The following is a 57,671-nucleotide window of genomic DNA, read 5'->3' as shown; positions in this document are numbered from 1 at the left end:
AGCGATTGCCACAATAGCTCTTTTTATCGCTGTTGGTCAATGGAATAGCTGGTTCGATACCTATTTATATGCGAGGGGGAATGTTAATCTAACAACACTACAATATGAATTAATGAAGATTTTAGACAATGCTAGTGCACAATCAACGGGAAATGTCAGTAATTCAGCTATGGAGCAATTAAATGCAGGAAAAACTACTCCAGAATCTATTAAGATGGCAATCACTATTATTGCTACTGTACCAATATTGCTAGTATATCCATTTCTGCAAAAATATTTTGTTTCAGGATTAACATTAGGAGCAGTGAAAAATTAATCAGCTAGGTTAGCCTATTTTGCTTATTATTAGGAGGGATTTTTTTATGAAATGGAAGAAAATGATAATGGCAGGTTCGGTGTTATCGGCAAGTCTGTTACTTGCAGCTTGTAATAAAGCTATTGATTCAGAAAAAGAGAAAGATGGAGACATAACAACCCTAACGTTTTTTAGTGCGGATTTAACGAAGGATGACAAATTTGATAATCCGGTTGCTAAAGAAATTACCAAAAAAACAGGGGTAAAGTTAGAAATTTCTCATCCGGTTGGTGGCGATACACAAGCAGTTCCTTTAATGATTGCTAGCGGCGATTATCCTGACTTAATTTTTGGCAAAGGCGATCTTAATAAATTAATTGATGCTGGAGCTGTTATCCCATTAGATGAACTGATTGAAGACAAAGGGGATAATTTGAAAGCTCTGTATGGTGATCAACTAGTCCGCCTAAAGAACAATACAGAAGATCCGCAGATTTACCATGTGGGTACAGGCGGCATGACGAATACAGTATTAAATCCTAGCGGAACATTTAAAATACAATTAGAAGTATTAAAAGAATTAGGCTATCCAGAGATTAAAACTTTAGAAGATTACGAGAATGCTTTAAAAGCTTATAAAGAAAAGTATCCGCAAATCAATGGACAAGATACGATTGGCTTATCTTTATTAGGTAGTGACTGGAGATGGCTCATTACAGTAGGAAACCCAGCAGGATATGCATCTGGATATCAGGATGATGGGCAATGGCTGGTGGATGAAAGTACAGGCGAGACAAGATATAAATTCCAAGATGAGAAAGTAAAAGAGTACTTTAAATGGCTCAACCATATGTATGATGAAGGATTAGTAGATCCAGAGAGTTTTACTCAAAAATATGACACATACATTGCAAAAATATCTTCGGGCCGTGTCATAGGTTTAGCGGATCAAAATTGGGATATAAATGATGGAATTGCGGCTCTTAAAGCAGATGGACAGTCGTGGAGAACTTATGCACCACTTCCTGTGACATTAGAAGAAGGTATTTTACAGCCAGATACAAAAGACTATGGATATACAGGCACGGTTGGTGTTTCCATTTCCTCTACAAGTAAACAACAAGAAAAGGCTTTTGGATTTTTAGACTGGATGGCGTCAGAAGAAGCACAAATCTTAGTTAACTGGGGGATAGAAGGAGAAAACTATGAAATCAAGGATGGAAAACGTGTTGCGACCGATATTAAAGAATCGCAAACCGATCCTAATTATTCCCTTAAAACCGGAGTCGGGAACTATATTTACCCGTTTCCACAATGGGGAACAGGAGCAGTTGACTCCACTGGGCAACCAATATCAAGGTCTGATACGAAAGAATTAGCCATGTCGAATTATACGGAGGAAGAAAAAGAGGTTATAAGTAGTTATGGTCATGAAGTGTGGGCAGATTTCTTCCCATCTCCAGTTGAACTAGGTCAGACAAAGCATGGTCGTGCTTATGAAATAGCTATTCCAGCAAGCAGTGATTTGACAGTGATTCAACAAAAGGCAGACGACTACACAACACAAGCAATTACTGATATTATCATTTCCCCTCCAAGTGAGTTTGAACAGAAATGGTCAGAAATGCAAACAAAATTAAAGGAGATGGGGATTGACAAAGCTAGTTCGGATATGACTGGATTAGTAAAAGATCGAATGAAGTTATGGGCGAATTAAAGATTTACTTTTTTGGGTGAAACATCTGAGGAAATAAAAACTATTTCTTCTTAAAACGACTCTGTTGGAACAAAGCAGAATAGTTTTTCCTATCTTTCTAATGTTTCATCCCTTTAAGGGGAGATTGGTTATGGCTGTGATAAGTTTTGATGTAGGTGGAACATTTGTGAAATATGGACTAATTGAACGCTCTAACATTGTCCAAAAGGGCAAATTCAAAACAGATAGACATGACAAAGAAAGTTTTCTATCTAGTTTGACTGCAAAAATAGTAGATTTGAGCCTATTAGCATCTATTAAAGGGATAGGTATAAGCTTTCCTGGATTTATAGATTCAGTAAATGGAGTTCCTATTCTAGCAGGTGCAATTACTTCTATTAATGGAGTAGATATAGTAAACGAATTAAAGAAAAGATTAACAATAGATTGTCCAATCTATATAGAAAATGATGCGAATTGCGCCGCGCTAGCAGAAAAGTATAACGGTGCAGCAATCGATATTAATGACTTTATTCTCTTAACACTGGGGACTGGAGTTGGCGGCGCGATTTACTATCAGAACCAAACAATAAAGGGCCACTCTTATCGAGCTGGTGAATTAGGCATGATGCTTACAGATTATGGGAGATTCCCAAATAAAACACTTCATGAGTTAGCATCCACAAGCGCACTTATTAGCCTTCATAAGGAAAAATATGGACTCCCGCCTGAAGCGGAAATAGCTGGTGAAGAAATATTTTCTTTAGCAACAGATCATAAAGTAAAAGAGATAATTAGAGAGTGGTGCAAGTACGTTGCAGTAGCGATATTTAATTCTGTCGTTATTTTCAATCCCGAAAAGGTCCTAATTGGAGGCGGCGTAAGTCAAAATCCTGCACTATATCCTTATATAAACGAGGCATTAAACACAATACCATACTGGCAAGATTTCATGGTACCTGTACAAATATGTAAGCATTATAATGATTCGGGCTTATGGGGGGCATATATTTTAGTTGAAAACCATTTAAAGCAAGGGGAGTGTGAAAAGAATGAAATTTCTTAATGGCGGATGGTTAGTTAAAGACGGTTTTGAAGTGAACTATGCTACACATGTGTATTCAACAAGACAATCAAAAAATATCTTAACTTTATATGCTCCTTTTTCCTATATAAATCATAAAGGGGCAACATTAGATGGAGGGATGATGACTGTTGAACTATTCACTCCACATCCAGATATAATTGGTGTCAGAATGTACCATTATAAAGGAACAAAAAAGCTTGAGCCGCATTTTGTTATCAATAAAAAAGAAATTGTTCCAGATATTTCAGAATCGGAATCTACCTATTCTTTTGTTGCCGGGGATTTAAGTGCCATTGTGACAAAGGGAGAAACCTTTACGATTACTTTTAAATATAAGGGACGAATTCTTACAGAAAGCAATCCGAGAAGTAAAGGATATATTAAAGATCCACAGGGAGATTACCATATCAGCGAACAATTGTCTATTGGTGTAGGAGAGAACATTTATGGTTTAGGGGAACGGTTTACCCATTTTGTGAAAAACGGGCAAACAGTCGAAATTTGGAATGCGGATGGTGGGACTGGTACGGAACAGGCATATAAAAATATTCCATTCTACGTAAGCAACAATGGGTATGGTGTATTTGTGAATACTCCAGGCAAAGCTAGTTTTGAAATTGGAAGTGAAAAGGTTTCGAAGGTGCAATTTAGCGTACCTGGTGAAATGATGGAATATTATGTTATTGGTGGCGGAGATCTAAAGCAAGTGTTAGAAAATTATACTGACTTGACAGGGAAACCATCAATGCCACCCGCATGGTCCTTTGGTCTTTGGTTAAGCACTTCCTTTTTAACTGATTATGATGAGAAAACAGTTACTTCTTTTGTTGATGGAATGGCAGAGCATGATATTCCTTTAGAAGTTTTTCATTTTGATTGTTTATGGATGAAAGAATATGAATGGTGTAATTTTACTTGGGATCAAGATATCTTTCCAGAACCTGAAAAGATGTTAGCGAGGTTAAAAGCGAAAGGATTAAAAATCTGTGTGTGGATTAATCCGTATATTGGCCAAAAGTCACCTTTATTTGATGAAGGGATGGCAAAAGGCTACTTCTTAACAAAAGCTAATGGTGATATTTGGCAATGGGATAAGTGGCAAGCAGGAATGGCAATTGTGGATTTTACCAATCCTGCGGCTGTGAAGTGGTATCAGTCCCAGTTAACCTCTTTGCTTGATATGGGAGTCGACTCTTTTAAGACAGACTTTGGCGAACGAATACCAATAGATTGCGTTTATTATGACGGGTCTGATCCGGAAAGAATGCATAATTACTATGCCTATTTGTATAACGAAGTAGTTTATAACCTTTTAGTAGAGGTGCGCGGAAAAGAAGAAGCAGTAGTATTTGCCAGGTCTGCATCCGTTGGTTCGCAAAAGTTTCCGGTACATTGGGGTGGGGATAATACTTCTGATTATCCATCAATGGCTGAGACGCTTCGGGCAGGGTTATCTTTTGGTCTTGGCGGTTTTGGTTATTGGAGTCATGATATCTCAGGATTTGAGGCAGGAGCAACGCCAGATATTTATAAAAGATGGACGCAGTTTGGTTTATTATCTTCCCACAGCCGCTATCACGGAAGCTGGGAGTATAAAGTGCCTTGGATGTATGGAGAAGAGGCAGTGGAGGTTACACGCACCTTTACAAAATTGAAACTGAGTTTAATGCCATATTTAATTGCTCAATCTGTATATACTGCAGAAAAAGGGATACCTATGATGAGACCAATGGTTTTAGAGTTCCCAGATGATATATCCACTCATACTTTAGATCGTCAATACATGCTCGGAGATAATCTATTAGTAGCACCAATTTTTAGAGAAGACGGCAAAGTTAATTTTTATGTCCCAGAGATAAAAGGTGTTTGGACCAATTATTTAACAGGAGAATTATATGAAGGTGGTCATTGGTATGAGCAATCGTATGATTATTTTACACTGCCGTTATTGGTCCGCCCAAATAGCATTATTATCGAAGGAAGCTGCAAGGAACAAGCAGTATATGATTATACGGAAAAGCCGAAGATTCACGTATTTGATTTACATGAAAACCAACTCCTTTCAGCTGCAATATATAGCAAAGATGGGGAAAAACAAGCGAATGTCATGGTATCGAAAAAGCACGGGCGGTATGAAATAGAGGTTACTGGCATAAATAAATATGAAATTATTTTACATGGAGTAACGGATATTCCTCCAGCCCCAGAAGTGAAGGTAGAAAATAATTCCACCCGGATTATTTCATCAAAACAAAAATGGACACTTGGCTAAACGAGTAGAAGGGTTAAGGAAAAGGAAGGGACAGAAGTTATGTACCATAAACAATTGGATGACTTTCCAGCCGATTTTCTATGGGGAGCTGCATCTGCTGCGTACCAAATTGAAGGAGCTTGGAATGTTGATGGAAAAGGACCGTCTATTTGGGATACTTTCTCTAAAATAAAAGGAAAAACATATGAAGGAACAACTGGAGATGTAGCCGTCGATCATTATCATCTATACAAGGATGATGTGAGATTGATGGTAGAAATGGGTTTAAAGGCATATCGCTTTAGCATTTCTTGGAGCAGAGTAATCCCAGATGGAGACGGTCAGGTGAATGAAGCAGGTTTATTATTTTATGAAAGATTAGTAGATGAGTTATTGGTTAATAAGATTGAACCGGTTATCACTCTTTATCACTGGGATTTACCACTATCATTACAGGAGCGCTTTAATGGCTGGGAGTCTCGAGAAACAATTAAAGCCTTTAAAAAATATTGTGAAGTGTTATATCGTAGATTGGGAAAAAAGGTTACTTACTGGGTATCCATGAATGAACAAAATGTTTTCACCACACTTGGTTACCGATGGGCCATACATCCACCTGCGGTTACCGATTTAAAAAGAATGTATGAAGCCAATCATATTATTAATCTTGCAAATGCGGAAGCAATTAAGTTATTTCATGAAATAGTACCGAATGGAAAGATCGGACCAAGTTTTGGGTATGGACCGATGTACCCTTTAAATGCAGATCCAGCTAATGTATTAGCTGCAGAAAATGGCGAGGCATTTAACAATGATTGGTGGCTAGATGTATATTGTAAAGGAACTTATCCAAAGTTTGTCAAGAAACAACTAGAGAGACTTGGAATTGCTCCCACCGTTTTGAAAGAAGATGAAATTTTATTAAAATCCGCTAAACCAGACTTTTTAGGTATTAATTATTACCATGGTGGTACAGCACAGCAAAATCGACTGGAGCTTGCTGACAAGAATGGCGAAAAAGAATTTTCAGGAACTGATCCATATTTAATGCAGCCTAAAAGCGGCCAAGCAGTATCTCCAGAGATTCCGATGTTTAATGCAGTCGACAATCCATATTTGCAAAAGACAGATTGGGGATGGGAAATAGATCCAATTGGTTTTCGAATCGCATTAAGAAGAGTACAGGCAAGATATGATTTACCAATTTTTATTACTGAAAATGGCTTAGGTGCTATTGACACAATCGCTGAGGATGGCCGCATAAAGGATCATTACCGTATTGATTATTTAAAAAAGCATATAATAGAAATGAAAAAAGCAATAACAGATGGAGTGGACATTATCGGGTATTGCGCATGGTCCTTTACTGATTTATTAAGTTGGTTGAATGGATATAAAAAACGTTACGGTTTTGTTTTTGTAAATAGAACGGAGCATGAAGAAAAGGATTTAAGAAGGATACCGAAAGAAAGCTATTATTGGTATAAGCAGCTTATTTTAGAAAATGGTATGTCGATTAAATAGCGGAAAACAACCCCCTGTTTTAAAGAAATTAATAAATATACTTAACTCAAACTTCTATTTCCAAAAAATAAGAGTTTGTCTACAGTCTAAGAGTAGGATAAATATAAATTATCCTACTCTTAGTTTTTGGCCAGGGTAAATTTTGTCTACATTTTTCAATTGATTCCATTCCTTTATTTTTCCCGCACTTGTATGAAAATTTTTTGCTATTCGGCTGACTGTATCTCCTTTTTTCACCACATAATAGACAGCCTTTTGGGATGGTATTTTAATTTTTTGTCCGACATTGATGATATCTTGGTTTTCTATCTGGTTAAAAGCACGTAGAACTTTAATTGTTGTCTCATATTTTCTGCTAATTTGATACAGGGTATCTCCTTTTTTTACAATATATTCTGTATTACGTGAGGGGGTTGTATTAGAATCTGATTCGAAATATGGTAATGGATTGACTGCGTTAGATTTATTGATATTCCAACGACCAATGTGTAATTCAAAGTGCAAATGCTGACCTGTTGATTCTCCTGTACTCCCCATAATGCCAATAACTTGTCCTTTTTTTACATAATCGCCAACCTTCACTTTTCGAGATCCTCTTTTCAAATGCGCATACACTGTTTCATATTCTTGTCCAGATATTTTATGAAGAATCATAATGCATTCTCCGTAACTCGCCGAGTAATAGGATCTGCTGACAATCCCGTCAGCACAAGCTTTAATTGCATTGACGCCATTGTGGGCAAAATCTATCCCAAAATGCATGTTTTTACCAGTTGCACGAAATTCGTTTGATATATATGTCACGGAAGTTGGTTTAGAAAACATATCATATCACCTCATGATAGCATATGATGAAGTGCTTATAATTGGTTGGACTTTCCCTTTTTATTTCTTAGAAGGCATATCCCATAATCGCAGCAATTTTTCTAGGGATATCGGTGTTATCTAAAACACCATGAAATTCTTCTGCTCCTGTCCCAACTGCAAATACAACAATCATATTGCTTGTATGGCCGCCTGTTGAACTAAGCTGCTGGGTGAGTGAATCTACAATTCCTGCATGATAATGGTTCGCGATAATAGTGCCAATTTTCCAGTCCATTTGTTGTTCTCGATATACTTGTCCGTTATTTACTTTCGGATTTATTTGCAGCTGAAGCAGCTCATCTTTCCTGAGGTCTATTCCAGCATAGTCTTTAAAAACTTTCTTTATGCTTTTTGCCGTATAGCCATTATTTGTTTTTTTCTTTATTAATTGCTGAGCCATATAATGAGGGGACGCTGAAACCTTTTTTAAACCACTAATATCTAACGCTTCTGTAGCAGATATGCCCATTGTTTCGTGATCTGCTGCAACAACAACCAATGTATCGTTTCTTTTCTTCGCCCATTCCACACAGTACTTAACCACTTCATCAAATGCAACTGTTTCTTTCCATATACCAGTTATATCAGAAGCATGTGAGGCGTGATCTATTCGACCTCCTTCAATCATTGCAAAAAATCCTTTTTGTTCACTTGATAGCACGTCTAATCCCTTTTTCGTCATTTCCTCTAATGTTGGTTCGGTTGTTTTGATATGACTTCTATCAAGTTGAAAATTCAAATGAGCATCACCGAATAATCCAAGCCATTTTTGGGACTTCGTTTTTTCTAATTCCTCAGCAGTTGTTAGAAAATCATATCCAGCTTTTTTATAAGCATCTATAAGATCTGTTCCCCGTTTATCCTTATGAGTAAAATATTTTTTGCCTCCTCCCATGATAATATCCACCTTATTACTCAATTGTTGTTTAGCAATTTCCTCCTGATCAGCCCATCTATTATTGACGCTTGCGGTAAAGCTGGCAGGTGTGGCATCTGTAACAGAATTTGTTGTGATGATGGCCGTTTTTTTTCCATCTCTTTTAAATTTGTCTAAAATACTATCTACATTTTTTCCTTCTGCTGTAATACCAATCATTCCATTATTTGTTTTCCTTCCAATGGCAAGAGCTGTCCCTCCGGCAGCAGAGTCTGTTACCCGATTATTGCTAGATGAAGTATGAACAATGGCGGTATGGGGAAGCGTTTCTATAAAAAGTCTCCCATTTGCTCCATGTTCAAATAATCGAGCAATCTCCATTTGTCCAACTCCCATACCATCGCCGATGAGCAAGATAACATTCTTTGGTTTCCTCTTTTGTTCCTTACTGAAAGCAGGCTTTTCTGTTCTTGGTTGCATGGAAAGAACAAGAACAAAACTTAGACTTATGGAAATAAAGACGAGAAGCAGCTTTTTCATGTTTTTTTCCCTCCCTACTTTTGGTTTTTAATTAGGTATAGCATTTGAAAAAAAGTGGTTTTTTAACCATGTATAACTCAATTGTCTGAAGTCAGCAGATTTTTGTATGTAGTGGAGGTTAGGATAGACGTTCTTTCCCAAAGAATGCATAAATGGCAGAATGTATGATAAAGAGAGTCTACTCTTGGGAAATCAGCTGAAATTCCTTGCAAGGTAGGGATAAACTGCAATAATCAGAAGGAGAAACGTAGATAGAAAGGGAATTATTTAGTTTATCGGAGTAAATAAAGGGAGAGAAGATTATGAGTAAATCATTTATTGAACAAGTACATTATATTAGAATTCCTGTAAAAGATTTAGAACTGTCTGCAAGATGGTATAGAGATGTATTAGGGCTCCAGTTACTAAACAATACGGGGGAACTTGCTATTTTAAAAGTAAATGAAGGACCTTTCTTACTTATCTTAGTTCCTACCAACGATGAAACATTTGCACATTTTACAATTGATAATGAAGAAGAATTTAGCATTGGCTTTACAAGTCCACAGTTATCTGAGTTTCATCAACACTTAATGGACAATCAAGTTAAGGTAGAGGATATAAAGGAAGACAATGGTCACTTCTTTTTCCATTTTTATGACCCAAATGGTAATAAGCTTCAAGTCCACTGGTAAGATGAACATAAATTAAATTATCTTTTCCTTAATGAAATAAGATGAGGGTGGGACAAAACAAAATAAATAATGGATAAAGACGAACAATCTAAATTTAGTGGTGAATCCAATTCGTTCCATTGCGTTACAGACACTCCCTTTCCGCGGGGAGCAACCTAAGCCTCCTCGGCAAGCCTGTGGGGTCTTAGGCTTTGCTCTATTTCCCGCAGGAGTTGAGTGTCTTCCACTCCATTTCACTCCGTTTTTAAAGAGTATTTTCGTTCCAACATTTTTTTCAAAAGAAAATAAATGGAGCAGCCTGAATACACGGAGACTCCTATGGGAGCTGCGAGAAAGTCCAAGACCCCGCAGGAATGAGGAGGCTTGGCGCTCGCCCCATGGAAAGCGAAGTGTATTCAGGCTGCGGGTGATTACCACATACCTTCTTTCTTAAAATAATAAAAAAACACAAACAATTATACGAATTTTTTTTAGTGTGTACGTATAATTGTTCGGGGTTAGATTTGGTTGAAATACTTATGTCCCACTCCCATATTTTTTTGCCTGAAAAAACAACCTTCGAATACTTGTACCTCAACCATTCTCCTAAAAACAATCAGAAAAAATAGCTGAATTAATGGGGAGATGACATAAAAAATGAAGACAAGCATACATTTTAATAAGTCATCCTATATATGTCATTACAAAGCAGCCAATCTAAACTAGGAAATTTCATTAAGGAGGAACTATTGTGAATACTATCTATTCTTTTTTGCCTAAAGCAATCGAAAATCTTATTCTCACAATCCCTCCATCAGAAAGATTAGGGATGGAAGAGATTCGAGTACGCATAGGTAGACCTTTAGAAGTATTTATAAATGGACGGTCTATCTTTTTTCCGTTTATTGTTTCGAAAGAGGATGGAAACCAATTATTGAATAAAATCAGCCAGTATTCCGTTTATACAATGGAAGAAGAATTGAAAAGAGGATATATCACGGTTCAAGGTGGACATCGGATTGGCCTAGCAGGCAAGGTCATTTTACAAGATAGCAAAGTTAAGGCAATAAGGGACGTAGCATCTTTTAATATTCGAATTGCAAAGGAGCAAATTGGCATAGCAAATCCATTTATTCCTTATTTATATGATAAAGGGAAATGGCGTCATACGATGATTATTGGTCCTCCACAGACCGGGAAAACGACTTTATTGAGAGATATTGCTAGATTGATTTCATCGGATGCGGATAATTCTTTAATAAAACCAGCAAAAGTAGGAATTGTGGATGAGCGATCTGAAATTGCCGGATGCCTGGATGGTATTCCACAAATGACATTTGGTCCTCGTGTAGATGTACTGGATGCTTGTCCAAAAGCAGAAGGAATGATGATGATGATTCGCTCCATGAGTCCAGACGTCCTCATAGTGGATGAGGTTGGTCGGAAAGAGGATGAAGAAGCAATACTAGAAGCAGTCAATGCAGGTATTCAATTAATAATGACAACACATGGTTCAAGCTTGGAAGAAGTAAAAAAACGACCAATGCTTTCTAGCATGATAAAAATGGGCATATTCGAACGATATATTGAATTAAATAGAAGGAAAGGTCCTGGGACTGTAACAGCGATAAAAAATGGACAAGGCCAGTTATTGATGGATGAAATGAAGGTGAAATAAATGATTAAAATAATTGGGGCAATCTTGATCCTTGCTTCTACAAGCTGGGGTGGAATGGAATTTTCCAAGCTATTAAGTCAAAGACCGAAGCAAATACGCGCATTAAAATCTGCCCTGCAATCTTTGGAAGCGGAGATTATGTATGGACATACCCCCTTGCATGAAGCAAGCAGACGCTTAGCTGAACAATTAAATGAACCATTACGTTCCTTTTTTGCCGGTTTTGCAGAACGCTTGCTTAAAGAGGATACAACGGTGAAAGAGGCATGGACAGCCTCTTTGCATGAGATTTGGAAAAAAACAGCGATGAAGGATTCAGAATTAGAAATTATGAAACAATTTGGAGAAACATTAGGAAGGCATGATCGTTTTTCTCAGCAGAAGCAGATCATGTTAACACTTACCCATCTGGAAAGAGAAGAAGAGGAAGCAAGGGAAATACAAGGGAAATATGAAAAAATGATAAGGAGCTTAGGATTTCTTTCGGGTCTGCTGATTGTCATTTTATTGATGTAGTTTAGGAGGAGACTTTTATGGGTTTAGAGGTCGATATTATATTCAAAATCGCTGGTGTTGGAATCGTTGTTGCTTTTTTACACACAATCCTCGACCAAGTCGGCAAAAAAGAATATGCACAGTGGGTCACATTATTTGGATTTATTTACATTCTATTTATGGTAGCGAATATTGTAAATGACTTATTCCAGAAAATTAAAGCAGTATTTTTATTCCAAGGGTAAGGGAGGATATCATCATTGAAATTCTTCAAATAGTTGGAATTGCACTTGTTTCCACATTTTTAGCACTTGTTGTAAAAGAACAAAAGCCAAATATCGCCTTTTTATTAGTTGTTTTTGTCGGGTGTGCCATCTTTCTTTTTCTTGTAGACCAAATAGCTGCAATCATTCAAATGGTGGAAAGGATAGCATTGAATGCAAAAGTAAATACCGTTTATGTCGAAACGATTCTAAAAATAATTGGTATTGCCTATATTGCAGAATTTGCTGTGCAAATTACAAAAGATGCTGGACAAGGATCGATAGCATCTAAGATTGAACTAGCAGGGAAGATATTGATATTGGCAATGGCTGTTCCGATTTTAACCGTCTTAGTAGAAACTATTTTAAATATGATTCCCAATTAACTTAGGAAACCGCTTATTTCGAGGTGAAAAAATTGAAAACAAAGTTGAAAGTCGTCCTACTCGTTATGGCAGCTCTCTTTTTTCTATATCAACCGATTGTACAAGCCTCACCTCATGAATCACAAGACTCACAAGAAGCAGAAGCAGCAGAAGAAATAAAGGAAGAAGGAATGGACCCCACAAAAATAGTTGAATCTCAACTAGAATCTCTGGATCTTAATGAATTAACAACTTTTTGGGATTCCATCAAAACAGAGTATGGTGGATTTCTGCCAGAAAGTCAAAAAGGCAGTCTATATGATTTTATGACAGGGGATAAAAGCTTTGATTTACAAGGCTTCTTCCATGGGATACTTCAATTTGCTTTCCACGAGATTATTGTAAATGGCAAATTATTAGGTTCGTTAATTCTACTGACTATTTTTAGTGTCATGCTTCAAATGCTTCAGAATTCATTTGAGAAAAGCTCCATCAGTAAGGTAGCATACGCGATTGTCTTTATGGTTTTAATAATTCTTGCATTAAATAGCTTCCATGTTGCTATCACTTATGCAAGTGATGCTATTTCGAAAATGACCCATTTTATATTAGCCTTTGTCCCGTTATTGCTTGCCCTTATGGCAGCCTCTGGCGGCGCCATATCTGCTGCCTTCTTTCATCCAGTTATCTTATTTTTGATGAATACAAGCGGTATGTTAATTGAATATATTGTGCTGCCCCTATTATTCTTATCAACCCTGCTTCATGTTGTCAGCAGTTTGTCCGAGCAATATAAAGTTACTCAGCTCGCCAATTTGCTGCGTAATATTAGCATTGGGATTTTGGGTATTTTCTTAACAATCTTCTTAGGAGTAATTTCTGTGCAAGGAGCATCATCTGCAATCACAGATGGAATTACAATTAAAACAGCTAAGTTTGTAACTGGTAATTTCATCCCGGTGATTGGACGGATGTTTACCGATGCAACAGATACGGTCATTAATGCTTCATTATTATTAAAAAACACGGTTGGAATCGCAGGAGTTGTTATTCTCCTTCTTCTCGTAGCATTTCCTGCCATAAAGATTTTAATGATTTCCTTTATCTATAAATTTGCAGCAGCCATTCTCCAGCCAATTGGCGGCGGGCCAGTTATTAAATGTTTAGATGTTATTAGTAAAAGTGTCATTTATGTCTTTGCGGCACTTGCAATTGTATCCCTAATGTTTTTTCTAAGCATTACAGTGATCATTGTTGCCAGTAATCTGACGATGATGGTTAGGTAAAAAGGGGGCGAAAGAATGAATTTTATTACAGAATGGGTAACAAATATTATTCTCTTTATACTGTTAGCAACGGTTGTGGATATGCTATTGCCTAACTCTACTTTTCAGAAATATGCAAAGATGGTCGCAGGCCTGCTCCTAATAACCGTCATTTTAACACCTGTATTTAAGCTGATATCCAGTGACTTTGAAGCCGTGTTTTCAGCTAGTGCAATGGGTGAACCTGAACAAAAAAATATGAATAATTCCATTGATTTAAAAAAAAGAGAAATACAAGCCTCACTTGATGAATATACATTAAATAAAATGGCTGTCCAATTAAAAGAGGATGCAAATGAGGAGTTGATAGCAAATTACGGAATGGAGATTAATTCAATTCAATTATCAATTGACAAAGAAAAGGAGGGTGGCTTTCCTGCAAATCTAACTGAAATGGTTATTCATATGAAGGAAAGCCAGGATCCCAATAATGTTGTGGAAGCTGTAAGCCCTGTTCGAATTGATACACAGCAACCTCTTCTTGATAAAAAGGAAACAAAACAAATGGACACAGAAAGTATTATTTCCTTTCTTTCTGAAAAGTGGGAAGTGCGAAATGATGCAATTGTAATTATGTACGAAGGAGGGGAGGAGGGGAAAAATGGATAAAAAGGACAAAGGGCCATTAAGCTGGTTGAAAAATATTCTGTCAAATGACGGAAACGAAAAAAAACAAGGGAAAACCACTTATATTGTCATCGTTGTATTATTTGGAGTCGCCATTATGCTGTTAAGCAATATGTTCTTTAAAGACAATAATAAAGCTCAAGAAGTCGCTGCTTATAATAATGAAGCTTCTTCTGAAGAGGCGGAAGAGACATTTGGGCAAAAAGCCAATAGTAGTAATTTAACTATTGCTGATTATGAAGAACAATATAAAAAAGAAATTAAAGAAGCAATATCAGCGATAGCAGGGGTTAAGGATGCAATTGTCTATGTAAATATAGAGGGATCAGAAAAGAAAGTATATGAAAAAAACCAATCCCAAACGATCCAGAAAACAGAAGAAAAGGATACACAGGGAGGTAATCGAAATGTGGAAGAAACATCGAATGAAGAAACAGTTGTATTAGTACCAAATGGAGATAAACAAGTTCCGATTGTAGTGGAGACGATGAAACCTAAAATAGCCGGGGTTCTCGTTGTTGCAAAAGGAGCTGGAGATATAAAAGTAAAAACAATGATTGTTGAAGCAGTTACTCGGGCGCTGGATGTTCCTAGTCATAGAGTTTCTGTACAACCTAAACAAAACTAAGGGGGAAGAATAGATGTTATTAAAAAAGCAAACGGTATGGTTGTTAACAATGTTAAGCTTGGTAGTTGTGTTGTCGGTATACTATATTACTTCACCGGAATCCCGATTAAATGAATTTGCAGCAACAGAGGAAGATAATAATAAAGCAAAGAGCAATGATGCAGAAGAAGCAGCCAAAGATAGCAAAGGAGAAAGCACAGTTACTACTACAGATTCTGAAGCAGTATTTGAACAAATGCGCCTAGATTTAATGGAACAACGTGACAAAATGAAAGAAGAGTTAGTAACCATTCAAGGATCTAAAGATAAAACAGCAGAAGAAAAAAATGAAGCTACTGAAAAAATCAATGAACTTCAAGAAATGACAGATAATGAAAAGATAATGGAAAGCCTTATTAAAGCAGAAAACTATGATGATGTACTTGTTCAGACTGCTGATGATGGCACAGTAAAAGTAACAGTGAAAGCAGAAGAACTTTCCGCAGATGCTGCCAATGAAATCGTTCAGCTTGTCCGCAAAAATATGGATGCACCAAATGCAAATGTTGCGGTAAAAATTGATCCGAAATAAATAGAGATATGAAGCAGCAAGGACAAGAAGAGGGGAAAAGCGAATAGTACGTTTAAAACTGTAGATCACTGCTAGTAAGTGACTACAGTTTTTTAAATAGATCAGCACGAGTAGCAGGAAGATAATGAAGCTTTCTCCTCAACATATCTTATCTCTTTGGAGAAATTCAGTTAAGCGTATTTGAAAGTGAGATTAGATAATTCGAAGAGCAGCAGTCTCATTTAAGAAAATAGCATGGAATTTTAAAACGACGGTTATGAGGGGAAAACTTCCGATATTCTTTCAGAAGCTTTCCTCCTCACGATAATTAATTTTTGCTCTTTTTTTAAAGTAAATATAATAGTAAGCGATTTCGGATAATTGGTCAGCTTTAATTAGTTATTTTAAAAAGATAGTGGTATGATAAGTAGGTAGAAAGAGAGATGATTTCCTACAGATTTAGCTTTCTGAGAAAAATTTGAAAAAAGATTTAGTAGCAAAAAAGTCATGTTTTAAAGATGCATATTGAATTATCATAAGGTCTTATCGTATGATATTAGTATCTAGTCCTAATAGAATGATTTAAGGGGTGCAATTATATGTTAAAGATTTCAGAAATAAAAGAACTAATAAAATTAATAGATGAATCGACTATTAGCAATTTTTTATATGAACAAGATGGTGTGAAAGTTGAAATTCAAAAGAACGTTGGGGAAATAGTAGCACAAGCTCCAGTTGTGACAAAAACCATTCAACAACAAGAAGCCAAAGCAACAAAAGAGGTAGCAGTAGAAAGTGTAGTTGCAGACACACCTGTTAAATCAAGTGATGATAACTTACATAAAATTACTTCTCCAATGGTAGGAACTTTTTATCAATCAGCCTCTCCAGACTCTCCTTCATTTGTAAAAGTGGGGGATAAGGTTACAAAGGATTCTGTTGTTTGTATCGTAGAAGCGATGAAGCTATTTAACGAAATTACAGCAGAAGTAGATGGCGAAATTGTAGAAATCCTTGTAAAAGATGGAGAACTTGTTGAGTACGGGGAACCATTATTCCTAGTAAAGGCGTAACAAAGAGGGGTTAATCCATGATAAAAAAACTATTAATCGCAAATAGAGGAGAAATAGCTGTTCGTATTATCAGAGCTTGTCGGGAGCTGGATATTCAAACGGTAGCTATATACTCAGAAGCAGATCGTGAGGCTTTACATGTCCAAATCGCAGATGAAGCATATTGTGTTGGACCAAAAGCTTCAAAAGACAGTTATTTAAACTTTACAAACATAATTAGTGTAGCAACTTTAACAGGATGTGATGCTATCCATCCTGGATATGGTTTTTTAGCAGAGAACGCTGACTTTGCAGAACTTTGCAGAGATTGCAAAATCACGTTTGTAGGACCTAGTCCAGAGGCTATTAATAAAATGGGGACAAAAGATGTTGCAAGAGAAACAATGCGTCAGGCAGGTGTGCCAATTGTACCTGGTTCCCAAGGCATTATTAAAGATGTAGAAGAGGGAATGGAATTAGCAAAAGAAATAGGATATCCAGTAATTATTAAAGCTACAGCAGGTGGCGGTGGTAAAGGTATCCGTGTAGCCAAAACAGAAGAAGAGTTGATTAAGGGGATTAACATTACCCAGCAAGAAGCATTAACGGCGTTTGGAAATGCAGGTGTATATTTAGAAAAATATATCGAGGACTTCCGCCATGTTGAGGTACAAGTGCTTGCTGATAATTATGGGAATGTCATTCACTTGGGCGAAAGAGATTGCTCGATTCAGCGAAGATTACAGAAGCTGTTGGAAGAAACACCATCTCCAGTATTAACTGAAGAAATGCGGGCGAAAATGGGAGATGCTGCTGTAAAAGCTGCAGCTGCAGTAAATTATACAGGTGCAGGAACTGTTGAATTTATCTTTGATTATCAGAATCAAGCATTTTACTTCATGGAAATGAATACTCGTATTCAAGTAGAACACCCAGTAACAGAAATGGTAACAGGTATTGATTTAATTAAAGAACAAATACTAGTTGCATCAGGTAAACCTCTTGAACATAATCAAAAGGATGTTACATTTACTGGCTGGGCAATTGAATGCCGTATCAATGCAGAAAATCCTGCGAAAAATTTCATGCCTTCACCAGGGAAAATTAAGATGTATTTACCGCCAGGTGGTTTAGGAGTACGTATTGATTCAGCTGCTTATCCTGGTTACACGATCCCTCCGTACTATGATAGTATGATTGCGAAAGTGATTGCCTATGGATCTACTAGACAAGAAGCTATTTCCCGCATGAAACGAGCACTGAGTGAATTTGTAATCGAAGGTGTCGATACGACGATTCCGTTTCACTTAAATCTCCTTAATCATGAAAAGTTTGTGGCAGGCAACTTCAACACAAAGTTTTTAGAAATGTATGATTTAATGAAATCAGAAGATTAAAAGGAGGAATAGGTAATGAGCGAAACAACAAGTTTAGAAATGAACCAAGAGTATACTGGTCTAGGAAAAGTAGAAATTGCTCCTGAAGTAATTGAGGTTATCGCAAGTATTGCTGCTTCTGAAGTAGAAGGTGTTGCACAAATGAGAAGCAATTTTGCATCTGGTGTTGTGGAAAAGTTCGGGAAAAAGCTCCATAACAAAGGTATAAAAGTCGACCTCAGTGAAGAAGGAATAAAAGTGGAAGTATTTTGTGTAATGAATTTTGGTGTATCTATTCCTCATGTTGCTCAGCAAATTCAAGATAACATTCGTCAAACGTTAATCAATATGACTGGCTTGGAAACAGAGGAAGTAAATATTCATATTGTTGGTGTTCAGTTCGAAACAGCAAAACAAGAACCTGAATTACAGCAAGAAATGTAAGGAATATTACTCCCGAAAATTAGCATAGAATGACTTTAAATAACAAAGGCTGAACAGGAAAGAACAAAATAGTAACTAATAGGTCTTACTCTTAGTTGCTATAAGTTTTTTCTATGGACAGTCTTTGTTTTTGTGAGAATGACCAGAATAGTAAACTAATTATAGGTTTTTTTCTTGTAAGATAGAGTTTTGTTTTTATTTATGCTATTATTCATGTAGCATAGCTAAATAGGTTGTCTTAAACCTATGGAAGGATTTTAAAGGAGCTTAAATAATGAAGAGAAGAACTGCCAGAGAAAAGGCCTTACAGGCACTATTTCAAATTGATATTAGTGATATAGACAAAGAAACAGCAATAGAGCATGTATTAGAAGGAGAAAAATCTGATCCCTACCTTACAAAATTAGTGGATGGGGTATTAAATAATCAAGTTTCTATTGATGAAACCATAAAGCAATATTTAGAAAATTGGACGTTAGAAAGAATTGCAAATGTAGACCGAAACATTCTACGTCTTGCCACATATGAAATGATTTATGGACAAGCAGATGATGTACCTGTAAATGTTGCGATTGATGAAGCTGTTGAGATTGCCAAACTTTATGGTGATGATCAATCTGGTAGATTTGTTAATGGATTATTATCAAAGATAAAAGAAAATCAGTAATATTAAGAGAAACGTTGGTTTGATGAAAAAGACTGATTAGTGGACAATGTAAATCTATTTTGGAATATCAGCAAATATGATTTGTTATCATCCTAAATTGTTTCCTTCTATAACCTATAAACATGAATGATTAAGGGATGTGGTGTACGATACTACACCCCTTTTTCCATCCTGTATAAGGAGTTTTTATAAATGGAATCACGGTATTTAACGGTACATGCTTTGACGAAATACATAAAAAGAAAATTTGATGCAGATCCTCATTTACAGCAAGTCATGGTAAAAGGCGAAATATCCAATTTTAAGCAACATTCAAGTGGGCATATGTATTTCACCTTAAAAGACGAGAAAGCCAGAATTTTAGCAGTTATGTTTGCCCGGAATAATCAGCAAATGAAGTTTACGCCTGAAAATGGGATGAAAGTGCTGATTAAAGCAAGTGTTACCGTTTATGAATCAAGCGGGCAATATCAAATGTATGTGGTGGATATGCAGCCAGATGGCATTGGTCAGCTCTATCTTGCTTATGAACAGTTGAAAGCTAAATTGGAACAAGAAGGATTGTTTCTTGCAGACCATAAACAGGCAATCCCTAAATATCCGAAAACCATTGGTGTTATTACCTCACCGACCGGAGCTGCGATTAGAGACATTATTACAACCATTAAAAGACGCTACCCTATTGCAAACATCCAAATCTATCCTGCGTTAGTACAAGGTGAAGCAGCGGCTCCTTCTATTGTAAAGGCAATTCAACGGGCGAATGAACAGGAGTCTCCTGCAATTGATGTCCTCATAGTAGGCAGGGGCGGCGGTTCCATTGAAGAATTATGGGCTTTTAATGAAGAAATCGTTGCCAGAGCCATTTTTACTTCCAGAATTCCCATTATTTCTGCTGTCGGTCACGAAACAGACTTTACCATTGCAGATTTCGTTGCAGATATGCGTGCACCGACACCAACTGGTGCAGCAGAGCTTGCTGTTCCTCATATCGATGAGCTAGTTGAACGAATTTATTCTAGACAAAGCCGTTTAATAAGAGGGATAAAAGAAAAAGTAGAATTGCAAAAGTTACGTTTAAATAGAATTCAACGTTCCTATGCTTTTCGTTATCCTAAGGTTTTATACGATCAAAAAATGGAGCAATTAGACAAACAGACAGAATTATTAATACGAAATGTACAAAGAGTTTTTGAGCAAAAGAATAATCAGCATCAATTAATACAAAAGCAGCTAGTAAGAAATCACCCACATCAATATGTGATGAAGGCACAACAAGATTTGGCTAATTTACAAAAAAATATGATTCGTAATACGGAGCTAATTCTTCAAACTAAAAAGCAGTCTTTTCTTTCGACAATAGGAAAGATGGATGCATTAAGTCCGTTGAAGATAATGGAAAGAGGCTACAATGTAGCATATGATCAAAATGGGAAATTAATAGCCAGTATAAAGCAAGTTAAGCCTAAGGAGCATATTGAATTAAACTTGGCCGATGGTACGGTACAGGCAGAAATTATGGAGATAAAGGAGAGATAAACATGGCAACTAATCGAGAAAATAAGCCAACCTTTGAAGAAGCGATGGAAGAATTAGAACGAATCGTTGAAAAACTAGAAGAAGGAGACGTTCCTTTAGAAGAGGCTATCAACACGTATAAAAAAGGAATGGAGCTTTCTAAATACTGTCATGAAAAATTAAAAAATGTCGAAGAACAATTAGCGGAAGTAGTGCTAGAAAACGGCAAAAAACAACCTTTTTCTATCGCTGAGGAGGAATAACACTTGAATAAAATTTCTTTGTCAGCATTTACAAAAGACTATAAAGAAGTACTAGAAAAAGAATTAAAGAAAAATGTCGAGAAGCTTAATGCTCCTTCCAGTTTAAAAGATTCCATGCTCTATTCCTTAAATGCAGGGGGGAAGAGAATCCGACCACTGCTTTTATTTGCTACCCTCAAAGCATTTGGAAGAGATCCACTTGAAGGTTTGCTGCCAGCGACTGCCATTGAAATGATTCATACTTATTCTTTGATTCATGATGATTTACCAAGTATGGATGATGATGACTTGCGGAGAGGCTTACCGACGAATCATAAAGTTTACGGAGAAGCGACTGCTATTTTAGCAGGTGATGCACTTCTTACATATAGTTTTCAAATCATGACATATATGACAAACCAGAATATCCCATCCGATAAGATTCTTGCTAGTATTGGCTTTTTAGCAAAAGCAGCTGGAGCAGAAGGGATGGTAGGTGGACAAGTTGCTGATATTGAAGGGGAAAGCAAGACGTTAAATCAAAGTGATCTTGAACATATACATCTACATAAAACAGGAAAGCTATTAGAAGTAAGTATCATAATTGGCGCGTTATTAGCAGATGCTACTAGCACGGAATTGGAAACATTAAAACGTTTTGCTTATCATCTAGGCTTAGCCTTCCAAATTAGAGACGATATTCTCGATTTAGAAGGGGATGAAGAAGTGATTGGAAAGCCAATTGGCAGCGATACGGATAACCATAAAAGCACCTATCCGAAAATATTAACAATGGATGGAGCAAAAAAAGAATTAGAGCTGCATATTAAACAGGCTAAAGACCTTCTTTCCGGTTTGAATTTTGATCGTTTCCTATTAGAAGAAATTACAGATTTAATTGGCTATAGAAATAATTAAAATATCCTTACTAAACGGTTTAAAAGCTTTTTATAGATGGTATATAATAAAACTAAGCGAAATATATATTAGGAAATATTATTTAGAATAACGAATAACACATATTAGGGTGTCTCAATATTTGACATTGCTAATGCTTTTTCAAAAGATAAATTTGTAAAAAGCACTAGTGATGTTCCGCTTTGAGGCATCCTTCTTTTAAGCGCGAAAGTACTCTGTTTGCTAACTATGTAGAATTACTACTATTATCAGTGAAGAAATGGTATAATACATATTTAATAATACGAATAAATTAGGTTTTTTGATAAAAATAAGGTATTCTAATATATAATACGATCTTGATAAATGAAATGGTTAAACGGAAGGAAGATATACCAATTAGTCAGTATTTTTCATCGCTTTATTGGTTATATACTGAATGAAAGTGAGTTGTTACAAATGGATTTAATGTCTATAGAAAATCCAGCTTTTTTAAAAGGATTATCGAACGAGGAACTGAATAGCCTTAGTGAAGATATCCGTCACTTTTTAATTAATAGACTTTCTCAAACTGGCGGCCATATTGGTCCGAACTTAGGAGTGGTGGAATTAACCATTGCTCTTCATAAATGTTTTGATAGTCCAAAAGATAAATTTCTTTGGGATGTAGGTCATCAATCTTATGTTCACAAAATATTAACTGGCCGCGCAAAGGATTTTGATACGCTTAGACAATATAAAGGCTTAAGCGGTTTTCCAAAAATGAATGAAAGTGAGCATGACGTATGGGAAACAGGTCATAGCTCTACTTCCTTATCTGCTGCAATGGGAATGGCTGTTGCAAGAGATTTAAAAAAGGAAGATTCCTATATCATTCCTATTATTGGGGATGGAGCTTTAACAGGCGGGATGGCTCTTGAAGCACTAAATCATATTGGCGACGAAAAGAAAAACATTATTGTTATCTTAAATGATAATGAAATGTCGATTGCTCCAAATGTTGGCGCTCTTCACCAAGTATTAGGAAGATTAAGAACTGCTGGGAAGTATCAATGGGTAAAAGATGAACTAGAAATGCTCTTAAAGAAAATTCCTGCCGTAGGTGGCAAGATGGCCGCAACTGCTGAAAGAATTAAAGATAGTCTTAAATATTTGTTAGTTTCTGGTGTGTTTTTTGAAGAGTTAGGTTTTACGTATTTAGGCCCAGTTGATGGTCATGATTATGACGACTTATTTGAACAGCTAAACTATGCAAAGAAAACATCTGGTCCTGTTTTACTGCATGTCATTACGAAAAAAGGTAAAGGGTTTTCTCCGGCCGAAAAAGATAAAATCGGTACATGGCATGGAACAGGTCCTTATAAGATAGAAACAGGAGATTTTGTAAAACCTGCTATCACTGCACCGGCATGGAGTAAACTAGTGAGTGATACGGTGTTAAAATTGGCAAGACAAGACGATCGAATCGTTGCTGTTACTCCTGCCATGCCCGTTGGCTCAAAATTGGAATCATTTGCAAAAGAATTTCCTAGTCGAATGCTTGATGTTGGGATAGCGGAACAGCATGCTGTAACATTAGCAGCTGGACTTGCCACACAAAAAATGAAGCCGTTTTTAGCTATTTATTCGACGTTTTTACAAAGAGCTTATGATCAGATGCTTCATGATGTTTGCCGTCAGAAATTAAATGTCTTTATTGGCATCGATCGTGCTGGCTTAGTAGGAGCAGATGGGGAAACCCATCAAGGTATTTATGATATTGCGTTTTTACGTCATATGCCAAACTTAGTTTTAATGATGCCTAAAGATGAAAATGAAGGGCAGCACATGGTAAATACGGCAATACAGTACAATGATGGCCCAATTGCAATGAGATTTCCAAGGGGAAATGGCATAGGTGTGGAGCTCGATTCTACATTAAAGACGATTCCAATTGGTACATGGGAAGTATTAAGAGAAGGATCTGATGCAGCAATTCTTACATTTGGCACAACGATTGAAATGGCAATGGAAGCAGCCAACCAGCTTGAATTACAAGGGATTCATGTTAAAGTGGTAAATGCGAGATTCATTAAGCCTTTAGACGAAAAAATGCTTTCTGACTTATTGAAAAAGCAAATACCAATTTTAACGATTGAAGAAGCTATACTGCAAGGCGGATTTGGAAGTTATTGTATCGAATATGCCCATGACCATGGTTTTGGAGCAAATGTAATAGATCGCATGGGAATTCCAGATGAATTTATTGAGCATGGAGACGTAAATTCATTATTAGAAGAAATAAATTTAACAAAAGAGGAAGTTGTAAAAAGAATTTCAGCCATTGCTAGAAAAAAACAAAAGAGGGCTTAGAGCATTCATGAAGAAAGAAAGAATTGATGTATTATTAGTTGAGCAAGGTTTATTCGAAACAAGGGAAAAGGCAAAAAGAGCTGTAATGGCTGGAATAGTCTACTGTGAAGAGAATAGACTAGATAAACCCGGTGAAAAAATAAATGCAGATTCTAAGTTATCTGTTAAAGGAAAGACGCTTCAATATGTGTCAAGAGGTGGCTTAAAGCTTGAAAAGGCACTTAAAATATTTGATGTTGATATGAAAGATAAAGTCTTACTTGATATTGGCTCCTCTACTGGAGGATTTACGGATTGTGCCCTGCAAAATGGTGCGAAACAATCTTATGCATTGGATGTAGGCTATAATCAATTAGCATGGAAGCTTAGACAAGATGAACGTGTGATTGTCATGGAAAGAACCAACTTTCGTTATGTAACTCCTGTCGATTTAAAAGGCGAGATGCCGAATATTGCTTCGATTGATGTTTCTTTTATTTCTCTGAAGCTAATTTTACCAGTCCTAAAGACATTATTAGTTTCCGGCAGTGATGTTATTGCTTTAGTGAAGCCACAATTTGAAGCTGGAAGAGAACAAGTTGGGAAAAAAGGAATTGTCAGAGACCGTAAAGTTCATGAATCTGTTTTAGAAAAAATTATTGATTTCTCTATAAAAGAAGGATATATCGTTAAAAACCTCTCATTTTCACCAATTACCGGCGGAGATGGTAATATTGAATTTTTACTTCACCTCTATTGGGATGAATGTGCAGAGGAAAAAACGCATTATTATCAAATAAAAGAGACGGTAGAAGCGGCACATTCCGAATTGAAAGCAAAAAAAGAAACGGAAGAATAAGCTATGTAAAAAGGGTTTGACTGCAGCAAGAGAACTATTAGTGCGTGGGATGCTAATAGAAAGGTTCTCCATGCAGGCTGACCCTTTTTTGGCTTGTCTAGCATGAATAAAGATAGAGCGGAAATGTATTTTGTTTTCTTTGTTCTTGTAAAAAGACGAACAAACACGGTAAAATAGATAAAAGGAAGCTTGTCTAAAAAAATCGAATGAACGTATGATAAGGAACAAATACTTTTAATAAAAAGTGATACATAAGGAAATAAAAATGATAACCAATGATAAAGGATGGAATATATGAATAAGGGCCAGAGGCATATAAAAATAAGAGAAATCATTACAAATAATGATATTGAAACACAAGATGAATTAGTAGATGAACTGAAAAGTGCTGGATATAATGTAACACAAGCTACTGTATCAAGAGATATTAAAGAGCTGCATTTAGTGAAAGTGCCACTTCAGGATGGCAGATATAAATATAGCTTACCAGCTGATCAGCGCTTTAATCCATTACAAAAATTAAAAAGAATGTTAATGGATTCCTTTGTGAAAATCGATTCAGCTGAAAATTTGCTTGTTCTAAAATCGTTGCCAGGTAATGCACAAGCGATTGGAGCATTAATTGATAATCTTGATTGGGATGAAATATTGGGGACGATTTGTGGAGATGATACCTGTCTAATTATTTGTCGCACTGCAGATGATGGCAAGAAAATTAGTGATCGTTTTCTTGATATGCTTTAATTTGGGGGGACATTAATTGCTAAGTGAATTATCGATTAAAAATTTTGCAATCATTGAAAGTCTATCCATATCCTTTAAAAAGGGGCTGACTGTATTAACTGGTGAAACGGGCGCAGGAAAGTCTATCATTATTGATGCAATCAATTTATTAGTTGGCGGCCGCGGTTCGGCGGAATTTGTTCGGCATGGAGAAGAAAAAGCAGAAATAGAAGGGCTATTTTATATAGAAGACGGTCATCCCTGTTTTCAAAAAATGAATGAGTTTGGTATCGATATAGATGAGGGTGCTATTGTATTAAGAAGAGATATTGCTTTATCTGGTAAGAGTGTCTGCCGAATAAATGGCAAGCTTATCACAATCGCCGTATTAAGAGAAATAGGTTCCACTTTAATTGATATTCACGGTCAGCATGAACATCAAGAATTAATGGATGAAACAAAGCATTTACAGTTGCTGGATACTTTTGCAATGGGAGAATTAGCTCCTGTTTTAGAAGAATATGAAGAAATTTATCGATCTTATACACAAACTCAAAAGAAACTTATGAATTTAACAGAAAATGAACAGCAAATGGCCCAACGACTTGATTTACTACAGTTTCAGTTCAATGAAATTGAAGGTGCTCATTTGAAAATCAACGAAGATGATGAACTGTTAGAAGAAAGAAAGAAATTAAGCAATTTCGAGAAAATTTATGATAGCATACAAACAGGTTATACTGCCCTAAGAGGAGAACAAAAGGGGCTGGACTGGCTTGGCGAGGTTATGGGAAATATGGAGGAAGCTGCAAGCTTAGACACCGAATATAAGGAAATGGCTGAATCTGTCTCCAATAGCTATTATATTTTAGAGGATATTGCAAGACAGATGAGAAGCGCTTTAGATTACCTGGAATATGATCCCGAAAGGCTTAATGAGATTGAAACAAGACTGAATGAAATCAATACCTTAAAACGTAAATATGGAAAAACAGTAGCAGAGATTTTAGAGTATGCTGCGAAAATCGAGGAAGAATTAGAAACATTACAAAACAAAGAAACGCATATCGATTTGTTGGAAAGGGAGTTAGCCTCTCTTAAGAAAGATCTTTTAGTGGAAGCAAAGGAATTGACTGCCTTAAGAAAGAGAGCGGCTCTTCGTCTCACAGATAGTATTCATCAAGAATTAAAAGAACTCTACATGGAAAAGACTGTTTTTGAAGTAAGAATTCATGCAGATGAGAATAATGTTACGAAAAAAGGGATAGACGAAGTGGAATTTTACATTTCTACAAATCCTGGAGAACCATTAAAACCACTATCCAAAATTGTGTCCGGTGGAGAGCTTTCTAGAATGATGCTAGCTTTAAAAAGCATTTTCTCTAAGCATCAAGGAGTGACATCCATCATATTTGATGAGGTTGATACCGGTGTGAGTGGAAGAGTAGCACAAGCAATCGCTGAGAAAATCCACCATGTGTCGGTTGATTCTCAAGTGCTCTGTATTTCCCATCTGCCGCAGGTGGCAGCAATGGCAGATACCCATCTATTTATCGCTAAAAAAATTGAAGATGGCCGCACATCTACGTCTGTAACACCATTAGTGCAGCAAGATAAGGTAAAAGAGATAGGACGAATGATTTCAGGAGCGGAAATTACGGAATTAACAAAAAAACATGCAAAAGAACTGTTAAAATTAGCGCAAAAAGCTAAGAATAAAATATAGACACGTAAAACCTCTGTATATGTGCAGAGGTTTATTTTATTCTTATGAAGAGTTGTCTATTTAATGGTGCATGGGAAACTAATTGCAAAGATTATCCATTATGGGTAGGTATTTAAAATTTTTAACAGTTATAAATGATGCTGTTACAGGCAAACTTATAAATGTAGCCGGAGAAGTAGTGGTGAAAAGAAGCGAGGAGAGTGAAGTGAATTGAAAAGTGATATCCTTAGAAAAATAATTGGTGGGATTCTCCTTGTTTCATTAATATCTTTAGTATGTAATCAATCATTTCAAGAATATCTTCATATCCCAAAAAGCATTACATTGTTTGAAGGACAATCAATGGAGATCAACAATAGTGAGGCGATTTCTGTGACAGCAAATGTAGCAGACGAAGATTCGGTTGTTGCATTAAGTCAAGAAAAAGGGAAATTTTCTTTGCAAGGAAAAGTTAGTGGGAAAGATGAGATGATGCTTGAACTTGCAGGTATTCCAATAAAAAAAGTGGATGTGAATGTTCTTAAAGACTTTAAAGTAATTCCCGGTGGTCAGTCCATTGGGGTGAAACTAAATACTGTTGGCGTACTGGTGGTAGGGCACCATCAGGTTAATACAGAAGAAGGAAAGCAATCACCTGGTGAAAAGGCTGGAATAAAAGTTGGCGATATGATAGTCGAAATAAATGGTATGAAAATAGAAAAAATGGCAGATGTAGCACCTTTTGTTCAAAAAGCAGGCGAAGGAAACAAACCTTTAGATTTAGTTGTAAAAAGAGAGAAAGAGGAGTTTAAAACCAAGTTGATGCCCCTAAAAGAAAAAGGGGATAACACATATAAATTAGGGCTTTATATAAGGGATTCAGCAGCTGGGATTGGAACAATGACTTTCTATCACCCAGACTCCATGAAATATGGAGCGTTAGGACATGTAATCTCAGATATGGATACAAAAAAACCAATCGTTGTGGATGATGGAGAAGTACTAAGATCAACTGTAACAAGTATTGAAAAAGGAAGTAATGGAAATCCTGGTGAAAAATTAGCAAGATTTTCAGAAGATAAAGAAATAATCGGGGATATTAAAACAAATAGTCCTTTTGGAATATTTGGTGTATTAAATAAACAAATTAAAAATGGCATAATGGATAAGCCAATGCCAATAACGTTATCAGACCAAGTAAAAGAAGGGCCAGCGCAAATCTTAACGGTTGTAGATAATGATCAGGTGAAGCTATTTGATATAGAAGTAGTAAGCTCTGTCCCTCAAAAGTATCCTGCGACAAAAGGATTAGTCATCAAAGTGACAGATAAAGAATTATTAAGCAAAACAGGCGGTATTGTACAAGGAATGAGCGGAAGTCCAATTATTCAAGATGGCAAGGTCATCGGAGCTGTAACCCATGTATTTGTAAATGATCCGACAAGCGGATATGGGGTTCACATTGAATGGATGTTAAATGAGGCAGGAATCGATATTTATGAAAAAGAGCAAAAAGCATCATAAAAAATAAAATGTCTCATGTAAAAGGATGAATCGACAATCCTTTTACATGAGACATTACTACTACTACGCATTTTGCATAATGAAATCTAACAAATAACCAACCGTGATAAATAATCCAAACATGGTATTTGTTAAACCAGTGTTTTTCATGGCAATCGGTGTTTGGCTTCGATCTCCTTTAAAACCCCTAATGGCATCTAATGGCTTTTTGAAACTAAGCAGTACGATTAATAGCCAAGGACTAAAGAAGCCGAGAGCAACGAAAATAATAATCCAGAGGTATGATAAGATAAATAATGCCGCAAGTAGGTTAACCGCTTTGTTAAAGCCGATAAGAATAGCAATCGTCTTTCTGCCACCTAATGTATCCTCTTCAATATCCCTAATATTATTCGATAAATTAATCGCACCAATTAGAATAGCGATTGGAACAGAAATAAGGATGCTCTCCTCGCTAATGTGACCTGCTTGGATAAAGAAAGAGATAAGGATGAAGATACATCCCATACATATGCCAGAAAAAACTTCTCCAAAAGGTGTATAAGCTATTGGAAGCGGACCTCCTGTATATAAATAGCCAATCGCCATGCCGAGAATGCCGACTAATGCAATCCACCAAGAAGTATTAGAACAAATATAAATACCTAAAAGTAGTGCAATTATATATAGGCTGATTGCCATATTTAAAACTAATTTTGGCTTCATCCCATGATGAACAATTGCTCCGCCTATTCCTACTGAATCTGCAGTATCAATTCCTCTTACATAATCATAGTACTCATTAAATAAGTTGGTTGCGATTTGAATAATCAAACAAGCAAACATCATGGCAAAAAATAAACCCCATTTTGTTGAGGCATGAGGGAAAGATAATACCGTACCAATGGAAACTGGTACAAAAGAAGCTGTTAACGTATGCGGTCTCGTTAGCTTCCATAGTATTTTATAAGTGTTGTTTTCCTTAGTGACGTTCTCCATAAAAAAATCCTTTCTATACTTTGGGAAAATGAAAACACAAATACTTAATAAATTTGTGCAAGCTTTATCTGTTTTATACAGATAAATGTAAAAACAAAAAAACTAGACGTTTTTGTGTCCAACTTTAATAATACCGCATAAAGTTGTATCCCAACAAGAAAATATTCATAAAAAAGTCATAATTTTTTCTTCCAAATAAAGAAGTGTTTGGGTATATGGAAGATAAGTCACTTGATTGCTTTTTCTATTGCCAAGTGTTGTGTATAATAAAGTCGTAAAGATTTTTCGACAAAAATATGAAGGATATCGAAATCAGTCGAAAACATGAGAAAATGAGAGAAATAATGGGGTTTTTCCTATTTTTTAAGTTTTTTTTATAAAATCAAAGGATTTTTGGTTGCTTTGTCGAAAATGTCATTTAGAATAAAAATATAGATAAAATTAGAGACATTTGGATTGAGGGAGGAAACAATCGTTGAAGAAAATAAAAGTATGCATTGTGGATGACAATCGTGAACTGGTAGGATTATTGGAAGAGTATATAGATGCTCAGGACGACATGGAAGTAATTGGTGTTGCCCATAACGGCCAGGAGTGTCTAGAGCTAGTAGAGCAGCTAGAACCAGACGTGATGGTGCTAGACATTATCATGCCTCATTTAGATGGTTTAGCCGTATTAGAAAGAATGCGCCAAATGAATAAACCTATGCCTAACGTGATTATGTTAACTGCCTTTGGTCAAGAAGATGTTACAAAAAAAGCGGTTGAATTAGGTGCCTCTTATTTTATTTTAAAACCGTTTGATATGGAGTATTTAGCAAGCCATATTCGTCAAGTAAGTGGCAAAACAACCGGATTTGTCAGAAAATCTTCTTCTTCTTTCAAAACACAAGAACCAAAAACGAAGAATTTGGACGCAAGCATTACAAGTATTATTCACGAGATTGGTGTTCCTGCCCATATTAAAGGATACCTCTATTTACGCGAAGCCATTTCCATGGTTTATAATGATATCGAATTATTAGGATCCATTACAAAAGTATTGTATCCAGATATCGCGAAGAAATTTAATACAACAGCAAGCCGTGTCGAGCGGGCAATCCGTCATGCTATTGAAGTGGCGTGGAGCAGAGGCAACATCGACTCCATCTCATCCTTGTTCGGCTACACTGTCAGCATGTCCAAAGCAAAACCAACTAACTCAGAATTTATTGCGATTGTGGCAGATAAGCTGAGATTGGAGCATAAGGCTTCCTGAGAGGGTTAGGGCTGTTGGTAGGAGAGGGTTTTAGAGAAACGGTAAAACCCACCAATATGTAAAAGATAAACTTTCTCTTTGGATTTAAACCAATAAATTTTTACCAACAAACCCAATAAATCAAATGATTTATTGGGTTTGTTTTTGTTGAGTATAAGTAAGAAAATAAAAGGACCTAAAAAGTTGAAAAACAACCTTTTTGTGTCCTAGGGGGGAGTGACTCTTTAAACAGATTTATTACTCTATTAAAGTGATTCAGCACTTTTTTTCATGAATCGATAACTATCTTTATGTTTGAAATCATTCTCGCTATAATTTAAGCTATTACAAGCAAAAAATAAATTCTCTAGCCAGTCTAAATCCTTTTGTTTGCATGCTGAAATACACTCTTGTTCTAAAGGGGTAGCTATTGCTTTTCCGAGTTCACGAAAAAGCTCAATTGCTTCAAGAGAACCTGGCCAATTTCTATCTTGTAATAATCTTGCTAATTTAGGTAAAGCTTTTTTATTGTTTGGATATCCTATTTTTTTAATAACCCTAACACTATTTTCCCAGCACTCTTTCCCGTATTTAGGGATAATCATATCGGCTTTATCTGGAGGCAAATTAATTAGAAAGTCAATTGCTATCTCTTGATTTTCTTTAGGTAATAGCCAGTTTAAATTATATACATAATATAAAATTTCAGCATCCTCTATTTCGTCAATCCTAGACATAATGGTACCTCTCTGTTACTTAATTGGATTATGTTTTAATATAACAGCCTAGTCTATTTTAGCCATTCTTGCTTTAGATTAATGTTACCATGTATTCGAGAGGGATTAGGGATTTCCTATAAAATTTTTTCAAGAAGGGAAGCAAATAGGAACAAAAAGCAATGGGGACAACAAAATACTAAAAAGCAAGAAAATGAAGCGCTTTAAATAGCTAGAATAAAAAACACGCCCATATAGTTATATTCCCGCGATTATTTAACTGATTAATCCAAAATAAGGAATTTATTTTAAAAAATTGAAAAATAATCGTTCAAAGATTTGCTTTCTGCAGATTAACCTGTTACTATTAAGGAGACTTATTTTTGTTCTTTAGAAAATAGTTGAGAAATACATATTTCTTTATTTTTTACTACGAGCAAGGATAGTAATACATTTGTGCATAAAGCACATAGGAGGAAACAAGAAATGGCTACAGGTAAAGTAAAATGGTTTAACGCAGAAAAAGGTTTTGGATTCATCGAAACAGAAGAAGGACAAGATGTATTCGTACATTTCAGCGCTATTCAAACTGAAGGTTTCAAAACTTTAGACGAAGGTCAAGAAGTAAGTTTTGACATAGAAGAAGGTCAACGCGGACCTCAAGCTGCTAACGTAGTAAAAAACTAATTTAACAAAAGTAATACAGGCTCTGACTTAGGTTAGGGCCTGTTTTTTTCATCTAACCAAAACATTATGTAAATGGCTTTATATAATGAAGTTCTACATAAGGAAGTGATTTTGTTATGACGAAAATATTTGCACACAGAGGTTTTTCGGCACATTATCCGGAGAATACAATGAAGGCTTTTATCGAGGCAGAAAAGGCAGAGGCTGATGGGATTGAAATTGATATTCAAATGTCTAAGGATGGAGAAATAGTCATCATCCATGATGAAAAGGTTGATCGAACAACGGATGCTTCAGGCTATGTGCAAGCATTCAGTTATAAGGATTTAAGATCATTTAATGCAGGACATCGATTTAAGCAGGACGAAAATGAGCCTATTCCCACATTAATCGAGTTATTTGATTGGATGCAAGATAATGACATAATCTGCAATATTGAAATGAAGAATAACAAGATTGCATATGAAGGAATGGAAGAGAAAACGATTGCGCTCATCCGCAAATATGGTTTTGAAAAAAGAATTATTTTCTCCTCCTTTAATCATTATAGTCTCGTACATACTTATCGCATCGCCCCAGAAATTGAAACAGCTCCTTTGTTGTCTGATGGAATTTATCAGCCTTGGATTTATGCCAATGCTATAAATGCTAAAGGATTTCACCCTAATTATAAACAGATAAATCCAGAGATAATAAAAACCTCAGAAGAAAATAATATTAAAGTTAGGGCATATACGGTAAATAATCCGAAAACGATGCAAGCATTAATGGATGCTGGAATATCTGCCATTATTACAGATGAGCCAATTATTGCACGAACTGTCCTGACACAATCATAAAAAATGGGTTTTCTGCTGTAATCTCTAATATAGAGAAGAGGCGGAAAACCTTTTTTTGCAAGAAAAGAATTCTTAAACAACTATTTGAATATTCCCCCTCAATAAGTTAACGTCTCAAAATATTAAAACAGACATAACCTTTCTACTTTTCAGAAATAAAAGAAAACGGGAAAAAAATTGCATAATTTTTAGGGAGTAGGTATAGTATAGATATGAAATAAATTGCACGGATAGACAGATGGGAAGTGTGCGAATGATTGATCGAATGATACAGTCAACCTCTTATACGCTTTTTGATGAAATAAAGGAAGGCATAATTATAGTAGATAATTGCGGAGTTATCTCTTATTTCAATAAAAGTGCGCAAAGTTTGATGCAGAACCAATATTCACTTCAAAAAGACCAGCATATTTTATCCGTTATCCCTAACAGTGGGATGATGAGAGTATTACATACGAAAAGAATAGAGGAGCAGAAAAAGTTTGCTATTTCTGAAACGGATTATCTTCTTATTTCCCGTTATCCATTGATAGGAAAAGATAATAGTATAATTGGTGCTGTAGCGGTATTACAAGAAGAGAGTCAAAAAAGACATTGGATAGATAAAGATAACCTTCAAATGCTGCTAACATTGCTTTTGCAAAAAAGTGCAGAAGCCTATGTTGTAGTAGATGAATTTGGTCATATTGTTATGCAAAATTCGTCATATAAAGAATTGGCTGTGCTTCTTGATCAGCAAAATAATCATCAATTAATGAAAAAAAATAGAGAAGAAGTTATTCAAACAAGAAGAGATGCAGAAATAATCATTCAGACAGGCACCTTATGTTTAACGGTAAAAAGTACACCTATTATAGTGGATGGAAAATTAAAGGGCTGTTTGCAAATTCTTCATAATGAAACAGAAACGGCTCGGTTAAAAAAGGAACTTCAACAGACAAAAGCAATTATCCGAGGATTAGAACAAAGCTTTCAGTTTGATGATTTTAAATATCAGTCTCCATCCATGAACTTTGCTATTGAACAGGCAAAGTTAGCAGCAGGGAGTAAACAGGTTATATTTATCCGCGGAGAAGAGGGAACTGGTAAGTTTATGCTTGCAAATGCCATTCATAATTGGGGTGGAAATAAGTTTCATCTATTTAGACGGATTCGTCCACAGAAGCATCGAGAACAGTTACGAGCATTTTTAAATAAAAAGAACCCTTTATCAAAAGGAACTGTATATCTTGAAAATATTACCTGTTTATCGATGGCTGAACAAACCTTGCTTTTAAAAAGATTGAAGGAATTAGAACTGGAAGAGAAGCAGCTATCATCTTTTCGCCTTATTGTTTCCTCCCCTATTAAGCTAGAAAAAGCACTAATGGCAGGGGATTTTTTAGAGGAGCTTTATGATGAATTAATGAAATCAAATATATACTTACCACCTTTAAGGGAACGTAAAGAGGATATTTATCTGCTAGCAAAACATTTTCTTATCGAGTTGAACGAAGACAGTGGAAGATGGATAACTGATATTGACCCAGAAGCACAGACGGCATTAAAAAATTATGGTTATACAAGGAATATCCTTGAATTAAAGGCAATCCTCCAGCTTTCGATGATACAAGCTAAGGAAGAAGATACCGTGCTCAAATTAGAGCATCTCGCGCCACCGCAGGTAATAAAAAAGCATCAAGCGGAATTTCAAGAGGAAGCCAATGCTGACAATCAAACATTATCTGACCTGGTAGAGAAATACGAGAAAGTTATTATCGAACAGACATTGAGAAAGCTAGATGGAAATAAAACATTAACTGCTAAAACATTGGGTCTGTCAGTCCGTAATTTATACTATAAATTGGATAAGTATCATTTAAATTAAATTTTTTAGGGGCTTATAAAAATGAGGAAATATCGCATATTGGTCATAAACCCACGGGCAGGAGAAACCGAAATCGCCTTATATGAAAATGAAGTTCCGATTATTGTAGATGATTTACACCATGATTCCAATAAATTGCTAGAATTCCCTTCGATTGTTGCTCAATATAAATATCGATCAGATGAGGTTTTATCTTATTTAGTAAATAAAGGAATCAACCTTTCCAAATTGGCAGCTGTCTGTGGAAGAGGCGGGCTGCTTAAACCGATCGATGGTGGAACTTATTCGATAAATGCTGCTATGCGGGAGGAGCTGTTCGCTCAAACAAGAGGAGAGCATCCTTCCAATTTAGGAGCGCTCATCACTTATGACATTGCTGAACATTTAGAGATTCCTTCCTATATAGTTGATCCAGTTGTTGTCGATGAAATGGACGATATTGCGAAGGTTTCTGGATATCCGAGCATTACAAGAAAAAGTGTTTTTCATGCACTTAATCATAAAGCAACGGGAAGACGAGCAGCGATGGAGTTAGGCAAAAAATATGAAGAAGCACATTTGATTATTGCCCATCTTGGGGATGGAATTACAATTGGTGCACATGCAAAAGGAAAAGTAATAGACGTCAATAATGGTTTAAATGGGGAAGGGCCATTTAGTTTGGAACGGTCTGGTACTTTGCCTCATGGTGATTTAGTTGATTTATGCTATTCAGGTAAATTTACATATGAAGAAATGAAGCATCAATTATTGTATCATTCTGGAGTGAAATCCTATCTTAATAAAGTGCCTGAAGGTTCTTTTGACATAGAGGAAGAGCTTGGTAAACGAGATAATCCCAATATTCTTATTTACGAGGCGTTAGCTTATCAAATTGCTAAAGAAATTGGCAGTGCGAGCACCGTGCTTTTTGGCAAAGTAGATGCCATTATCCTGACAGGTGAACTGGCCTATAGTAACCGTTTTGTAAAATTAATTATGGAACGTGTTAATTGGATTGCAGATATAATGGTATATCCAGGTGAAAACGAACGTCAATCTTTAGCAGAAGGTGTTTTAAGAGTATTACGTAAGGAAGAGAGACCAAAAGAATATGGGGAAAGAGAGGAGTGAAGATAGATGGCTAAAGAATATGATCTTGTCATTCTAGGAGGAGGAACGGGTGGTTATGTTGCAGCGATCCGTGCTTCTCAATTAGGTTTAAAGACAGCAGTGGTTGAAAAAGGAAAATTAGGTGGAACGTGTTTACATAATGGCTGTATTCCAAGTAAAGCGTTATTAAGAAGTGCTGAGGTTTATGCAACAGCGAAAAAAAGCGAGGAGTTTGGAATTATTTCCTCAGATATAAGATTAGATTTCAATCGGGTGCAAGAAAGAAAATCCACCATTATAAGCCAGCTTCACAGCGGTGTTCAGTATTTAATGAAAAAAGGAAAAATTGATGTTTATGAAGGAAATGGAAGAATAATGGGACCATCCATTTTTTCCCCGATGCCAGGCACTATTTCGGTTGAAATGAATAATGGAGAAGAAAACGAAATGCTGATTCCGAAACATGTAATCATTGCAACAGGGTCCCGGCCAAAAAGCTTACCTGGCCTAGAGATTGATGGTTCGACTGTCATTAGTTCAGAAGAAGCGCTGCAAATGGAAAAACTTCCTTCGTCCATTATAATCGTTGGCGGGGGAGTAATAGGGGCTGAATGGGCCTCCATGCTTGCTGATTTTGATGTGAAAGTAACTATTTTAGAATATAGTGACCGATTGGTGCCAACAGAGGATAAGGAAATCAGTAAAGAATTACAAAGAATTCTCAAGAAAAAAGGAATTCAGATCGTAACGGGTGCTAAAGTACTTCCAGAAACCTTACAGAAGAATGTGGATAAAGTAATCATTCAAGCAGAAAAAAATGGTGAGACCAAGTCCTTTGAAGGGGAAAAGCTGCTAGTATCTGTAGGCCGCATAGGAAATGTAGAAGGAATTGGTCTTGAAAATACCGACATTGCGGTTGTTCAAAATCAAATTCAAACAAATGAATACTATCAAACGAAAGAATCACATATTTACGCAATTGGTGATTGTATAGGAGGATTACAGCTTGCGCATGTTGCCTCCCATGAAGGGATAGTCGCTGTGGAGCATATAGCCGGTGAAAAACCACATCCACTGGATTATAAAACAGTTTCTAAATGCATTTATACAAGTCCTGAGATTTCCAGTGTCGGATATACAGAAGAAGAAGCAATTGAGCTTGGATTTACGATTAAAAAAGGTAAATTTTCCTTTAAAGCGATTGGAAAAGCGCTTATTTTTGGAGAACAAGATGGATTTGTCAAAATAATTACAGATCAAGAAACCGATGATTTATTAGGTGTGCATATTATAGGGGCCCATGCAACAGATCTTATTGGAGAAGCTGCTCTTGCCAAAGTGCTAGACGCAACAGCTTGGGAAATTGGGAATACAATTCATCCCCATCCAACATTGACAGAGGCAATTGGAGAAGCAGCCCTTGCTGTTGAAGGGAAAGCCATTCATGGTTAATAAAGAAATCAAAAAATAATGTCTAGCTAAATAGGGGGAACAAACATGAATCAATTAGGAGGTAATAGTATGACAATGGTTCATAATCGCCATTTAGAGGCGGGATTAACGGATGATCAAGTATTAGAAATGTATGAGCAGATGCTCCTCGCCAGAAGAATTGATGAAAGAATGTGGTTACTAAATAGAGCAGGAAAAATTCCTTTTGTTATCTCTTGTCAAGGGCAAGAAGCAGCCCAGGTAGGAGCAGCATTTGCCTTCGATCGGGAAAAGGATTACATGCTACCATATTATCGTGATCTGGGTGTTGTATTAACCTTTGGCATGACACCGAAGGAAATAATGTTATCGGGCTTTGCGAAAGCAGAAGACCCAAACTCAGGCGGAAGACAAATGCCAGGACATTTTGGGCAGAAGAAAAATAGAATTGTTACAGGTTCATCACCAGTAACGACTCAAGTACCTCATGCAGTGGGAGTTGCTTTAGCTGGGAAGATAGAAAAGAAGGATTTCGTAACCTTTGTCAGCTTTGGAGAGGGTTCTTCTAATCAGGGAGACTTCCATGAAGGGGCCAACTTCGCTGGTGTGCATAAGCTGCCTGTTATTTTTCTTTGTGAAAATAATAAATATGCGATTTCCGTTCCAATTGAAAAGCAATTAGGATGTGCAAATGTTTCTGACCGTGCAATTGGTTATGGCATGCCGGGATACACTGTAGATGGAAATGATCCAATTGAAGTGTATCGAGTGACGAAAGAGGCGGTTGATAGAGCAAGAAGAGGCGAAGGGCCGACTTTAATTGAAACGATTTCTTATCGTTTAACTCCTCATTCTTCTGACGATGACGACAGCAGCTATCGTGCGCGCGAAGAAGTCACAGAAGCTAAAGCAAAAGATCCATTATTCACTTTTAAAGCGTATTTGCTTTCTACAGGAATACTAACTGAAGAAATGGATCAAGAGTTAAATAAGAAATTGGCAGATGTGATCAATGAAGCAACGGATTATGCAGAAAAAGCACCATATGCACAACCAGAAGATACATTGAAATATGTATACGGGAATTAAGGGGGAAACAGAAAGATGCCAGTAATATCCTATATAGATGCAGTAACTCAAGCCATTCGGGAAGAAATGGAGAAGGATGACAAAGTATTTATTCTTGGAGAAGATGTAGGAGTAAAAGGTGGAGTTTTTAAAGCGACAACAGGTCTGTATGATCAATTTGGAGCAGAGCGAGTAATAGATGCACCTTTAGCGGAGTCGGCAATAGCTGGGGTAGGAATAGGAGCTGCAATGTATGGCTTAAAACCAATTGCCGAAATGCAATTTGCTGATTTTATAATGCCTGCTGTCAATCAAATTGTTTCAGAAGCAGCAAAAATAAGATATCGATCTAACAATGACTGGACTTGTCCAATTGTTATTCGTGCTCCATATGGAGGAGGTATTCATGGTGCGCTTTATCATTCTCAATCTGTAGAAGCTATGTTTGCTAATACACCAGGACTAAAAATTGTTATGCCTTCTACACCATATGATGTCAAAGGCTTGTTAAAAGCGGCAATTCAAGACCCTGATCCGGTATTATTCTTTGAACATAAGCGTGCTTATCGATTAATTAAAGGTTTTGTTCCAGAAGAAGATTATGTGTTACCAATTGGTAAAGCAGATGTAAAGCGTGAGGGCGAAGATATAACAGTCATCACATATGGTTTATGTGTCCATTTTGCCTTGCAGGCTGCTGAAAAGTTAGCAGAGGATGGCATTTCTGCACATATTTTAGATTTGCGAACAGTTTATCCACTCGATAAAGAGGCTATTATTGAAGCCGCTTCTAAGACAGGAAAGGTTCTGCTAGTAACAGAGGATAACAAAGAAGGTAGTGTTATTAGTGAAGTTGCAGCAATTATTGCAGAAAACTGCTTATTTGATTTAGATGCACCAATTATGCGTCTAGCGGCTGAAGATGTTCCGGCAATGCCATATGCACCAACAATGGAAAAATTCTTCTTGGTAACACCAGAAAAAGTCGAAACAGAAATGCGCAAGCTCGCAGAATTTTAAGTCGTACAACAAGGAGGGAAAAAGAATGCCGATTGAAAAGATAACAATGCCTAAACTAGGAGAAAGTGTAACAGAAGGAACAATTAGTAATTGGATTGTTGCTGTAGGGGATGTCGTAAATAAATACGATCCTCTTGCAGAAGTAATGACAGATAAAGTAAATGCAGAAATTCCATCTTCTTTTTCGGGAACCATTAAAGAACTTCTTGCAGAAGAGGGGCAAACACTTGAAGTAGGGGAAGTAATTTGTACCATTGAAGTAGAAGGGGACGATACGCAGGTAGAGAAAGAAGTAAAAGCGGAATCGAAAGAAAAAACTGAAGCACCTTTAGCTGATGCTGCTACAAGTCAAAAGGCAAGATATTCACCAGCTGTTTTACGCCTTTCTCAAGAAGCGGGAATTGACTTAACGCTTTTAACTGGAACAGGTGCAGGGGGAAGAATTACTAGAAAAGATGTTCAAAAGGCAATCCAAGAAGGAATTCCCCAAGTTAAAACAGAAGAAAAAAGTTCTGTTAATGGAATAGTTGAACATGCTCCTCAACGAGAAACAATCGTACATAATGTGCCAACAAGTGCAGGGGATAAGGAGTTTCCAATTACGGGATTAAGAAAAGCAATTGCTAACAATATGGTAAAGAGTAAACATGAGATTCCTCATGCCTGGACAATGATCGAAGTGGACGTTACCAAACTGGTTCAATACAGAAATAAAGTGAAAGACTCCTTTAAAAAAGAAGAAGGCTATAACTTAACATTCTTTGCTTTCTTTGTTAAAGCCGTTGCGCGTGCATTAAAAGAATTTCCGCAAATTAATTCGACTTGGGCAGGCGATAAAATTATCCAGAAAAAAGAGATTAATATCTCCATTGCTGTTGCGACAGAAAATGCACTGTTTGTCCCAGTCATCAAAAATGCGGATGAAAAGTCGATAAAAGGAATTGCCAGAGAGATTACAGAACTTGCAAACAAAGCGAGAACAGGCAAGCTTACAGTTGATGAAATGCAAGGCGGCACATTTACTGTTAATAATACCGGATCATTTGGCTCCATTCAGTCAATGGGAATTATCAATCATCCTCAAGCAGCGATTCTTCAAGTGGAATCAATCGTGAAGAGACCAGTTATTAAAGATAATATGATTGCGATCTCTGATATGGTGAATTTATGCATGTCTCTTGATCACCGTGTATTAGATGGTCTTATATGCGGAAGATTCCTTCAGAGAATCAAGGAAATATTAGAGACAACGTCAGAGGAAACAACACCAATATATTAAAGACTGTAATGAATAAAGAAGTTTTGCAATCAAATAAATTGAAAATGAATACTTTTTTTATAATAATGTAAAAAGAAGATATTTCATAAAAGGAGCGAAACGATGAATATTGATTTTAATTTATTCATGAATGATGTTGTCCGTCAAGCACGCCAAGAAATAGTAGAGGCTGGTTACGAAGAACTTACAACAAAAGAAGCTGTAGATGAAGCATTATCCCAAAAAGGTACCACTTTAGTGATGGTTAATTCTGTATGTGGATGTGCAGGTGGAATTGCAAGACCAGCTGCAGGTTACTCTTTACATTATAAAAAAAGGCCAGATCAATTAGTAACTGTATTTGCAGGACAAGATAAGGAAGCAACAGAACAAGCCCGTTCATATTTTACAGGTTTTCCTCCTTCCTCTCCGTCTTTTGCATTAATGAAAGATGGTGAGCTTGTTAAAATGATAGAACGCCATGAAATTGAAGGTCATGATCCTATGCAAGTGGTAGAAAAACTACAAAATGCATTCGAAGAATATTGCACAGAAGTAAAGTAAGCTTGCTTTATTGATGATAATATTGCACCTTGAAAGTTAAAGTAAATTTGGCTTTCAGGGTGTTTTTTTATGGAAATAGAAGTTGGCAATGCTTTTTGCAGCAAGAAAAAAGATTAAAAAACGTGTACTAGATAAAATTAGCGACATGAAATTATCCAACTTTATTATTTATTTGAAAATTACATTTTTTCAGAATAGTATTTCATTTGATGAATTTGTATAAATTGTATTGAATAATTATTAGCATGTGTTAAAATTCATATTGTTGCATGAATATAAATTGAAAGACTATCTAATAATTTGCAACAAACTACTAATATTAATAGAGAATAAAAGCATAAGTATGTATAGGGGGATTTTAAGATGAAAAAATTATTAGCATTAATGCTGTTGTCTATAGTAGTCATTTTAAGTGCATGTGGCGCTTCTACTGATGAAAAAGGTTCAAACAGTGGATATGAATCGGCTGATAAAAAAGTACTTGTGATGGGAACATCAGCAGATTATGCACCATTTGAATACATCGATACTGCAAAAAGTGATGAGATTATCGGTTTTGATATTGATTTAGCCAAAGCACTAAGCGAAAAGCTAGGTTACCAAATTCAAGTGAAAGATATGGATTTTAGCGGGTTAATTTCTGCCTTACAATCTGGCAAAGTGGATTTGGTATTATCTGGTATGTCTCCAACACCGGAAAGAGCAGAAAATGTTGACTTCAGCGATGTCTATTTCACGGCAAAAGACTTAGTTGTAACAACAAAAGATAGCAATATTAAAACTGTTCAAGATCTTGATGGGAAAAAGGTTGGAGTACAACTAGGATCGATTCAAGAAGATGCAGCAAAAGAAATCGCTAAAACAGTAAAAGTTACAGTAGAGAACCGTGACCGTATTCCTCAATTAATTCAAGAAATTAAAGCAGGTCGTTTTGATGCAGCAATTATTGAGGATGTTGTTGCAAAAGGTTATTTAAATAAAGAAGATACATTAACATCTTTCCCGGCGAAAGAAGCGAATGAAGACGCTGGTTCGGCTATTGCATTTCCTAAAGGCAGTGACCTAACAGAAAAGTTCAATGCTGAATTAAAGAAAATGAAAGATAGCGGCGAAATTGATAAGTTAGTTGTAAAATGGTTTGGTAACTAAGAAAAGGTATATGTGGGGGATAGTTTAGGGCTGAATATGCCCTAAACATTTTCTTGTTTTTTAAGCTATATAATAGATAAAAACATCCCCCGTTTTTTTAGAAAGGATTGAGATAGTTATGGGCTTAGATTTCCAACAATTTATTCCTTCTCTCCCATATTTGTTAAAGGGAATCACTGTGACATTGCAAATTGTTGTGGTGGCAGGAATAATTGGTTTTGTTTTAGGTATTATACTTTCGATATTTAAACTTAGTAAGCTGCCAGTGCTTAGCTGGATTGCTGCTATTTATACATCAGTTTTTAGAGGAACGCCCCTTGTTCTTCAATTAATGATTATCTATTTTGGTGTACCACAATTAACTGGTATCCAAATTGAGCCAGCTATTGCAGCAATTCTTTCCTTTGGTTTAAATTCAGCTGCTTATATTTCAGAAATTATTCGAGCTGGAATTTTAGCAGTAGATCGCGGCCAAAAAGAAGCTGCTATGGCGTTAGGTGTTTCCCCTAGGCAAGCAATGTTCGATTTAATTTTGCCTCAGGCTTTAAAGAACATTTTTCCAGCATTAATCAATGAAGCTGTTTCCTTAACAAAAGAGTCAGCTGTTGTTACTGTTATTGGTGTTACAGATATTATGCGTAGAGCTTATATAATGGGCGGCGAAAAATATGCATACTTGGAGCCAATGATTCTTGCCGGCCTTATTTATTACGTTCTAGTAATGATACTGACAACATTGGCAAAAGCAGTTGAAAGGAGAATGAGAAGAAGTGATTAATGTTGAAAATTTGCATAAATCTTATGGCTCTCTTCAAGTTTTAAAAGGGATAAATACGCAAGTAGAAAAAGGCGAAGTAGTAACGATTATTGGTCCTTCTGGCTCAGGAAAGTCTACCTTTCTGCGCTGTATTAACTTACTGGAAGTACCTACAAAAGGAAAAGTAATAATTGATGGTACGGATATTACTGATAAAAATACAAATATAAAAAGAATAAGAGAAAACGTTGGGATGGTATTTCAACATTTTCATCTTTTCCCGCATAAAACGGTTTTACAAAATGTGACATATGCACCAATCAAAGTAAAGGGACTAAGCAAGAGTGAAGCGGAAAAAATGGGTCAAGAGCTTCTTGCTAAAGTGGGGCTTGCCGATAAAGCGCATGTATACCCTAGCCGTTTATCAGGCGGACAAAAGCAAAGGGTGGCAATTGCACGTGCCCTTGCCATGAATCCAGATGTAATCCTATTTGATGAACCAACGTCAGCTTTGGATCCTGAAATGGTTAAAGAAGTGCTTGAGGTAATGAAGTCACTCGCAAACACTGGAATTACCATGCTTATTGTGACACATGAAATGGGCTTTGCCAGAGAAGCGGCAAATAGAGTTCTATTCTTAGATGGTGGAGTGGTAGTGGAAGATGCTCCTCCAGCTGAGTTCTTTACAAACCCTAAAACAGACCGCGCCAAAGAGTTTTTGGAGAAAATGCTATAAGAATGTTAAACAGGTTTCTTTGTCAATTAGATGAAGAAACCTGTTTCTTTTTGATAAAATGGACTTTCTATTCCGCATAAAGATACAACAATCACACAAACTAAGGAAAAAAAGAGAGTGTGATTGGATGTTGAAACTAGTTTTGTCTATTCTCTTAACAATCTCCCCCGTATGGCCGTTGGGGATAAATCCATTACCAGGAGATCCTTTTCTAATTATTAATAAAAAAACGAATCAATTAACCTTGATAGACGAAAATCGAGTGCAGACAACAATAAGTGTTTCGACCGGAAAAAAAGAAGATTTAACGCCAGAGGGTTTATTTACGATAACAGTTAAAGCCACAAATCCCTATTATCGAAAAAAAGATATTATGGGAGGAGATGAGGAAAATCCATTAGGGACACGATGGATTGGTTTTGATGCAAATAATACAGATGGAAGAATGTATGGGATTCATGGCACAAATAATCCAGGAAGTATCGGGAAATACGTGTCACAAGGCTGTGTACGCATGCAAAATGAGGCAGTGGAATCCATTTATGATTTCATTCCTTTAGGAACAAAAGTGTTGATTACCAATTCAGATAAAAGTTTTCCAGAGCTAGCGAAGGAATATGGGGCGATTGAATAAAAGCGAAGAAGTTTTATCCTTCTTCGCTTTCTTAATCTTAAATTAAAATAACATTCCAATTCCAATCAACAGGGTAGATGCAAGCATAACAAAGATCATTAAATATACAACAATCTTTTGTAATCTATTTTTCTTTTTCTTCATAGTATCCTCCATGTCTTAACCATTCTTATTGTCTATTTTACTAAGAATAACAGAATGGTACAACTATAAATAGATGGAATATTTGCTTGTGGGAATTTTTCGGTATTTATAAGAAAAAATGAGATTCCTCTCTTGTTATTTTTATTTGATGTTCTTTTTTTATAGGCGTATACTAATAATGTCACTAATTTTTGGAGGAACGAAAAATGATCAATCAAGAACGTTTATTAAATCAGTTTTTAGAACTGGTACAAATTGATTCGGAAACAAAATATGAAAAAGAAATCAGTATCGTACTAAAAAAGAAATTTGAAGAATTAGGCTTAGAAGTGATAGAAGATGATACTACAGCTATTACTGGTCATGGTGCAGGAAATTTAATTTGTACGCTTCCTGCAACGAAAGAGAACGTGGATCCTATTTACTTTACCTCACATATGGATACAGTAGTACCAGGCGTTGGCGTAAAACCATCCATTAAAGATGGATACATAGTAACAGATGGCACAACAATACTCGGCGCAGATGATAAAACTGGTCTATCTGTTATGCTTGAAATACTTACAGTAATCAAAGAAAATAATATTCCTCATGGAACGATCCAATTTATCATTACAGTTGGAGAAGAATCTGGATTATTAGGTGCAAAAGCACTTGATCCAAAATTAATCCAAGCAAAATATGGGTATGCACTAGATAGTGATGGGAAAGTAGGAAATATCGTTGTGGCAGCACCGACACAAGCAAAAGTTAAAGCAACGATTCTAGGAAAAACGGCTCATGCTGGCGTAGCACCCGAAAAAGGAGTTTCTGCTATTACTATTGCGTCAAAAGCGATCGCAAAAATGCCTTTAGGTCGTATCGATAAAGAAACAACAGCTAATATTGGCAGTTTTGCTGGTGGTAAACAAACAAATATCGTTTGCGACCATGTAGATATCCTTGCAGAAGCACGTTCATTAGTAGAAGATAAAATGCTTGCACAAGTAGCGAAAATGAAGGAAGCATTTGAATCGGCAGCTAGTGAAATGGGTGGACAGGCAATTGTCGAAGTGGATGTTATGTATCCAGGCTTTAAATTTGGAGAAGGTGACCATGTTGTAGAAGTAGCGAAAAAAGCGGCAGCGAAAATCGGCAGAAGCTGCGAACTACAACAAAGCGGTGGCGGAAGTGATGCCAACGTTATCTGTGGTTTTGGTATCCCAACGGTTAACTTAGCGGTAGGTTATGAAGAGATTCATACAACTAATGAAAAAATGCCAATCGAAGAATTAAATAAATTAGCTGAAATGGTACTTGCTATAATAGATGAAGTAACAGGTCAATAATTATATGATGGAGTTGTGGGTGTTTCCTTTTTAGGGAAGCACTCTTTTTAGTATAAATCAAACAAATGTTTCTATTTTTACTTGCATTTATCTAGAAAACAGAGGAAAATATTGTATAGGTAAATACTACTGTAAAATAGAATCTTTGGGGGGAATATAAATGGAAGAAAAGAAGGTTGTTATATTTAAAGTGGCAAACGGAGAATATTCCGTAGATGTTTCTTATGTCATATCAATTGAAAAGGAAGAGCAGATTACCCCTGTTCCTCAATTGCCATCCTTTGTCAGAGGAATAAGAAAAGTAAGAGACGAGCTTATCCCTGTTATTGATTTACAGATGGTTTTATATAATCAAAAAACAGAGGAAAATGAAAATAATAAATTAATTGTTGCACGAACAGAAGATATTTCGTTTGCAATGATTGTAAATGATGCAAAAGAAATTCTTGATATAAAAGACGAAGTAATAAAAGAAGTGGGCATTTCCGCTTATCAGAAAACAGAATATATAACAGGTGTTCTTAATTTAGAAAATCGTTTGGTATTAATGCTTGATCCAACTATTTTACTAGAAACACTTGAAGGTGTAAAAGAAATTAAAGACTATATGAAAAATCAGCCTGCGTAAGCAGTAAGGTTTGCGCTAAAAGCAGAGGAATAGAAGTGACTATAAATGATCTTAAAGAATTGGTGAAAGCAAAATGAAAGAATTTTATCCAAAAAAAGGACGAGTTATTTTACACGTAGATATGAATAGTTTTTATGCATCTGTTGAAATGGCTTATGATCCACAGTTAAAGGGGAAGCCATTGGCAATTGCAGGAAATGAAAAAGAGCGCAGAGGTATTATTGTCACTTGCAGCTATGAAGCAAGAAAATTTGGTGTAAAAACAACCATGCCTTTATGGGAAGCGAAGAAAAAATGTCCGGATTTAATTGTTTTGCCTCCAAATTTTGATCGTTATCGAACGGCATCTCTTGCGATGTTTCAAATTCTTCACGAATTTTCCGATATTGTTGAGCCTGTTTCCATTGATGAGGGATATGTAGATATTACGCATTGCCATGAGTTAGGAACACCGATATATATTGCAAGAACGATTCAGAAACGAATTTTTGAACGGTTAGACTTACCATGCAGTATCGGGATTGCCCCTAATAAATTTCTTGCCAAAACAGCTTCTGATTTAAAAAAACCAATGGGAATCACGATTTTAAGAAAACGCGATATTCCTAAAATACTTTGGCCGATGCAAGTAGAAGAAATGCATGGTATAGGAAAAAAAACAGGGGAAAAACTAAGAGCAATTGGCATAGAAACTATAAAAGATTTAGCAATGGCGCAGTCTATTCTTTTAAAAGCAACACTTGGCATCAATGGAATTCGTTTAAAGGAGAAAGCCAATGGAGAAGATAATCGACCAGTTGATCCAGAAGCTGCCAATGAATTTAAAAGTATTGGCAATTCAACAACATTGCCGCGCGATATAAAGAATCAGCAGGATTTATTCCAAGTATTGGCATCTTTAGCGAATAAAGTGGCTACAAGAATGAAAAGAAAACATGTACATGCTAATCATCTATCTGTAACCATTCGCTATGGGAACAGAAAAAACTATTCCAAGAGCAAAAAATTAGCAAATCCAATTAAATCAGAGGAAGAGATATTTCAGCAGAGCAAAGAGATTTTTACGACAGCATGGGATGGAAATCCTGTTCGTTTATTAGGTATAACAGCAGGAGATTTAATCGACAATAATATTGTAGTAAAACAACTTGATCTCTTTTCCTTTGAAAAAGAAGCAGAGAAAGAACCATTATGGACAGCAATAGATAGGCTGAAAGAAAAATATGGCGCTTCTATTATTGAACCAGCATCAGAAAGAAATAATATTTCGAAAAAAGAAGAAGACATTGGTACCAAAACTAGTTTTAATAAAGATTTTTTGCAAGGAAAGAAATTTTAGTTAAGTTATTTGTGACAAAAAAAATTTTTTTAAATAATCAAGAAAAGTAGTTGCATTTTAGTTGCATAACTTAAAAAATCTTGCTAAAGTTAAGTGAATTCTACTATAAGGATACATAGTTTAGAAGGGACGTTAGGAAAAATGACAAAACAGCAATTTGGTGTAATCGGTTTAGCGGTTATGGGTAAAAACCTTGCTATGAATATCGAAAGCAGAGGCTATACTGTTTCCGTTTTCAACCGTTCAAAAGAAAAAACAGAAGAAATGCTTAAAGAATCAGAAGGCAAGAATATTGTTGGAACATATACATTAGAAGAATTTGTACAATCTTTAGAAGTTCCACGTAAAATCATGTTAATGGTTAAAGCTGGTCCAGCTACAGACGCAACAATCGAGCAATTAAAACCTTTATTAGATAAAGGCGATATTGTCATCGATGGCGGTAACACATTCTTTAAAGATACACAAAGACGTAATAAAGAGCTTAGTGAACTTGGTATTCACTTCATCGGTACAGGTGTTTCTGGCGGTGAAGAAGGAGCATTAAAAGGACCTTCTATTATGCCTGGTGGCCAAAAAGAAGCATATGAATTAGTTGCTCCGATTTTCCGAGATATTTCTGCAAAAGTTAACGATGAGCCTTGTACAACTTATATCGGTCCAGACGGTGCCGGCCACTATGTAAAAATGGTGCATAACGGAATCGAATATGGAGATATGCAATTAATCTGTGAAGCATACTTCATCATGAAGCATGTTTTAGGCTTAGAAGCACAAGAACTTCATGAAGTATTTGCAGAGTGGAATAAAGGGGAGCTAGACAGCTACCTAATTGAAATCACTGCAGATATCTTTACTAAAGTTGACGAAGAGACTGGTAAACCTTTAGTAGATCTAATCTTAGATACTGCTGGTCAAAAAGGAACTGGTAAATGGACAAGCCAAAGTGCTCTAGACTTAGGTGTACCACTTCCAATGATTACAGAATCCGTATTTGCTCGTTTCATTTCTGCAATGAAGGACGAACGCGTAAAAGCAAGCAAAGTACTTTCTGGCCCAGAAATTAAACCTTTCACAGGTGATAAAGCAGCATTTATCGAATCAGTTCGTAAAGCTCTATACTTAAGCAAAATTGTTTCTTATGCCCAAGGTTTTGCGCAAATGAGAGAAGCGTCAGAAGAATACGATTGGAACTTAAACTATGGCGAAATCGCAATGATTTTCCGCGGTGGTTGTATTATTCGCGCTCAATTCTTACAAAAAATTAAAGATGCATATGATCGTGATCCAGAATTGAAGAACCTTCTATTGGATCCATACTTCAGTGAAATTACTGAAAACTACCAATCAGCATTACGTGAAGTAATTTCTGGAGCTGTCTTAAACGGTATTCCTGTACCAAGCTTTGCAGCAGCATTATCATACTTTGATAGCTACCGTACAGCAACTTTACCAGCAAATTTACTACAAGCGCAACGTGACTACTTCGGTGCTCACACATATGAGCGTCTTGACAAAGAAGGAATCTTCCATACAAACTGGATGGAAAAATAAGAATGGCGATAAAAAGCACACTACGATTTTATATGTAGTGTGCTTTTTTTTGAAGGAGAAGGTGGTGTTCATGAGATGGATGAACACCAAAAATAAGAGAGAGCAGAGGAAAAGAGGTGTTCACAAGGTGAATGAAAGCCAAAAATAAGAAAAGGAGGAAGAAAAGAGGTGTTCATAAGATGAATGAAAACCACAAATAAGAGGGGGAGGAAGAAAAGAGGTGTTCACAAGGTGAATGAAAGCCAAAAATAAGAAAAGGAGGAAGAAAAGAGGTGTTCATAAGGTGAATGAAAACCACAATGAAGAGAGAGCAGAGGAAAAGAGGTGTTCATAAGATGAATGAAAACCACAATGAAGAGAGAAAAGCAGAAAAAAGGCGTTCATCAGCCATTTTAGAACCAACAAAAAAAGAAAAAGGCAGTAAAGTGACCTTCATACATAAATTTTACGTATCCAAAGAGTTTAAACAACTACAAAATCTACAAACAAATTACAACGAGAAGACAAAAAAATATGCTGCTATAACAAGCAGCACAATCATCTAGCAAATTACTTTTTCACAAAAATAAATGTATTAAAAACAATCTACTCTTTAAAAGTTATATCAATATAAACAATTTCCGATCTGCTGCCAATTCTAATGGGCGGTCCCCAAAATCCAAATCCAGAGGAAACTATTGCATGAAGCTGTTTCTTTTTCTTATAGCCCCAGTCCAACTCAAAAACTCGTTTGGTAATTAGATGGTTTGGTGCCATTTGCCCGCGATGGGTATGTCCAGATAGAATGATATCAATTCCATCATTCATTGCTGCTTCCAGTTCATCTGGCTGGTGATCCATCATCAGAATTGGTAAATGGTTACTTTCACTTTCAAGAAGGCTAGGAATGGAAAGTCTTTCTTGGTCCGTTTTATCTTTACGACCAATTAATCGAATGGTTTCATCGATAGTTACTTTTTCGTCCATTAAGATGCGAATACCAATTCGGTTCATTTCTTCTAGAAAAGTTGGAATCATTTTGCCGTAATATTCATGATTACCTAATACCCCAAAAATACCTAAAGGAGCTTGTAATTGTTTTAATTGTTCTCCCATATCCTTTTTCAAAAAAGGAATGGGATCGTCATCAATGATATCCCCGGGCAGCAAGATTAAATCTGGCTCTAAACCGTTTATTTTCGTTACAAGGCGGTTTAGATGACTTTTCCCAGATAAAGTACCAAAGTGCATATCAGAAGCCATAGCGATCCTCAGAGAGTCTCTTTTCGCTTGTTTTTTGTCTACTGTGAGTTTATAGGTTCTAATAACAGGAGAATAAGCGTTAAATGTTCCGTAAATAAGTAAAAACAGAAGAATTACCGCGGCAGCACTTCCTACTATTTTTGTTGCATCTTCTGACGGAATAGATAGGTTTAATAAAAGCCATCCTAAATTAGCTAATGGAAACAGTATGATACCATATTCAAAAATAGCAAGCCAGTACGCACCAAGTACTTTAAATATGGTAATGGACTTAAGGAAATGGCTGACAATATATGAATAAGAGAAAAGAATAGCTGCTCCAATATAAATGGATGGATAGGTTAATAGATTTAAGGAATCAAGCCATACATAACCATTCCATCCTAAGTAGAAGACGAGTAGATTATATAAAAGGAATACGAGAATGACAGATAGGATTAATTTGATTTTTTTCATGAGAAACTCCTTAGACTGAAATAATAATTTAGGGAAAGAAAAAACGTGAATACAATAAGATTCACGTTTTTTAGAGAGTCACTTGAAGTGTGAGTTAGCAAACATCTACTTCAAATTGATTAACTGGCCACCAGAAGAAACCATCTTTTTCTAATAATTCATCAGCTTCTTTTGGTCCCATTGTACCAGAAGCATAATTAGGGAATTGAGTAGCAGGTGTTTGTTCCCAAGCTTGGGAAATTTTATCGACATAGCTCCATGATAATGCCACTTCATCCCAATGTGTAAAGTTAGTAGCATCCCCATGCAAGCTATCGTCAATTAGCTTTTCATATGCTTCTGGCGTATTGATTCCTGCAATACCAGTATTAGCATAGCTTAGCTTTATTGGTGTTGCTTCCATATTTTGTCCTGCTTTTTTGGCGTTTAAGTGTAAAGTAATTCCTTCTTCTGGCTGAATGTGAATAACAAGAAGATTTGGAGTGATTTCTTGATTTGGACGATTATATAAATTCATTGGAATATCTTTAAATTGTACCACTATTTTTGTTGATTTACTTTCTAATCTTTTACCAGTACGGATATAGAATGGAACACCAGCCCAACGGAAGTTATCAATCATTACTTTTCCAGCGACAAAAGTTTCTGTGTTGGAGTTAGGGTCTACCATTTGTTCTTCGCGGTAGCTCGGTACCTCAACATCTTCCACAAGTCCTTTTCCATATTGTCCTCTTACAAAGTATTTATCAACTTCATCTACTTCAACAGAACGCATGGCACGGAAAACTTTCACTTTTTCTGAGCGAATCTCATCTGGTGTAAGTTTAATTGGCGGTTCCATTGCAAGTAGTGCAACCATTTGCAGCATATGGTTTTGAACCATATCACGAAGTGCCCCGCTTGTTTCATAATATCTTCCACGTTCTTCCACGCCTAATACTTCACTTGAAGTAATCTGAATGTTACTGATATAGCGGTTATTCCATAGATTTTCAAAAATTGCATTGGAAAAACGGATTGTTTCGATATTTTGAACCATCGCTTTTCCTAAATAGTGGTCAATTCGATAAACTTCATCTTCAGAAAAAGCAGTACGAATTTGTTCATTCAGTTCTTTGGCCGATTCTAAATCATGACCAAATGGTTTTTCGATAATTAGACGTTTGTACCCTTTTACTTCTGTTAGTCCATCCTGCTTTAAATGAATGGCGATAGGACCAAAGAATTCAGGTGCCATTGCTAAGTAGAATACACGATTACCATTTAAGTTATGTTTTACATCTAATTCATCAGCTATGTTTTTAAGCTCAACATAAGAACTTGAATCTGTAACATCATGTGAATGATAGCAGAAATAAGAAGCGAATGTCTCAAGATCATCATTTTTAGAACTTGCAATTGCTTCAGAAACAGAATTAACAACATTTTGTTTAAACTGTTCTTGTGTTAATGTTCTTCTCCCGACACCTACAACCGCAAAATTTGCTAATTTACCTTTTTTATACAATCGATAAAGAGAGGGGAAAAGTTTTCTATTCGCTAAATCTCCTGTTGCCCCGAAGATCATAATAAGTGCATTTGATGTTTGTTTTTCATTCACTTTCTAGTACCTCATTTCATTTATATATGTATGAAAATTATTAAATTGCTGTTTTACATAGGTGCATTTTCACTTAAATAATACATGTACCTATACAGTTATAAAATTTTATCTTTTTCTTAAGGAGATAGCAACAAATTTGTTTATAATTTTTGCAAATATTTTTACTATTTGTATTTACAGCAGAAATTTTTCATTCATCCAACATGATATTACAATATATTAGCAAAAGTTACTAGTTAAAAGATTTACGTATTTGGATAAACAGGCAGCTGTAAAGTATACTTAATACGTCTATTCTAATTTAGTATTTAATGATACGCTTTTATTTATACAAAGGATTCATGACAAGAAAGAAAACGAAAGGGGATTAGTAAGCTTATTATGAAGTTGCAATTTTTAGGAACTGGGGCAGGTATTCCAGCAAAAGCAAGAAATGTTACAGCGATTGCTTTAAAGCTTTTAGAAGAGAAGGGAAGTATTTGGCTATTTGATTGTGGCGAAGCAACGCAGCATCAAATTTTACATACCAATATTAAACCAAGAAGAATTGATAAAATTTTTATTACCCATTTGCATGGAGACCATCTATATGGTTTACCAGGCTTTCTCGCCAGTCGGTCTTTCCAAGGGGGAGAGACACCACTAACGATATATGGGCCGAAAGGAATTAAGGAGTATGTACAAGTTAGCCTTGCTGTCAGCAAAACTTTTTTAAAGTATGCGCTAAATATTGTAGAAATCGATGAAGGCATTATTTTGGAAGAACAAGATTTTATCGTGGAAGCAAAAATACTTGAGCATGGTGTTACAAGTTATGGCTATCGGATTATAGAAAAGGACCGACCTGGAAAATTAGATACAGATAAATTAAAGCAATATGGAATAATGCCTGGCCCTATTTATAAAAAAATTAAAGAGGGGGAAGACCTCGTCCTTGATGACGGTACGATTGTAGGTAGCCAAACCTTTCTTGGCCCGAATATTAAAGGGAGAATTATCACTATTTTAGGAGATACAAGAACCTGTGCTTCTGCTGAGATTTTGGCGAAAGAGGCTAAAATATTGGTTCATGAAGCAACCTTCTCCGAAAAAGAAAGTTCCATCGCAACGGAATATTATCATTCTACAACGGCACAAGCTGCCAAAACAGCTAAAAAGGCAAATGTAGACTGTCTCATTCTTACACATATTAGTGCCAGATATGATTATGCATTAACAGAACAATTATTGCAGGAAGCAAGAACTATCTTTCCCAATACATATATAGCAGAAGATTTTTCAGAATACGAGATATAAGTAAAAGGATGTTGTCAAAAAAGCGGCAACATCCTTTCTATATTTAAATAATGTTATTTGGACAGTTTTAGTTCTTCTGTAAGTGCTTTTCCCATCCTTTTGGATTGGGCTGTTGCCTCTTCCATACACGAAATGAAGGCCTTCTGTACATCATATTGCTCAAGAATGTTAATGCCTGCTTCTGTTGTGCCACCAGGACTAGTTACATTCTTGCGAAGCTCAAGTGCGCTCTTGGGGGACGATGCGATCATTTCCGCTGCACCAAGGATTGTTTGTACAATCAACTCATTAGCTACTTCCCGATTTAGTCCGATTTTTACAGCTCCTTTTTCCATCGCTTCCACTAAATAATAGATATAAGCTGGACCGCTTCCAGAAAGACCGGTTATGGCATCTAATTGTTCTTCTTGAACAAATGTAACTAATCCAACTGTTTCAAACATGTCCAGGACGAATGTTTTTTGTGCTTCTTCTACAAAGGAGTTGAAGGCAATACCTGTTGCTGATTTTCCAACTGTTGCAGAAGTATTGGGCATAGCACGTGCAATGGGAACTTCCAGTCCGATTAGCCGTTGCAGACTGTCCATATTTACGCCAGCAAGCACGCTAATGAGCAGCGTTTCTTTTGTGATATAATTTTTCCATTGTACAGTAGCTTCTTTTAGATCTTTCGGTTTCATCGCGAGAATAATGGCATCAGCTTCTCCAACTAATTTTTCTATATCGAAAGAGTATTTAACACCATAGCGATTCTGTAATTCAATGAGTCTTTCTGTATTACCGCGGTTTGTGACGGTAATTTCTGTACTCTCCTGCAACTTACTAGAAACAATCCCCGAAATTAACGCTTCGCTCATAGAACCAGCACCAATGATAGCAATTTTTTTCATTTTTATTCCTCCTATAAAAACGTTGTATGGAAATAAGAAAACCTCTCGTCATAATGAAAGGACGAAAGGTTTTTTCCGCGGTACCACCTTAGTTTAACTATAATCAGCATATGTGCGTGATTATACAACTCTTTTCCGGTAACGACGGTTTACGTTTAGGTTTGCCTAACAACTCCTAAGTAGGTTCAATGAAATGGATCTTGATGAAGTTTTGCAGCCATAGAACTTCACTCTCTAGCAAGCCATTGTCATTTACTAATCTTAATCATCGCATTCCTATGATAAATTTATTTGATTATGCAAGAAAAAAGGCTTGTCTGTCAATAGAAAAATAGAGTAGTGGGAAAATTAGTCCGTTGATTGTATAATTAAATTTAGAATTTTACAAAAAAAGGGGATTCGCAATGAAGAATAGAATAAAAGGTTCTTATCTATATTTCTTGATAGATGATAATCTCATCTATTGTTACAAATTAGAGTCACACACATACATTACATTAGATGACTTAAAAAAAACTAAGCATTCTGCTCTTTATAATATTAAAAATAGACAAGAGTTTCAAAGCTTTGAACATGAAAATAGTGAAGCAGTGCAAGGTCTTGGATTATTTTTGGATGAAGAAAGTTTAAACGAAATAGTTACGTGCATCAACAAAGCGATAGAAAACAACAGAAGAAAAGACCGTGAAACATAAAAAAGCTATTCATCTTGTTGCATCCCCATATATTGCAAGTAGATTAGCTGTTGATCTTCAAGGATAAGGAAAAAACAGATTATATCAGGACTAGTCAGCTTATATGGAGAGATAGAGGAAAAGTATCTTTATACGGATCCCGATTTTCTTGAATATTGGATTCGCTACCTTGTTTATTCAGGTGCATTGGAGATGAAAGGAATTCCTAAAAATAGGAGACGTTATTTTGTTTGTTTAAAAAAGATGAGTGAAGCGCTCAGTTGTTATTTTAAATTTTCTATGTGAAAATGAGAAGGGAAACATCAAGGCCAAGAAAGAGAAAAGTTGGATTTAATCGATATAATATATCAATCTATTGATGATTATTTAGGAAATAAGAATAAGGCATTTTTACATGATGCATGTGCTTTTTGAGGTGGATAATGAAGGAATTAAACGGAAAGAACATAGTAATTACAGGTGCTTCGTCTGGCATAGGAGAGAAAATTGCTATAAAAGCTGCTCATTTGGGGGCTCGTCCTATCCTTCTGGCTCGTTCAGAAGATAAGCTCGCTGCTATTTGCAAGAAAATAAATAATCAGTTTCCCGGACAAGCTCTTTATTTTACTTTAGATGTAAGCAATTTGGAGCAAGTAAAGAAAGTCTTTGCAAAGATATATCAAGAAGTTGAATTTATTGATATATTAATTAATAATGCTGGATTTGGTATCTTCGATATGGTTCATGAAGCAAAAATGGAAGACATTAATCGATTGTTTCAAGTAAATGTAATGGGGCTTATTGCTTGTACCAAAGAGGTATTACCTTCGATGCTAAAAAATAATGAAGGCCATATCATTAATGTCGCCTCCCAAGCAGGAAAACTAGCTACTGCTAAATCAAGTGCCTATGCAGCGACAAAACACGCTGTTCTAGGATTTACAAATAGTCTTCGAATGGAAGTGGCTAATTCAAATATAAAAATCTCTGCTGTAAATCCAGGACCAATCGAGACAAATTTTTTTCATATAGCCGACAAAACGGGGAATTATGTAAAAAATGTGCAGAAATTTATGCTTTCAGCTGATACAGTGGCTGATAAAATAATAAAATTAATGCTACATCCAAAACGTGAGTTAAATTTACCTGTGTGGATGAACTGGGGAAGTGTTCTTTATAATCTATTTCCGGGAATTGCAGACAAGCTTGTTGGCGGGATTTTAAATAAAAAATAGAATGAGCTAAAGTGAATTCGTAATATAACTATAAACAACATCTTGAACTAGATCATAAAGGTCATGGACAGGATGTTGTTTTTTTAAAGCGATAATATGGACTGCTAAGCGTTCATAATCATGAAGAGAGAGTGAATCGGGTTCCAAATGATATTGATTAAGTGATTTTTGAATCATTTTTTTTATGAGT

The 57,671-nt window shown here is 36.0% G+C and carries 57 protein-coding genes and 1 other annotated feature (2 of these 58 cut by a window edge); of the genes, 48 read left to right on the top strand and 9 right to left on the bottom strand.

The window, feature by feature from the left end; genetic code table 11:
- The 5 genes from NiCM35_RS19615 to NiCM35_RS19595 form a co-directional block, all read left to right on the top strand.
- A protein-coding gene (locus NiCM35_RS19615) for a carbohydrate ABC transporter permease (protein WP_123259226.1) crosses the window boundary here: on the top strand, positions 1-316 show its end. 599 nt of this gene lie to the left of the window's left edge; only the last 316 of its 915 coding nucleotides appear in the window; its start codon lies beyond the left edge, outside the window; the stop codon is at positions 314-316.
- Positions 317-362: 46 nt separating this feature from the next.
- Positions 363-2,012: an ABC transporter substrate-binding protein gene (locus tag NiCM35_RS19610; protein WP_433780615.1), complete on the top strand. Its 1,650-nt coding sequence runs from the start codon at positions 363-365 to the stop codon at positions 2,010-2,012.
- Between the two features lie 130 nt (positions 2,013-2,142).
- The gene (locus NiCM35_RS19605) at positions 2,143-3,057 is read left to right on the top strand and encodes an ROK family protein (protein ID WP_433780613.1); all 915 of its coding nucleotides are present in this window, start codon (positions 2,143-2,145) and stop codon (positions 3,055-3,057) included.
- Positions 3,044-5,350, top strand: a complete 2,307-nt coding sequence (gene yicI / locus NiCM35_RS19600) for an alpha-xylosidase (protein ID WP_123259228.1) — start codon at positions 3,044-3,046, stop codon at positions 5,348-5,350. The genes NiCM35_RS19605 and yicI overlap by 14 nt, the downstream gene beginning before the upstream one ends.
- 39 nt (positions 5,351-5,389) lie before the next feature.
- Positions 5,390-6,853, top strand: a complete 1,464-nt coding sequence (locus tag NiCM35_RS19595) for a glycoside hydrolase family 1 protein (protein ID WP_123257914.1) — start codon at positions 5,390-5,392, stop codon at positions 6,851-6,853.
- 108 nt (positions 6,854-6,961) lie between these two features.
- Here the strand turns inward: NiCM35_RS19595 and NiCM35_RS19590 are convergent, their stop codons facing one another.
- Positions 6,962-7,678 (bottom strand): LysM peptidoglycan-binding domain-containing protein, encoded by a 717-nt coding sequence (locus tag NiCM35_RS19590; RefSeq protein WP_341122989.1) that lies wholly within the window; start codon positions 7,676-7,678, stop codon positions 6,962-6,964.
- A 67-nt stretch (positions 7,679-7,745) separates the two neighbouring features.
- Entirely contained in the window at positions 7,746-9,137 is a 1,392-nt protein-coding gene (locus NiCM35_RS19585) for an alkaline phosphatase (protein WP_123257912.1), read from the bottom strand.
- A 302-nt stretch (positions 9,138-9,439) separates the two neighbouring features.
- On the opposite strand from NiCM35_RS19585, the gene NiCM35_RS19580 reads away from it, so the two are divergent.
- The 21 genes from NiCM35_RS19580 to spoIVB all read left to right on the top strand — a co-directional run bounded on the left by NiCM35_RS19580 (position 9,440) and on the right by spoIVB (position 29,059).
- The gene (locus NiCM35_RS19580) at positions 9,440-9,811 is read left to right on the top strand and encodes a VOC family protein (RefSeq protein WP_123257911.1); all 372 of its coding nucleotides are present in this window, start codon (positions 9,440-9,442) and stop codon (positions 9,809-9,811) included.
- Between the two features lie 730 nt (positions 9,812-10,541).
- On the top strand, positions 10,542-11,468 hold the full coding sequence (gene spoIIIAA / locus NiCM35_RS19575; protein ID WP_095332841.1) for a stage III sporulation protein AA: 927 nt from the start codon (positions 10,542-10,544) through the stop codon (positions 11,466-11,468).
- Positions 11,469-11,984: a stage III sporulation protein SpoIIIAB gene (spoIIIAB, locus tag NiCM35_RS19570; protein WP_163186043.1), complete on the top strand. Its 516-nt coding sequence runs from the start codon at positions 11,469-11,471 to the stop codon at positions 11,982-11,984.
- 17 nt (positions 11,985-12,001) lie between these two features.
- Entirely contained in the window at positions 12,002-12,208 is a 207-nt protein-coding gene (gene spoIIIAC / locus NiCM35_RS19565) for a stage III sporulation protein AC (RefSeq protein ID WP_016204918.1), read from the top strand.
- Between the two features lie 8 nt (positions 12,209-12,216).
- A complete protein-coding gene (gene spoIIIAD, locus NiCM35_RS19560) occupies positions 12,217-12,612 on the top strand; it encodes a stage III sporulation protein AD (protein WP_047941134.1) in 396 nt (131 codons plus the stop codon).
- Between the two features lie 32 nt (positions 12,613-12,644).
- Complete coding sequence (gene spoIIIAE / locus NiCM35_RS19555; RefSeq protein WP_095332845.1) at positions 12,645-13,877, top strand: stage III sporulation protein AE; 1,233 nt, start codon at positions 12,645-12,647, stop codon at positions 13,875-13,877.
- Between the two features lie 15 nt (positions 13,878-13,892).
- Positions 13,893-14,525: a stage III sporulation protein AF gene (gene spoIIIAF, locus NiCM35_RS19550; RefSeq protein WP_433780609.1), complete on the top strand. Its 633-nt coding sequence runs from the start codon at positions 13,893-13,895 to the stop codon at positions 14,523-14,525.
- Entirely contained in the window at positions 14,518-15,171 is a 654-nt protein-coding gene (spoIIIAG, locus tag NiCM35_RS19545; RefSeq protein WP_123257908.1) for a stage III sporulation protein AG, read from the top strand. The genes spoIIIAF and spoIIIAG overlap by 8 nt, the downstream gene beginning before the upstream one ends.
- A 13-nt stretch (positions 15,172-15,184) precedes the next feature.
- The gene (locus NiCM35_RS19540; protein ID WP_095332851.1) at positions 15,185-15,742 is read left to right on the top strand and encodes a SpoIIIAH-like family protein; all 558 of its coding nucleotides are present in this window, start codon (positions 15,185-15,187) and stop codon (positions 15,740-15,742) included.
- A 578-nt stretch (positions 15,743-16,320) separates the two neighbouring features.
- Positions 16,321-16,794: an acetyl-CoA carboxylase biotin carboxyl carrier protein gene (accB, locus tag NiCM35_RS19535; protein ID WP_095332853.1), complete on the top strand. Its 474-nt coding sequence runs from the start codon at positions 16,321-16,323 to the stop codon at positions 16,792-16,794.
- Positions 16,795-16,811: 17 nt separating this feature from the next.
- A complete protein-coding gene (gene accC, locus NiCM35_RS19530; protein WP_047941128.1) occupies positions 16,812-18,170 on the top strand; it encodes an acetyl-CoA carboxylase biotin carboxylase subunit in 1,359 nt (452 codons plus the stop codon).
- A gap of 15 nt (positions 18,171-18,185) precedes the next feature.
- Positions 18,186-18,593: an Asp23/Gls24 family envelope stress response protein gene (locus tag NiCM35_RS19525; RefSeq protein WP_095332855.1), complete on the top strand. Its 408-nt coding sequence runs from the start codon at positions 18,186-18,188 to the stop codon at positions 18,591-18,593.
- A 274-nt stretch (positions 18,594-18,867) separates the two neighbouring features.
- Positions 18,868-19,260 carry a transcription antitermination factor NusB gene (nusB, locus tag NiCM35_RS19520; RefSeq protein ID WP_047941126.1) on the top strand — a complete coding sequence of 131 codons (393 nt, stop codon included), beginning with the start codon at positions 18,868-18,870 and terminating at the stop codon, positions 19,258-19,260.
- A gap of 192 nt (positions 19,261-19,452) precedes the next feature.
- Positions 19,453-20,799, top strand: coding sequence for an exodeoxyribonuclease VII large subunit (xseA, locus tag NiCM35_RS19515; protein ID WP_095332857.1), 1,347 nt, complete (start codon positions 19,453-19,455; stop codon positions 20,797-20,799).
- A 2-nt stretch (positions 20,800-20,801) separates the two neighbouring features.
- Positions 20,802-21,041, top strand: a complete 240-nt coding sequence (gene xseB / locus NiCM35_RS19510) for an exodeoxyribonuclease VII small subunit (RefSeq protein ID WP_047941124.1) — start codon at positions 20,802-20,804, stop codon at positions 21,039-21,041.
- A 3-nt stretch (positions 21,042-21,044) separates the two neighbouring features.
- Positions 21,045-21,938, top strand: a complete 894-nt coding sequence (locus tag NiCM35_RS19505) for a polyprenyl synthetase family protein (protein ID WP_095332859.1) — start codon at positions 21,045-21,047, stop codon at positions 21,936-21,938.
- 438 nt (positions 21,939-22,376) lie between these two features.
- Positions 22,377-24,269, top strand: a complete 1,893-nt coding sequence (dxs, locus tag NiCM35_RS19500) for a 1-deoxy-D-xylulose-5-phosphate synthase (RefSeq protein ID WP_095332861.1) — start codon at positions 22,377-22,379, stop codon at positions 24,267-24,269.
- Between the two features lie 7 nt (positions 24,270-24,276).
- A complete protein-coding gene (locus NiCM35_RS19495) occupies positions 24,277-25,107 on the top strand; it encodes a TlyA family RNA methyltransferase (protein ID WP_095332863.1) in 831 nt (276 codons plus the stop codon).
- Positions 25,108-25,401: 294 nt separating this feature from the next.
- The gene (ahrC, locus tag NiCM35_RS19490) at positions 25,402-25,851 is read left to right on the top strand and encodes a transcriptional regulator AhrC/ArgR (RefSeq protein WP_047941121.1); all 450 of its coding nucleotides are present in this window, start codon (positions 25,402-25,404) and stop codon (positions 25,849-25,851) included.
- 16 nt (positions 25,852-25,867) lie between these two features.
- Positions 25,868-27,556: a DNA repair protein RecN gene (recN, locus tag NiCM35_RS19485; protein ID WP_123257905.1), complete on the top strand. Its 1,689-nt coding sequence runs from the start codon at positions 25,868-25,870 to the stop codon at positions 27,554-27,556.
- A 210-nt stretch (positions 27,557-27,766) separates the two neighbouring features.
- Positions 27,767-29,059, top strand: a complete 1,293-nt coding sequence (spoIVB, locus tag NiCM35_RS19480; protein WP_095332867.1) for a SpoIVB peptidase — start codon at positions 27,767-27,769, stop codon at positions 29,057-29,059.
- A 63-nt stretch (positions 29,060-29,122) separates the two neighbouring features.
- Here the strand turns inward: spoIVB and NiCM35_RS19475 are convergent, their stop codons facing one another.
- The gene (locus NiCM35_RS19475) at positions 29,123-30,037 is read right to left on the bottom strand and encodes a 1,4-dihydroxy-2-naphthoate polyprenyltransferase (RefSeq protein WP_095332869.1); all 915 of its coding nucleotides are present in this window, start codon (positions 30,035-30,037) and stop codon (positions 29,123-29,125) included.
- A 475-nt stretch (positions 30,038-30,512) separates the two neighbouring features.
- Between NiCM35_RS19475 and spo0A the strand changes: the two genes are divergently transcribed.
- On the top strand, positions 30,513-31,295 hold the full coding sequence (gene spo0A / locus NiCM35_RS19470; protein ID WP_047941117.1) for a sporulation transcription factor Spo0A: 783 nt from the start codon (positions 30,513-30,515) through the stop codon (positions 31,293-31,295).
- Between the two features lie 245 nt (positions 31,296-31,540).
- Here the strand turns inward: spo0A and NiCM35_RS19465 are convergent, their stop codons facing one another.
- Complete coding sequence (locus NiCM35_RS19465; RefSeq protein WP_433780602.1) at positions 31,541-32,011, bottom strand: hypothetical protein; 471 nt, start codon at positions 32,009-32,011, stop codon at positions 31,541-31,543.
- A gap of 465 nt (positions 32,012-32,476) precedes the next feature.
- Here NiCM35_RS19465 and NiCM35_RS19460 point away from each other — a divergent pair, with 465 nt between their 5' ends.
- The 13 genes from NiCM35_RS19460 (at position 32,477) to NiCM35_RS19400 (ending at position 45,092) form a co-directional block, all read left to right on the top strand.
- A complete protein-coding gene (locus NiCM35_RS19460; RefSeq protein ID WP_047941113.1) occupies positions 32,477-32,677 on the top strand; it encodes a cold-shock protein in 201 nt (66 codons plus the stop codon).
- Positions 32,678-32,793: 116 nt separating this feature from the next.
- A complete protein-coding gene (locus NiCM35_RS19455) occupies positions 32,794-33,516 on the top strand; it encodes a glycerophosphodiester phosphodiesterase (protein WP_433780600.1) in 723 nt (240 codons plus the stop codon).
- A 253-nt stretch (positions 33,517-33,769) separates the two neighbouring features.
- Entirely contained in the window at positions 33,770-35,383 is a 1,614-nt protein-coding gene (locus tag NiCM35_RS19450; protein ID WP_433780598.1) for an AAA-type ATPase lid domain-containing protein, read from the top strand.
- Positions 35,384-35,404: 21 nt separating this feature from the next.
- Positions 35,405-36,496, top strand: a complete 1,092-nt coding sequence (buk, locus tag NiCM35_RS19445; RefSeq protein WP_433780597.1) for a butyrate kinase — start codon at positions 35,405-35,407, stop codon at positions 36,494-36,496.
- A 6-nt stretch (positions 36,497-36,502) separates the two neighbouring features.
- Positions 36,503-37,927: a dihydrolipoyl dehydrogenase gene (gene lpdA / locus NiCM35_RS19440; protein WP_433780595.1), complete on the top strand. Its 1,425-nt coding sequence runs from the start codon at positions 36,503-36,505 to the stop codon at positions 37,925-37,927.
- Positions 37,928-38,002: 75 nt separating this feature from the next.
- Entirely contained in the window at positions 38,003-38,995 is a 993-nt protein-coding gene (locus NiCM35_RS19435; RefSeq protein WP_047941355.1) for a thiamine pyrophosphate-dependent dehydrogenase E1 component subunit alpha, read from the top strand.
- 15 nt (positions 38,996-39,010) lie between these two features.
- On the top strand, positions 39,011-39,994 hold the full coding sequence (locus NiCM35_RS19430; protein WP_047941108.1) for an alpha-ketoacid dehydrogenase subunit beta: 984 nt from the start codon (positions 39,011-39,013) through the stop codon (positions 39,992-39,994).
- Between the two features lie 25 nt (positions 39,995-40,019).
- On the top strand, positions 40,020-41,273 hold the full coding sequence (locus tag NiCM35_RS19425) for a dihydrolipoamide acetyltransferase family protein (protein ID WP_123257898.1): 1,254 nt from the start codon (positions 40,020-40,022) through the stop codon (positions 41,271-41,273).
- 102 nt (positions 41,274-41,375) lie between these two features.
- A complete protein-coding gene (locus tag NiCM35_RS19420) occupies positions 41,376-41,816 on the top strand; it encodes a BrxA/BrxB family bacilliredoxin (protein WP_433780593.1) in 441 nt (146 codons plus the stop codon).
- Positions 41,817-42,179: 363 nt separating this feature from the next.
- Positions 42,180-42,965, top strand: a complete 786-nt coding sequence (locus NiCM35_RS19415) for a transporter substrate-binding domain-containing protein (RefSeq protein ID WP_433780591.1) — start codon at positions 42,180-42,182, stop codon at positions 42,963-42,965.
- Between the two features lie 118 nt (positions 42,966-43,083).
- Entirely contained in the window at positions 43,084-43,743 is a 660-nt protein-coding gene (locus NiCM35_RS19410) for an amino acid ABC transporter permease (RefSeq protein WP_095332885.1), read from the top strand.
- Entirely contained in the window at positions 43,736-44,458 is a 723-nt protein-coding gene (locus NiCM35_RS19405; protein WP_163186073.1) for an amino acid ABC transporter ATP-binding protein, read from the top strand. Before NiCM35_RS19410 ends, NiCM35_RS19405 begins: the two co-directional genes overlap by 8 nt.
- Before the next feature lie 127 nt (positions 44,459-44,585).
- Positions 44,586-45,092 carry a L,D-transpeptidase gene (locus tag NiCM35_RS19400; protein WP_095332889.1) on the top strand — a complete coding sequence of 169 codons (507 nt, stop codon included), beginning with the start codon at positions 44,586-44,588 and terminating at the stop codon, positions 45,090-45,092.
- Positions 45,093-45,134: 42 nt separating this feature from the next.
- Here the strand turns inward: NiCM35_RS19400 and prli42 are convergent, their stop codons facing one another.
- Complete coding sequence (gene prli42, locus NiCM35_RS19395) at positions 45,135-45,248, bottom strand: stressosome-associated protein Prli42 (RefSeq protein ID WP_235973367.1); 114 nt, start codon at positions 45,246-45,248, stop codon at positions 45,135-45,137.
- 194 nt (positions 45,249-45,442) lie between these two features.
- Here prli42 and NiCM35_RS19390 point away from each other — a divergent pair, with 194 nt between their 5' ends.
- The 5 genes from NiCM35_RS19390 to NiCM35_RS19370 all read left to right on the top strand — a co-directional run bounded on the left by NiCM35_RS19390 (position 45,443) and on the right by NiCM35_RS19370 (position 50,630).
- Positions 45,443-46,564: a tripeptidase T gene (locus NiCM35_RS19390; RefSeq protein WP_123257895.1), complete on the top strand. Its 1,122-nt coding sequence runs from the start codon at positions 45,443-45,445 to the stop codon at positions 46,562-46,564.
- Positions 46,565-46,724: 160 nt separating this feature from the next.
- Positions 46,725-47,192: a chemotaxis protein CheW gene (locus NiCM35_RS19385; protein WP_047941099.1), complete on the top strand. Its 468-nt coding sequence runs from the start codon at positions 46,725-46,727 to the stop codon at positions 47,190-47,192.
- Between the two features lie 73 nt (positions 47,193-47,265).
- Complete coding sequence (locus tag NiCM35_RS19380; RefSeq protein WP_095332893.1) at positions 47,266-48,531, top strand: DNA polymerase IV; 1,266 nt, start codon at positions 47,266-47,268, stop codon at positions 48,529-48,531.
- 141 nt (positions 48,532-48,672) lie between these two features.
- Positions 48,673-50,085: an NADP-dependent phosphogluconate dehydrogenase gene (gene gnd / locus NiCM35_RS19375; RefSeq protein WP_047941097.1), complete on the top strand. Its 1,413-nt coding sequence runs from the start codon at positions 48,673-48,675 to the stop codon at positions 50,083-50,085.
- A 335-nt stretch (positions 50,086-50,420) separates the two neighbouring features.
- A complete protein-coding gene (locus NiCM35_RS19370; RefSeq protein WP_172860039.1) occupies positions 50,421-50,630 on the top strand; it encodes a hypothetical protein in 210 nt (69 codons plus the stop codon).
- A gap of 40 nt (positions 50,631-50,670) precedes the next feature.
- Here the strand turns inward: NiCM35_RS19370 and NiCM35_RS19365 are convergent, their stop codons facing one another.
- Complete coding sequence (locus tag NiCM35_RS19365; RefSeq protein ID WP_123259249.1) at positions 50,671-51,783, bottom strand: metallophosphoesterase; 1,113 nt, start codon at positions 51,781-51,783, stop codon at positions 50,671-50,673.
- A 94-nt stretch (positions 51,784-51,877) separates the two neighbouring features.
- Positions 51,878-53,350: a glucose-6-phosphate dehydrogenase gene (gene zwf, locus NiCM35_RS19360; protein ID WP_249928604.1), complete on the bottom strand. Its 1,473-nt coding sequence runs from the start codon at positions 53,348-53,350 to the stop codon at positions 51,878-51,880.
- A 417-nt stretch (positions 53,351-53,767) separates the two neighbouring features.
- Between zwf and rnz the strand changes: the two genes are divergently transcribed.
- The gene (gene rnz, locus NiCM35_RS19355; protein ID WP_123259251.1) at positions 53,768-54,682 is read left to right on the top strand and encodes a ribonuclease Z; all 915 of its coding nucleotides are present in this window, start codon (positions 53,768-53,770) and stop codon (positions 54,680-54,682) included.
- Between the two features lie 53 nt (positions 54,683-54,735).
- Here the strand turns inward: rnz and proC are convergent, their stop codons facing one another.
- Positions 54,736-55,572 (bottom strand): pyrroline-5-carboxylate reductase, encoded by an 837-nt coding sequence (gene proC, locus NiCM35_RS19350; protein ID WP_095332905.1) that lies wholly within the window; start codon positions 55,570-55,572, stop codon positions 54,736-54,738.
- Between the two features lie 54 nt (positions 55,573-55,626).
- Positions 55,627-55,850: a binding site (T-box leader), on the bottom strand.
- A 126-nt stretch (positions 55,851-55,976) separates the two neighbouring features.
- On the opposite strand from proC, the gene NiCM35_RS19345 reads away from it, so the two are divergent.
- Positions 55,977-56,267 (top strand): hypothetical protein, encoded by a 291-nt coding sequence (locus NiCM35_RS19345; protein ID WP_123257891.1) that lies wholly within the window; start codon positions 55,977-55,979, stop codon positions 56,265-56,267.
- A 419-nt stretch (positions 56,268-56,686) separates the two neighbouring features.
- Positions 56,687-57,481, top strand: a complete 795-nt coding sequence (locus NiCM35_RS19340) for an SDR family NAD(P)-dependent oxidoreductase (RefSeq protein WP_371000274.1) — start codon at positions 56,687-56,689, stop codon at positions 57,479-57,481.
- A gap of 6 nt (positions 57,482-57,487) precedes the next feature.
- Here NiCM35_RS19340 and NiCM35_RS19335 read toward each other — a convergent pair whose 3' ends face one another.
- Positions 57,488-57,671, bottom strand: the 3' portion of a protein-coding gene (locus NiCM35_RS19335) for a YqzH family protein (protein ID WP_095332911.1). Its footprint extends 11 nt past the window's final position; 184 of the gene's 195 nt are visible here — the last part of the coding sequence; the start codon falls outside the window, past its right edge — the gene reads right to left on this strand; its stop codon occupies positions 57,488-57,490.

The sequence above is a fragment of the Niallia sp. M35 genome (genome assembly GCF_050971705.1).
Classification (GTDB): Bacteria; Bacillota; Bacilli; order Bacillales; family Cytobacillaceae; genus Niallia; species Niallia circulans_A.
Note: the sequence above shows the minus strand (reverse complement) of the source record. Positions and strands in the feature narration are given on the sequence as shown.

What these genes read in the sequence shown, in the direction of transcription:
- xseB (WP_047941124.1), top strand. Translation starts at nt 20,802, where the DNA reads ATGGCAACTAATCGAGAAAATAAGCCAACCTTTGAAGAAGCGATGGAA.
- NiCM35_RS19380 (WP_095332893.1), top strand. Translation starts at nt 47,266, where the DNA reads ATGAAAGAATTTTATCCAAAAAAAGGACGAGTTATTTTACACGTAGAT.
- spoIIIAC (WP_016204918.1), top strand. Translation starts at nt 12,002, where the DNA reads ATGGGTTTAGAGGTCGATATTATATTCAAAATCGCTGGTGTTGGAATC.
- NiCM35_RS19590 (WP_341122989.1), bottom strand. Translation starts at nt 7,678, where the DNA reads ATGTTTTCTAAACCAACTTCCGTGACATATATATCAAACGAATTTCGT.
- spoIIIAF (WP_433780609.1), top strand. Translation starts at nt 13,893, where the DNA reads ATGAATTTTATTACAGAATGGGTAACAAATATTATTCTCTTTATACTG.
- lpdA (WP_433780595.1), top strand. Translation starts at nt 36,503, where the DNA reads ATGGCTAAAGAATATGATCTTGTCATTCTAGGAGGAGGAACGGGTGGT.
- zwf (WP_249928604.1), bottom strand. Translation starts at nt 53,350, where the DNA reads ATGATCTTCGGGGCAACAGGAGATTTAGCGAATAGAAAACTTTTCCCC.
- prli42 (WP_235973367.1), bottom strand. Translation starts at nt 45,248, where the DNA reads ATGGAGGATACTATGAAGAAAAAGAAAAATAGATTACAAAAGATTGTT.
- NiCM35_RS19465 (WP_433780602.1), bottom strand. Translation starts at nt 32,011, where the DNA reads ATGTCTAGGATTGACGAAATAGAGGATGCTGAAATTTTATATTATGTA.
- NiCM35_RS19450 (WP_433780598.1), top strand. Translation starts at nt 33,770, where the DNA reads ATGATTGATCGAATGATACAGTCAACCTCTTATACGCTTTTTGATGAA.
- NiCM35_RS19585 (WP_123257912.1), bottom strand. Translation starts at nt 9,137, where the DNA reads ATGAAAAAGCTGCTTCTCGTCTTTATTTCCATAAGTCTAAGTTTTGTT.
- gnd (WP_047941097.1), top strand. Translation starts at nt 48,673, where the DNA reads ATGACAAAACAGCAATTTGGTGTAATCGGTTTAGCGGTTATGGGTAAA.
- NiCM35_RS19525 (WP_095332855.1), top strand. Translation starts at nt 18,186, where the DNA reads ATGAGCGAAACAACAAGTTTAGAAATGAACCAAGAGTATACTGGTCTA.
- NiCM35_RS19400 (WP_095332889.1), top strand. Translation starts at nt 44,586, where the DNA reads ATGTTGAAACTAGTTTTGTCTATTCTCTTAACAATCTCCCCCGTATGG.
- proC (WP_095332905.1), bottom strand. Translation starts at nt 55,572, where the DNA reads ATGAAAAAAATTGCTATCATTGGTGCTGGTTCTATGAGCGAAGCGTTA.
- NiCM35_RS19475 (WP_095332869.1), bottom strand. Translation starts at nt 30,037, where the DNA reads ATGGAGAACGTCACTAAGGAAAACAACACTTATAAAATACTATGGAAG.
- NiCM35_RS19365 (WP_123259249.1), bottom strand. Translation starts at nt 51,783, where the DNA reads ATGAAAAAAATCAAATTAATCCTATCTGTCATTCTCGTATTCCTTTTA.
- NiCM35_RS19385 (WP_047941099.1), top strand. Translation starts at nt 46,725, where the DNA reads ATGGAAGAAAAGAAGGTTGTTATATTTAAAGTGGCAAACGGAGAATAT.
- NiCM35_RS19415 (WP_433780591.1), top strand. Translation starts at nt 42,180, where the DNA reads ATGAAAAAATTATTAGCATTAATGCTGTTGTCTATAGTAGTCATTTTA.
- accB (WP_095332853.1), top strand. Translation starts at nt 16,321, where the DNA reads ATGTTAAAGATTTCAGAAATAAAAGAACTAATAAAATTAATAGATGAA.
- NiCM35_RS19495 (WP_095332863.1), top strand. Translation starts at nt 24,277, where the DNA reads ATGAAGAAAGAAAGAATTGATGTATTATTAGTTGAGCAAGGTTTATTC.
- NiCM35_RS19455 (WP_433780600.1), top strand. Translation starts at nt 32,794, where the DNA reads ATGACGAAAATATTTGCACACAGAGGTTTTTCGGCACATTATCCGGAG.
- NiCM35_RS19420 (WP_433780593.1), top strand. Translation starts at nt 41,376, where the DNA reads ATGAATATTGATTTTAATTTATTCATGAATGATGTTGTCCGTCAAGCA.
- rnz (WP_123259251.1), top strand. Translation starts at nt 53,768, where the DNA reads ATGAAGTTGCAATTTTTAGGAACTGGGGCAGGTATTCCAGCAAAAGCA.
- NiCM35_RS19595 (WP_123257914.1), top strand. Translation starts at nt 5,390, where the DNA reads ATGTACCATAAACAATTGGATGACTTTCCAGCCGATTTTCTATGGGGA.
- NiCM35_RS19390 (WP_123257895.1), top strand. Translation starts at nt 45,443, where the DNA reads ATGATCAATCAAGAACGTTTATTAAATCAGTTTTTAGAACTGGTACAA.
- xseA (WP_095332857.1), top strand. Translation starts at nt 19,453, where the DNA reads ATGGAATCACGGTATTTAACGGTACATGCTTTGACGAAATACATAAAA.
- NiCM35_RS19460 (WP_047941113.1), top strand. Translation starts at nt 32,477, where the DNA reads ATGGCTACAGGTAAAGTAAAATGGTTTAACGCAGAAAAAGGTTTTGGA.
- NiCM35_RS19425 (WP_123257898.1), top strand. Translation starts at nt 40,020, where the DNA reads ATGCCGATTGAAAAGATAACAATGCCTAAACTAGGAGAAAGTGTAACA.
- NiCM35_RS19345 (WP_123257891.1), top strand. Translation starts at nt 55,977, where the DNA reads ATGAAGAATAGAATAAAAGGTTCTTATCTATATTTCTTGATAGATGAT.
- buk (WP_433780597.1), top strand. Translation starts at nt 35,405, where the DNA reads ATGAGGAAATATCGCATATTGGTCATAAACCCACGGGCAGGAGAAACC.
- spoIIIAB (WP_163186043.1), top strand. Translation starts at nt 11,469, where the DNA reads ATGATTAAAATAATTGGGGCAATCTTGATCCTTGCTTCTACAAGCTGG.
- yicI (WP_123259228.1), top strand. Translation starts at nt 3,044, where the DNA reads ATGAAATTTCTTAATGGCGGATGGTTAGTTAAAGACGGTTTTGAAGTG.
- nusB (WP_047941126.1), top strand. Translation starts at nt 18,868, where the DNA reads ATGAAGAGAAGAACTGCCAGAGAAAAGGCCTTACAGGCACTATTTCAA.
- NiCM35_RS19410 (WP_095332885.1), top strand. Translation starts at nt 43,084, where the DNA reads ATGGGCTTAGATTTCCAACAATTTATTCCTTCTCTCCCATATTTGTTA.
- NiCM35_RS19430 (WP_047941108.1), top strand. Translation starts at nt 39,011, where the DNA reads ATGCCAGTAATATCCTATATAGATGCAGTAACTCAAGCCATTCGGGAA.
- ahrC (WP_047941121.1), top strand. Translation starts at nt 25,402, where the DNA reads ATGAATAAGGGCCAGAGGCATATAAAAATAAGAGAAATCATTACAAAT.
- NiCM35_RS19605 (WP_433780613.1), top strand. Translation starts at nt 2,143, where the DNA reads ATGGCTGTGATAAGTTTTGATGTAGGTGGAACATTTGTGAAATATGGA.
- NiCM35_RS19370 (WP_172860039.1), top strand. Translation starts at nt 50,421, where the DNA reads ATGAATGAAAACCACAATGAAGAGAGAAAAGCAGAAAAAAGGCGTTCA.
- NiCM35_RS19580 (WP_123257911.1), top strand. Translation starts at nt 9,440, where the DNA reads ATGAGTAAATCATTTATTGAACAAGTACATTATATTAGAATTCCTGTA.
- NiCM35_RS19435 (WP_047941355.1), top strand. Translation starts at nt 38,003, where the DNA reads ATGGTTCATAATCGCCATTTAGAGGCGGGATTAACGGATGATCAAGTA.
- spoIIIAG (WP_123257908.1), top strand. Translation starts at nt 14,518, where the DNA reads ATGGATAAAAAGGACAAAGGGCCATTAAGCTGGTTGAAAAATATTCTG.
- NiCM35_RS19540 (WP_095332851.1), top strand. Translation starts at nt 15,185, where the DNA reads ATGTTATTAAAAAAGCAAACGGTATGGTTGTTAACAATGTTAAGCTTG.
- NiCM35_RS19610 (WP_433780615.1), top strand. Translation starts at nt 363, where the DNA reads ATGAAATGGAAGAAAATGATAATGGCAGGTTCGGTGTTATCGGCAAGT.
- dxs (WP_095332861.1), top strand. Translation starts at nt 22,377, where the DNA reads ATGGATTTAATGTCTATAGAAAATCCAGCTTTTTTAAAAGGATTATCG.
- accC (WP_047941128.1), top strand. Translation starts at nt 16,812, where the DNA reads ATGATAAAAAAACTATTAATCGCAAATAGAGGAGAAATAGCTGTTCGT.